Source organism: Porphyrobacter sp. AAP82 (assembly GCF_000331285.1).
Taxonomy (GTDB): domain Bacteria; phylum Pseudomonadota; class Alphaproteobacteria; order Sphingomonadales; family Sphingomonadaceae; genus Erythrobacter.
In genome coordinates, this window is sequence record NZ_ANFX01000031.1 from 1 (window position 1) to 56,527 (window position 56,527).

Annotated in this window: 55 protein-coding genes (1 of these 55 cut by a window edge); 47 read left to right on the top strand and 8 right to left on the bottom strand. The window is 67.7% G+C overall.

The window, feature by feature from the left end; all coding sequences use genetic code 11:
• From D620_RS0109640 to D620_RS0109675, 8 genes are all read left to right on the top strand, one after another.
• The coding region (locus D620_RS0109640; RefSeq protein ID WP_017665593.1) for a P-loop NTPase at nucleotides 1–858 on the top strand (858 nt) is incomplete at its 5' end.
• A gap of 2 nt (nucleotides 859–860) precedes the next feature.
• A complete protein-coding gene (locus tag D620_RS0109645) occupies nucleotides 861–2,507 on the top strand; it encodes a preprotein translocase subunit YajC (RefSeq protein ID WP_155800101.1) in 1,647 nt (548 codons plus the stop codon).
• A 17-nt stretch (nucleotides 2,508–2,524) separates the two neighbouring features.
• A complete protein-coding gene (locus D620_RS0109650; RefSeq protein ID WP_017665595.1) occupies nucleotides 2,525–3,721 on the top strand; it encodes an XrtA/PEP-CTERM system-associated ATPase in 1,197 nt (398 codons plus the stop codon).
• 4 nt (nucleotides 3,722–3,725) lie between these two features.
• Nucleotides 3,726–4,697 carry an XrtA system polysaccharide deacetylase gene (locus D620_RS0109655; RefSeq protein ID WP_017665596.1) on the top strand — a complete coding sequence of 324 codons (972 nt, stop codon included), beginning with the start codon at nucleotides 3,726–3,728 and terminating at the stop codon, nucleotides 4,695–4,697.
• Entirely contained in the window at nucleotides 4,694–5,755 is a 1,062-nt protein-coding gene (locus D620_RS0109660; RefSeq protein WP_017665597.1) for a FemAB family XrtA/PEP-CTERM system-associated protein, read from the top strand. Before D620_RS0109655 ends, D620_RS0109660 begins: the two co-directional genes overlap by 4 nt.
• 11 nt (nucleotides 5,756–5,766) lie before the next feature.
• Nucleotides 5,767–6,987, top strand: coding sequence for a TIGR03087 family PEP-CTERM/XrtA system glycosyltransferase (locus tag D620_RS0109665; RefSeq protein ID WP_017665598.1), 1,221 nt, complete (start codon nucleotides 5,767–5,769; stop codon nucleotides 6,985–6,987).
• On the top strand, nucleotides 6,977–7,981 hold the full coding sequence (gene xrtA, locus D620_RS0109670; RefSeq protein WP_017665599.1) for an exosortase A: 1,005 nt from the start codon (nucleotides 6,977–6,979) through the stop codon (nucleotides 7,979–7,981). Before D620_RS0109665 ends, xrtA begins: the two co-directional genes overlap by 11 nt.
• A gap of 12 nt (nucleotides 7,982–7,993) precedes the next feature.
• Nucleotides 7,994–9,889, top strand: coding sequence for an XrtA/PEP-CTERM system amidotransferase (locus tag D620_RS0109675; RefSeq protein WP_017665600.1), 1,896 nt, complete (start codon nucleotides 7,994–7,996; stop codon nucleotides 9,887–9,889).
• Nucleotides 9,890–10,122: 233 nt separating this feature from the next.
• On the opposite strand, the gene zapE is transcribed toward D620_RS0109675, so the two are convergent.
• Genes zapE through D620_RS0109690 form a run of 3 tightly spaced genes read right to left on the bottom strand, consistent with a single transcriptional unit; the run spans nucleotide 10,123 to nucleotide 12,514 of the window.
• Nucleotides 10,123–11,244, bottom strand: coding sequence for a cell division protein ZapE (gene zapE / locus D620_RS0109680; protein ID WP_017665601.1), 1,122 nt, complete (start codon nucleotides 11,242–11,244; stop codon nucleotides 10,123–10,125).
• Between the two features lie 10 nt (nucleotides 11,245–11,254).
• Nucleotides 11,255–11,716, bottom strand: coding sequence for a PaaI family thioesterase (locus D620_RS0109685; protein ID WP_017665602.1), 462 nt, complete (start codon nucleotides 11,714–11,716; stop codon nucleotides 11,255–11,257).
• 18 nt (nucleotides 11,717–11,734) lie between these two features.
• Complete coding sequence (locus D620_RS0109690) at nucleotides 11,735–12,514, bottom strand: succinate dehydrogenase iron-sulfur subunit (RefSeq protein ID WP_017665603.1); 780 nt, start codon at nucleotides 12,512–12,514, stop codon at nucleotides 11,735–11,737.
• Nucleotides 12,515–12,751: 237 nt separating this feature from the next.
• On the opposite strand from D620_RS0109690, the gene D620_RS0109695 reads away from it, so the two are divergent.
• Nucleotides 12,752–13,498, top strand: coding sequence for an SDR family NAD(P)-dependent oxidoreductase (locus D620_RS0109695; RefSeq protein ID WP_017665604.1), 747 nt, complete (start codon nucleotides 12,752–12,754; stop codon nucleotides 13,496–13,498).
• 11 nt (nucleotides 13,499–13,509) lie between these two features.
• On the opposite strand, the gene D620_RS0109700 is transcribed toward D620_RS0109695, so the two are convergent.
• Entirely contained in the window at nucleotides 13,510–13,815 is a 306-nt protein-coding gene (locus tag D620_RS0109700) for a hypothetical protein (protein ID WP_017665605.1), read from the bottom strand.
• Nucleotides 13,816–13,900: 85 nt separating this feature from the next.
• Between D620_RS0109700 and D620_RS0109705 the strand changes: the two genes are divergently transcribed.
• Nucleotides 13,901–14,533, top strand: coding sequence for a class I SAM-dependent methyltransferase (locus tag D620_RS0109705; RefSeq protein WP_017665606.1), 633 nt, complete (start codon nucleotides 13,901–13,903; stop codon nucleotides 14,531–14,533).
• Nucleotides 14,534–14,724: 191 nt separating this feature from the next.
• Here the strand turns inward: D620_RS0109705 and D620_RS0109710 are convergent, their stop codons facing one another.
• Entirely contained in the window at nucleotides 14,725–17,535 is a 2,811-nt protein-coding gene (locus D620_RS0109710) for an Rne/Rng family ribonuclease (protein ID WP_017665607.1), read from the bottom strand.
• A 425-nt stretch (nucleotides 17,536–17,960) separates the two neighbouring features.
• Here D620_RS0109710 and D620_RS0109715 point away from each other — a divergent pair, with 425 nt between their 5' ends.
• The 7 genes from D620_RS0109715 (at nucleotide 17,961) to D620_RS0109745 (ending at nucleotide 26,210) form a co-directional block, all read left to right on the top strand.
• Nucleotides 17,961–18,866, top strand: coding sequence for an N-acetylmuramoyl-L-alanine amidase family protein (locus D620_RS0109715; protein ID WP_017665608.1), 906 nt, complete (start codon nucleotides 17,961–17,963; stop codon nucleotides 18,864–18,866).
• Nucleotides 18,867–18,920: 54 nt separating this feature from the next.
• A complete protein-coding gene (locus D620_RS0109720; RefSeq protein WP_017665609.1) occupies nucleotides 18,921–21,452 on the top strand; it encodes a penicillin-binding protein 1A in 2,532 nt (843 codons plus the stop codon).
• Between the two features lie 55 nt (nucleotides 21,453–21,507).
• Complete coding sequence (locus D620_RS0109725; RefSeq protein WP_017665610.1) at nucleotides 21,508–22,038, top strand: peroxiredoxin; 531 nt, start codon at nucleotides 21,508–21,510, stop codon at nucleotides 22,036–22,038.
• A gap of 85 nt (nucleotides 22,039–22,123) precedes the next feature.
• Nucleotides 22,124–23,251 (top strand): peptide chain release factor 2, encoded by a 1,128-nt coding sequence (gene prfB, locus D620_RS0109730; RefSeq protein WP_017665611.1) that lies wholly within the window; start codon nucleotides 22,124–22,126, stop codon nucleotides 23,249–23,251.
• Nucleotides 23,252–23,261: 10 nt separating this feature from the next.
• Nucleotides 23,262–23,993, top strand: coding sequence for a class I SAM-dependent methyltransferase (locus D620_RS0109735; RefSeq protein ID WP_017665612.1), 732 nt, complete (start codon nucleotides 23,262–23,264; stop codon nucleotides 23,991–23,993).
• Nucleotides 23,994–24,087: 94 nt separating this feature from the next.
• Nucleotides 24,088–25,491, top strand: a complete 1,404-nt coding sequence (locus tag D620_RS0109740; protein ID WP_017665613.1) for an NAD(P)H-dependent flavin oxidoreductase — start codon at nucleotides 24,088–24,090, stop codon at nucleotides 25,489–25,491.
• Nucleotides 25,492–25,511: 20 nt separating this feature from the next.
• Nucleotides 25,512–26,210 (top strand): alpha/beta fold hydrolase, encoded by a 699-nt coding sequence (locus tag D620_RS0109745; protein ID WP_017665614.1) that lies wholly within the window; start codon nucleotides 25,512–25,514, stop codon nucleotides 26,208–26,210.
• On the opposite strand, the gene D620_RS0109750 is transcribed toward D620_RS0109745, so the two are convergent.
• Nucleotides 26,207–27,217, bottom strand: coding sequence for a 2-hydroxyacid dehydrogenase (locus tag D620_RS0109750; RefSeq protein WP_017665615.1), 1,011 nt, complete (start codon nucleotides 27,215–27,217; stop codon nucleotides 26,207–26,209). The two genes, D620_RS0109745 and D620_RS0109750, sit on opposite strands and share 4 nt — an antisense overlap.
• Nucleotides 27,218–27,354: 137 nt before the next feature.
• Between D620_RS0109750 and D620_RS0109755 the strand changes: the two genes are divergently transcribed.
• Complete coding sequence (locus tag D620_RS0109755) at nucleotides 27,355–27,810, top strand: SH3 domain-containing protein (protein ID WP_233992053.1); 456 nt, start codon at nucleotides 27,355–27,357, stop codon at nucleotides 27,808–27,810.
• A 20-nt stretch (nucleotides 27,811–27,830) separates the two neighbouring features.
• On the opposite strand, the gene D620_RS0109760 is transcribed toward D620_RS0109755, so the two are convergent.
• Complete coding sequence (locus tag D620_RS0109760; protein ID WP_026092102.1) at nucleotides 27,831–29,027, bottom strand: acetyl-CoA C-acyltransferase; 1,197 nt, start codon at nucleotides 29,025–29,027, stop codon at nucleotides 27,831–27,833.
• Nucleotides 29,028–29,161: 134 nt separating this feature from the next.
• On the opposite strand from D620_RS0109760, the gene D620_RS0109765 reads away from it, so the two are divergent.
• From D620_RS0109765 to D620_RS0109885, 25 genes are all read left to right on the top strand, one after another.
• A complete protein-coding gene (locus tag D620_RS0109765; protein ID WP_017665618.1) occupies nucleotides 29,162–30,613 on the top strand; it encodes a coniferyl aldehyde dehydrogenase in 1,452 nt (483 codons plus the stop codon).
• A gap of 144 nt (nucleotides 30,614–30,757) precedes the next feature.
• Complete coding sequence (locus D620_RS0109770; protein ID WP_026092104.1) at nucleotides 30,758–31,132, top strand: NADH-quinone oxidoreductase subunit A; 375 nt, start codon at nucleotides 30,758–30,760, stop codon at nucleotides 31,130–31,132.
• Complete coding sequence (locus D620_RS0109775; protein ID WP_033376582.1) at nucleotides 31,129–31,719, top strand: NuoB/complex I 20 kDa subunit family protein; 591 nt, start codon at nucleotides 31,129–31,131, stop codon at nucleotides 31,717–31,719. Before D620_RS0109770 ends, D620_RS0109775 begins: the two co-directional genes overlap by 4 nt.
• 6 nt (nucleotides 31,720–31,725) lie before the next feature.
• On the top strand, nucleotides 31,726–32,517 hold the full coding sequence (locus D620_RS0109780) for an NADH-quinone oxidoreductase subunit C (protein WP_017665621.1): 792 nt from the start codon (nucleotides 31,726–31,728) through the stop codon (nucleotides 32,515–32,517).
• Nucleotides 32,514–33,725: an NADH-quinone oxidoreductase subunit D gene (locus D620_RS0109785; protein ID WP_017665622.1), complete on the top strand. Its 1,212-nt coding sequence runs from the start codon at nucleotides 32,514–32,516 to the stop codon at nucleotides 33,723–33,725. The genes D620_RS0109780 and D620_RS0109785 overlap by 4 nt, the downstream gene beginning before the upstream one ends.
• Entirely contained in the window at nucleotides 33,722–33,988 is a 267-nt protein-coding gene (locus D620_RS0109790) for a hypothetical protein (RefSeq protein WP_017665623.1), read from the top strand. The genes D620_RS0109785 and D620_RS0109790 overlap by 4 nt, the downstream gene beginning before the upstream one ends.
• The gene (gene nuoE, locus D620_RS0109795) at nucleotides 33,981–34,649 is read left to right on the top strand and encodes an NADH-quinone oxidoreductase subunit NuoE (RefSeq protein ID WP_017665624.1); all 669 of its coding nucleotides are present in this window, start codon (nucleotides 33,981–33,983) and stop codon (nucleotides 34,647–34,649) included. The genes D620_RS0109790 and nuoE overlap by 8 nt, the downstream gene beginning before the upstream one ends.
• Nucleotides 34,649–34,822, top strand: a complete 174-nt coding sequence (locus D620_RS16610; protein ID WP_017665625.1) for a hypothetical protein — start codon at nucleotides 34,649–34,651, stop codon at nucleotides 34,820–34,822. Before nuoE ends, D620_RS16610 begins: the two co-directional genes overlap by 1 nt.
• A complete protein-coding gene (locus tag D620_RS16415) occupies nucleotides 34,819–34,962 on the top strand; it encodes a hypothetical protein (protein ID WP_017665626.1) in 144 nt (47 codons plus the stop codon). Before D620_RS16610 ends, D620_RS16415 begins: the two co-directional genes overlap by 4 nt.
• Nucleotides 34,959–35,135, top strand: a complete 177-nt coding sequence (locus tag D620_RS16420) for a hypothetical protein (protein ID WP_017665627.1) — start codon at nucleotides 34,959–34,961, stop codon at nucleotides 35,133–35,135. The genes D620_RS16415 and D620_RS16420 overlap by 4 nt, the downstream gene beginning before the upstream one ends.
• Entirely contained in the window at nucleotides 35,135–36,439 is a 1,305-nt protein-coding gene (gene nuoF / locus D620_RS0109815) for an NADH-quinone oxidoreductase subunit NuoF (RefSeq protein WP_017665628.1), read from the top strand. The genes D620_RS16420 and nuoF overlap by 1 nt, the downstream gene beginning before the upstream one ends.
• Nucleotides 36,436–36,804 (top strand): hypothetical protein, encoded by a 369-nt coding sequence (locus D620_RS0109820; RefSeq protein WP_017665629.1) that lies wholly within the window; start codon nucleotides 36,436–36,438, stop codon nucleotides 36,802–36,804. The genes nuoF and D620_RS0109820 overlap by 4 nt, the downstream gene beginning before the upstream one ends.
• Nucleotides 36,797–38,827, top strand: coding sequence for an NADH-quinone oxidoreductase subunit NuoG (nuoG, locus tag D620_RS0109825; protein WP_017665630.1), 2,031 nt, complete (start codon nucleotides 36,797–36,799; stop codon nucleotides 38,825–38,827). The genes D620_RS0109820 and nuoG overlap by 8 nt, the downstream gene beginning before the upstream one ends.
• Nucleotides 38,824–39,870: an NADH-quinone oxidoreductase subunit NuoH gene (gene nuoH, locus D620_RS0109830; protein ID WP_017665631.1), complete on the top strand. Its 1,047-nt coding sequence runs from the start codon at nucleotides 38,824–38,826 to the stop codon at nucleotides 39,868–39,870. The genes nuoG and nuoH overlap by 4 nt, the downstream gene beginning before the upstream one ends.
• Entirely contained in the window at nucleotides 39,867–40,274 is a 408-nt protein-coding gene (locus D620_RS0109835) for a hypothetical protein (RefSeq protein WP_017665632.1), read from the top strand. Before nuoH ends, D620_RS0109835 begins: the two co-directional genes overlap by 4 nt.
• Complete coding sequence (nuoI, locus tag D620_RS0109840) at nucleotides 40,268–40,786, top strand: NADH-quinone oxidoreductase subunit NuoI (protein WP_196795271.1); 519 nt, start codon at nucleotides 40,268–40,270, stop codon at nucleotides 40,784–40,786. The genes D620_RS0109835 and nuoI overlap by 7 nt, the downstream gene beginning before the upstream one ends.
• Nucleotides 40,787–40,922: 136 nt before the next feature.
• Nucleotides 40,923–41,546, top strand: coding sequence for an NADH-quinone oxidoreductase subunit J (locus D620_RS0109845; RefSeq protein ID WP_026092106.1), 624 nt, complete (start codon nucleotides 40,923–40,925; stop codon nucleotides 41,544–41,546).
• Nucleotides 41,543–41,848: an NADH-quinone oxidoreductase subunit NuoK gene (gene nuoK, locus D620_RS0109850; protein ID WP_017665635.1), complete on the top strand. Its 306-nt coding sequence runs from the start codon at nucleotides 41,543–41,545 to the stop codon at nucleotides 41,846–41,848. Before D620_RS0109845 ends, nuoK begins: the two co-directional genes overlap by 4 nt.
• 6 nt (nucleotides 41,849–41,854) lie before the next feature.
• Nucleotides 41,855–43,882 (top strand): NADH-quinone oxidoreductase subunit L, encoded by a 2,028-nt coding sequence (nuoL, locus tag D620_RS0109855; protein ID WP_017665636.1) that lies wholly within the window; start codon nucleotides 41,855–41,857, stop codon nucleotides 43,880–43,882.
• A gap of 14 nt (nucleotides 43,883–43,896) precedes the next feature.
• Nucleotides 43,897–45,486, top strand: a complete 1,590-nt coding sequence (locus D620_RS15120; protein ID WP_017665637.1) for an NADH-quinone oxidoreductase subunit M — start codon at nucleotides 43,897–43,899, stop codon at nucleotides 45,484–45,486.
• Nucleotides 45,486–46,964, top strand: coding sequence for an NADH-quinone oxidoreductase subunit NuoN (gene nuoN / locus D620_RS0109865; RefSeq protein ID WP_017665638.1), 1,479 nt, complete (start codon nucleotides 45,486–45,488; stop codon nucleotides 46,962–46,964). The genes D620_RS15120 and nuoN overlap by 1 nt, the downstream gene beginning before the upstream one ends.
• On the top strand, nucleotides 46,961–47,683 hold the full coding sequence (locus D620_RS0109870) for a biotin--[acetyl-CoA-carboxylase] ligase (RefSeq protein WP_017665639.1): 723 nt from the start codon (nucleotides 46,961–46,963) through the stop codon (nucleotides 47,681–47,683). Before nuoN ends, D620_RS0109870 begins: the two co-directional genes overlap by 4 nt.
• A gap of 16 nt (nucleotides 47,684–47,699) precedes the next feature.
• Nucleotides 47,700–48,494 carry a type III pantothenate kinase gene (locus D620_RS0109875; protein ID WP_026092107.1) on the top strand — a complete coding sequence of 265 codons (795 nt, stop codon included), beginning with the start codon at nucleotides 47,700–47,702 and terminating at the stop codon, nucleotides 48,492–48,494.
• A 23-nt stretch (nucleotides 48,495–48,517) separates the two neighbouring features.
• Complete coding sequence (locus D620_RS0109880; protein WP_017665641.1) at nucleotides 48,518–50,173, top strand: ribonuclease J; 1,656 nt, start codon at nucleotides 48,518–48,520, stop codon at nucleotides 50,171–50,173.
• Nucleotides 50,173–50,451 (top strand): DUF1467 family protein, encoded by a 279-nt coding sequence (locus tag D620_RS0109885; RefSeq protein WP_017665642.1) that lies wholly within the window; start codon nucleotides 50,173–50,175, stop codon nucleotides 50,449–50,451. Before D620_RS0109880 ends, D620_RS0109885 begins: the two co-directional genes overlap by 1 nt.
• On the opposite strand, the gene D620_RS0109890 is transcribed toward D620_RS0109885, so the two are convergent.
• Nucleotides 50,448–53,000 carry a hypothetical protein gene (locus D620_RS0109890; RefSeq protein ID WP_017665643.1) on the bottom strand — a complete coding sequence of 851 codons (2,553 nt, stop codon included), beginning with the start codon at nucleotides 52,998–53,000 and terminating at the stop codon, nucleotides 50,448–50,450. The genes D620_RS0109885 and D620_RS0109890 overlap by 4 nt on opposite strands.
• 67 nt (nucleotides 53,001–53,067) lie before the next feature.
• On the opposite strand from D620_RS0109890, the gene D620_RS0109895 reads away from it, so the two are divergent.
• From D620_RS0109895 to D620_RS0109910, 4 genes are all read left to right on the top strand, one after another.
• Nucleotides 53,068–53,394 carry a hypothetical protein gene (locus tag D620_RS0109895; protein ID WP_017665644.1) on the top strand — a complete coding sequence of 109 codons (327 nt, stop codon included), beginning with the start codon at nucleotides 53,068–53,070 and terminating at the stop codon, nucleotides 53,392–53,394.
• 99 nt (nucleotides 53,395–53,493) lie between these two features.
• The gene (locus tag D620_RS0109900) at nucleotides 53,494–54,705 is read left to right on the top strand and encodes a hypothetical protein (RefSeq protein WP_017665645.1); all 1,212 of its coding nucleotides are present in this window, start codon (nucleotides 53,494–53,496) and stop codon (nucleotides 54,703–54,705) included.
• A gap of 43 nt (nucleotides 54,706–54,748) precedes the next feature.
• Nucleotides 54,749–55,678, top strand: a complete 930-nt coding sequence (locus tag D620_RS0109905) for a hypothetical protein (protein WP_017665646.1) — start codon at nucleotides 54,749–54,751, stop codon at nucleotides 55,676–55,678.
• A 5-nt stretch (nucleotides 55,679–55,683) separates the two neighbouring features.
• On the top strand, nucleotides 55,684–56,527 hold the 5' portion of the coding sequence (locus D620_RS0109910) for a sensor histidine kinase (protein ID WP_233992054.1). The gene runs 575 nt beyond the window's last position; the window shows 844 of its 1,419 coding nt (coding positions 1–844); it begins with the start codon at nucleotides 55,684–55,686; the stop codon falls past the right edge of the window.

Sequence of the window (56,527 nt, forward strand, 5' to 3'; positions counted from 1 at the left end):
CCGCAGGCGCTGCGCCGTCCGGCGCCCGCGCCGCAGGTGACGCCCCGGCAGGCCGCACCCGCCGCTCCGCAAGCCGCACCCGAACCCGCCGCTCCCCCGCCGCCGCGCGCCGTCGCTTTCAGCGGGCCCTTCGCGCGGATCGACCGCGAGCACCTGCGCGCGGGCGGGCTGATCGTGCCCGAGGACCCGGTGACCGGGCTGCTTGAGGAGTTCCGGATCGTCAAGCGCGAGCTGCTCGCCGATGCCCGCACCGGCGGCGCCAGCGGTCACGGCCCGCTCGCCCGGCGCATTCTGGTGTGCTCGCCGCATTCGGGCGAGGGCAAGACCTATTGCGCCACCAACCTCGCCATCGCGCTCGCCGCCGAGCGGGGTCTCGAGGTGCTGCTGGTCGATGCCGATGTGGTCAAGCCGAGCATCACCGACCGGTTCGGGATCGCGGCGGGCGAGGGCCTGATGGATGCGCTCGCCGATCCCTCGATCCCGCCCGAAAGCCTTGTGATCCGCACCGATATCGAGGGTCTCTTCGTGCTGCCCGCAGGCCATGCCACCGCCGGCGATGCCGAATATCTCGCCAGCAGCCGGACCGCGCAGATGCTCGACCGGCTGACCGAGGGCGCGCCCGACCGCATCCTGATCTTCGACACGCCGCCCGCGCTTGCCGCCTCGCCTGCTGCCGAACTCGCCAAGCATGTCGGGCAGGCGCTGCTGGTGGTGCGCGCCGACGAGACCAGCCGCGCCGCGCTCGAAGACGCGCAGCAGCTGCTTTCGGCCTGCGGCGACATCAAGCTCCTGCTCAACGCCGCGCGCTACAGCCCCTCGGGCCGGAGCTTCGGTTCCTATGGCGCGAAGGGGAAATGACCATGCGTGCCCGCACCCTCACCCGATTTCTGCTGACCGCCGGCTTGGCCGCCGCCGCGGCCGCGCCCGCCTTCGCCCAGGACCAGTCCCAGGGGCAGGGCGAGGGGCTGGGGCAGAGCCAGCGCAGCCAGCGCGTCGTCCAGCCCTATATCGAGGTCGCCCAGGTCGTCTCGGCGGAACTGAGCCCGGGCGATGACGTGCTGACCTTCACCCAGATCGCCGCCGGGGTCGACATCAACCTCCAGGGCCGCAACAGCGGCGCGGCGGTCTCGCTGCGCTATGAACGCAACATCGCCTATGGCGAGGATACGGTCGATACCGACACGGTGAGCGGCATTGCGCGCGGCACACTGGCGATCATCCCCGGCAGGCTCAGCCTCGAAGCCGGCGCGCTTGCCTCGCGCAGCCGCGCCGATGGCGGCGGCGCGGTCACCGCCAATCCGCTGGTGCGCGAGGATGCCGAAAGCCGCGTCTACAGCGCCTATGCCGGACCGAGCCTGCGCACCCGGGTCGGCGATGTCGGGGTCGAGGGCGTGGCGCGGGTCGGGTACAACCGCTTCGAGGTCGACAATGCGCTGGTGAGCCAGCAGGGCAACACCATCGATACCTTCGATGACAGCGTCACCTACATGGGCCAGCTGCGCGCCGCGACACGTCCGGGCGAGCCGCTGCCGGTCGGTCTTGCGGTCACGGCCGGGGGCTTCCAGGAAGATATCGGCAATCTCGACCAGCGGGTGCGCGACCTTTACGTGCGCGGCGATGTGACGATCCCGCTCACCACCAGCCTCGCGCTGGTCGCGGGCGCGGGTTACGAAGATGTCGCGATCTCCAGCCGCGATGCGGTGCGCGATGCCAACGGCGTCGCTCAGCGCGATGCCAACGGCCGCTTCATCACCGATCCTGCCGCCCCGCGCCGCATTGCCTTTGCGGTCGATGGCCTGCTCTGGGATGTCGGCGTGCTGTGGCGCCCGTCCTCGCGCACGTCCTTGCAGGCTGCCGTGGGCCGGCGTTACGATTCGACCACCTATTACGGCACCTTCACCTACGCCCCGAGCCAGCGCAGCATCTTCGCGCTGGCCGCCTATGACGGGGTGAGCGGCTTTGGCGGAGTGATCAACAACGGCCTTGCCCGGCTCGACAGCGACTTCGAGGCGATCCGCAATCCGGTCACCGGCGATTTCGGCGGCCTTGTCAGCGGCACGCAGGGCCAGGCGATCGTGGGTTCATTGGGCTCGGTCCGTTCGGCCGCGTTCCGCGGGCGCGGGGTCAATGCCTCCTACCAGCGCACCGTCGGTCGCACCACGGCGGCGCTGGGCGCGGGCTATGATCGGCGCACCTTCATCGCCGCGGCCGGCACCGCGCTCGCGCCCGTCAACGGCCTTGTCGACCAGAGCTACTACGTCGTCGGCGGGCTGACCCGCACGCTCGGCGATGATGCCAGCATCGCCACCAATGCCTATGTCAACTGGTTCGACGGCGCGGGCAACAATGACGCCACCGGCGCCGGGGTTTCGGCCGCCTACAACCAGTCGATCACCCGCCGCCTGACCGGCCGCGCGGCGATCTCGGTCGATTATGTCGACAGCGAATTCACCGCGGCGGATTTCGCCTTCGCCACCGCGCTGGTCGGCCTGCGTTACAATTTCTGAGGGGAGTGCCCGCGCCAATGTACGAAAATTTTTACGGCTTCAGCGGACGCCCCTTCCAGCTGACTCCCGACCCGCAGTTCTACTTCGAAAGCGTCAGCCATAAGAAGGCGATGAGCTACCTCGGCTATGGCCTCAGCCAGGGCGAGGGCTTCATCGTCATCACCGGCGAGGTCGGTGCGGGCAAATCGACGCTGGTCGCGCACCTGATGGAGCGGATCGACCCGGCTGCACTCACCGTCGCGCAGGTCGTCACCAGCGCGCTCGACGGGGCGGAGATCGTCCATGTCATCGCGCAAGGCTTCGGCCTGCCGGTCGAAGGGCATGACAAGGCGACTGCGCTGGGCGCGATCGAGCGCTTCCTCCAGGACGAAGCGCGCGCCGGCCGGCGCTGCCTGCTGGTGGTCGACGAGTGCCAGAACCTTGAACTGACCGCGTTGGAAGAGCTGCGCATGCTCTCGAACTTCCAATTGGGCTCGCACCCGCTGCTGCAATCGCTGCTGCTCGGCCAGCCCGAATTCCGCGCGACGCTTGCCCAGCATCCCGGGCTCGAACAGCTGCGCCAGCGGATCATCGCCTCGCACCACCTCGAAGCGCTCGATGCGGGCGAGGTCGAGCATTACGTGCGCCACCGCCTCGGCCGTGTCGGGTGGCAGGGCCGTCCGGGCTTCGAGGCCGGGCTGCTCGATGCGCTCTATCGCCATACCGGGGGCATCCCGCGCCGCGTCAACCAGGTGATGAACCGCCTGCTGCTGCTGGGCGCGATCGAGGAGCGCGAGACGCTCAGCCATTCGATGCTGGGCGATGTGATCGCCGAGATGGCGGCCGACCAGAATCGCGGTGCGCGTTCGGCAGGCGATCTGCGCAGCGCGCCTGTGCCAGAGTCCGCCCCGGCAGCGCCCGCCCCGGTCCCGCCTGCGCCCGGCAGCCTGCCGGCGACCGAGGTTGCCGCCCTGCTTGCCGAGCGCGACGCGCGCACCGCCGAGCTTGAGGCGGCGATCAGCGAGTTGCAGGCCGCCGGGATGGCGCATCCCGCAGCCCGCTCGCCCGAGGGCCTCGCACTCGCGCCCGAAGAGACCCGCGCTGCCGAAGCCCGGCTCGCCGCCGCGCTCGAACGCATCGAAGCGCGGCTCGAGGAGCAGGAGCAATCCTTCCGCCACGTCCTCACCGTGCTGATCGAATGGCTTGAGGAAGACCCGTCGCGCAGGGCCGCCTAGGGCCATGAACGCTCCGTTCCCTGCCCCGGGCGCTGCCGCGTCCTTCGCCCCGCCACCCGGCGCGCCGATCGCCAACGGCCTGTCGGTCGATGTCGAGGACTGGTTCCAGGTCGGCGCCTTCGAAAACGTGATCGCGCGCGGCGAGTGGGATTCCATCAAGACCCGCGTGGAAGACAACGTCTACCGCGTCATCGACCTTTTCGCCGAGGCCGATGTCAGCGCGACCTTCTTCACCCTGGGCTGGGTGGCGCGGCGCCATCCCAACATGATCCGCCGGATCGTCGATGCCGGCCACGAAATCGCCAGCCACGGCTACGACCACGCGCGCGTCTTCACCTTCTCGCGCCGCGAATTTGCCGAGGACATCGCCAAGGCGCGCAAGATCATCGAGGATTGCGCAGGCGTTGCCGTGACCGGCTACCGCGCACCGAGCTTCTCGATCGACCACCGCACGCCCTGGGCTTTCGCCGAGCTCGCCGAGCAGGGCTATGCCTATTCCTCGAGCGTCGCGCCGGTGGTCCACGATCATTATGGCTGGCCCGAAGCCCCGCGCTTCGCGTTCCGCCCGTTGCCGTGGTCGGCGATGATCGAACTGCCGGTGACCACCGCCATGCTCGGCGGACGGCGCGTGGCGGCTGGCGGCGGGGGCTTTTTCCGCGTCCTGCCCTACGCCTTCTCGCGCTGGGCAATCCGCCAGGTCAATCGCCGCGAGGCGCGCCCCGCCGTGTTCTATTTCCACCCGTGGGAGGTCGATCCCGATCAGCCGCGGGTCGGCCATGCGCCGCTGCGGTCACGGTTCCGGCACTACACCGGGCTGGCGCAGATGGCCACCAAGCTGCGCGAACTGGTCGAGGAATTCCGCTGGGGCCGGATGGACATGATCGCCCACCGCGAGGCGGCGCGCGCGGTCGATCTCGACCTGTTGCCGCCGGTGCTCGAACTCGGGCTCGATACCGTGGTGGAGGCGGCCGAGTGAACGCCCCCGTAAAGGCCGCCATCAGCGTCAGCACGCTCGATTTGCGCGATGCGGCCGAACTGCGCCGGATCGAGGGGTTCGTGGCCGCGCAAGGCGGCAGCCTGTTCCACCGCCCGGCATGGCTGCGCGGGGTGGAAGCGGGGACCGGCCAGCGCGCGGCGGGGCTCGTCGCCCAGCGGCTCGGGACGGTCACGGGCTGGCTGCCGCTCACCGAAGTGCGCTCGGCGCTGTTCGGCAGGGCGCTGGTATCGAGCGGCTTCGGGGTTGGCGGCGGCATTCTTGCATGCAGCGACGATGCGGCGCTGGCGCTCGCCGAGGGCGCGCAGGCGCACGCGCAGCGCGGCGGCTTCTCCGGGGTCGAACTGCGCGGCGGCGCGGCGCCCGCTGGTTGGGCAAGCTGGTCCGACAAGCATTGCGGCTTCGAACGGGCGCTCGCCGCCGATGACGAGGCCGAACTCCTCGCCATCCCGAGAAAGGCGCGCGCGGAGGTCAGAAAGGGGCTCGGCTTCGGGCACCGCATCACCGCGGGGCGCACCCCGCGCGATCTGGCTGTGCACTATGCCTGCTACAGCGCCAGCGTGCGCAATCTCGGCACGCCGGTATTTCCGCGCGCGCTGTTTGCCGTGATGCTCGATGCCTTTCCGGCAAGCAGCGACATCCTCACCGTATGGGCCGGCGAGACCCCGCTGGCGAGCGTGCTCAGCTTCTACCACGATGGCGCGGTGCTGCCCTTCTGGGGGGGCGGCGTGTTCGCGGCCCGCGCGGCGCGCGCCAACGAGGTGATGTATTACGAACTGATGCTCCATGCCCGCCGCCAGGGATGCACGCGCTTCGATTTCGGCCGTTCCAAGACCGGCAGCGGGCCCTTCAGCTTCAAGAAGAACTGGGGCTTCGAACCGCAGCCGCTCGCCTATGCGGCATGGACCGTGCCCGGCGCGCCGCCGCGCAACATCGATCCCACCGACGCGAGCTACAGCCGCAAGATCGAATTGTGGAAGAAGCTCCCGCTGCCGCTTGCCAACACGCTGGGGCCGTGGATCGCGCGCGGGCTGGCCTAGAGGCTCGGCTGATGCCCGGTATCCTGTTCCTTGCCCACCGCGTGCCGTTCCCGCCCGATCGCGGTGACCGGATCCGCTCGTGCCACCTGCTCAAAGCGCTGGCAAAGCTTGGTCCGGTGCATGTCGGGTGCTTTGCTTCCGAGGACGGGGCGGGCGAGGAGGCACTCGCGGCGCTGGCGGCCTCCTGCTGCGTGGCGCCGCGCACCAAGCCACTGCCGCTGGCCGGGGTCGAGGCGGTGCTGTGCGGCAGGCCCGTCAGCCTTACCGCCTTCCATTCGGCACGGCTCGCGCGGTGGGTGCGCGAGACCATCGCGCGCGAGCGGATCGGGGCGATCGTCGTCTTCTCGGGCCAGATGGGGCAATATGTCCCCGATGACTTTGCAGGGCCCGTGGTGATCGACCTGTGCGATGTCGACAGCGCCAAGTTCGAGGCCTACGCCGAGGCGGGCGAGCGGGTGTGGATCAACGCTCGCGAGGCGCGGCTGCTTGCGGCCGAGGAAGAGCGTCTGGGCGTGCGCGCCGATGCGACGATCCTGATCTCCGGGGCCGAAGCCGCGCTCTACCGCAGCCGGCTCGCAGCGCCCGATCTCGTCAACGTGCAGGTGATCGGCAACGGCATCGACGCGGCCTTCTTCGATCCGGCCGCAACCGCGCCGCATCCCGCGCTTGCCGGGACGGGGGGCGCGCATTTCGTCTTCACGGGACAGATGGATTACCGCCCCAACGAGCAGGCTGCGCTGTGGGTGATCGAGGCGCTGCTGCCGCACCTGCGCGCGCGGCTGCCCGGGGCGTGCTTCCACATCGTCGGCCGCAATCCGACCCGCGCGCTGCTGGCACAGGACGGCGCGCCGGGGGTGCGGGTGTGGTGCGCGGTGCCTGACGTGCGCCCCTTCATTGCCGCCGCCGACGCCGTGCTCGCCCCGCTGCTGATCGCGCGCGGAGTGCAGAACAAGGTGCTCGAGGCGATGGCGATGGCCCGCCCCGTGGTGCTCACCCCCGAAGCGGCGACCGGCATTGCCGCAAAGGACGGCGCGCACTGGCTGGTCTGCCCGCCCGATCCCGCCGCCATGGCGGACCGCATCGCCGCGCTGCTCGCCGAGCCCGAAGCCGCCCGCCGCATCGGCACGGCAGCGCGCGCCTTCGTGCTTGCCGAGCACGGGTGGGAGGCGATGATGGCCCCGCTCGCGCGGATGGTCGGCTCCGGCAGCGAGGGCCGCCGCCATGCCGCCTGAGAGCGCCGCGCTCCCGCTCCCGCGCGCCGCAGCCCGTCTGCCCGCCGCGTGGCACCGGCCGCTTGCCGGTCTTGCCGCGGCGGCGCTGGCGCTGATGCTGACGACCGGGCAGGCGTGGGCCGCGATGGCGCACCAGTGGTGGAACATCGACACCTACAGCCACCTCATGCTGGTGCCTTTCATCATCGCCTGGCTGGTGGCGCTGAAGGAGGAGGTGCTGGCGAGCCTCGCGCCGCAGCCCTTCCTGCCCGCCCTTGCCGGGGTTGCCGCCGGGCTTGCCCTGTGGCGCGCGGGCGAGGGGCTGGGGATCAACCTTGTCGCACAGGCAGGCGCGGTCGGCGCGCTCCAGGCCGCGGCGATCACGATGCTCGGCCTGCGCGTGGCCATCGTGCTCGCGCTCCCGATCGCCTTTGCCGCCTTCATGGTGCCGTTCGGCGACGAGATCATTCCGCCGCTGCAAGCCATCACCGCCGAGATCGCCATCGCGCTCACCCATGCGAGCGGCATCGCGGCGCGGATCGAGGGGATCCATATCCACACCCCCGCAGGCCTGTTCGTCGTTGCCGAGGCGTGTTCCGGCGTGAAGTTCCTTGCCGCGATGGTGACGCTCGGCGTGCTCGTCTGCGCCACGCGGCTGCGGCGCTGGACCAGCCGCGCTGCCTTCATGGCCGCCTGCGTGATCGTTCCGATCCTTGCCAACGGCGTGCGGGCGTGGGCGACGATCTATGTCGCGCAATATGTCGGCGCCGAGAAGGCGACGGGCTTCGACCACATCGTCTATGGCTGGGTGTTCTTCGCCATCGTCCTCGCGGTGCTGCTGGGCGCGGCGTGGCGCTTCGTGGAACGCGAGGCGGAGGATTATGGCTGGCCGCTCGCCGCCATCGACAGCTCGCGCTGGGTACGCCGGTTCGAGGCGCACGCTTTTGCGCCGGGCAGCGCCGCTGCCGCGATCATCGCCCTCGGCGTGATTGCCGCGCTCTCGCTGCTGCTCTAGGCCTGCCGGACGATGTGCGGGATTGCCGGGATTTTCCATGCCGAGACGCCCAAGCCGGTCGACCCTGCGCGGGTGGTCCGGATGTGCGATGCGATCGCGCACCGCGGGCCTGACGGGGCAGGGGTGTGGACCGACCACGGCGTCGGATTGGGCCACCGCCGCCTCTCGATCATCGACCTTGCGGGCTCGCCCCAGCCGATGCACGCCGCCGATGGCCGCGCGGTGATCGTCTTCAACGGCGAGATCTACAACTTCCGCGAACTGCGCCGCGAGCTGGAGCAGGCCGGTTTCGCCTTCCGCACCAACGGCGATACCGAGGTGATCCTCGCCGCGTGGGCCCAGTGGGGGCCCGATTGCCTTTCGCGGCTCGACGGGATGTTCGCCTTCGCGATCTTCGAGCCTAGCACCCGTCGCCTGTTCCTCGCCCGCGACCGTTTCGGGGTGAAGCCGCTGTTCCTTGCGCACCTGTCGGACGGCAGCATCGCCTTTGCCTCGGAGCTCAAGGGTCTGCTGGCGCACCCCCTGCTGCGCCGCCGTCTCGATCCCCGCGCGATCGAGGCCTACATGGCGTGGGGCTATGTGCCCGACAGTCATTCGATCCTTGCCGGCGTCGAGAAGCTGCCCGCTGGCCACTTCTGGCTGCTCGAGCAGGGCAAGGCCCCCGGCCGTCCGCAGCGCTGGTGGGACATATCCTTCACCCAGCGCGAGCGCGGGAGCGAGGCCGATCTTTCCGCCCAGCTCGTCCATCACTTGCGCGAAGGCGTGCGCTCGCGGATGGTCGCCGATGTGCCCTTGGGCGCCTTCCTGTCGGGCGGGGTCGACAGCTCGGGCGTGGTCGCGCTGATGGCCGAGGCGAGCGCGTCTCCGGTCCGGACCTGCTCGATCGGTTTCGATGAAGCCGCCTATGACGAGACCTCCTACGCCCGTCAGGTTGCCGCCAAATTCGGCGCGGATCATCAGGAGCGGATCGTCGCCACCGATGATTTCGCCGCCATCGACACCCTCGCCGCGATGTTCGACGAACCCTTCGCCGATGCCTCCGCGCTGCCCACCTGGCGCGTGTGCCAGCTGGCGCGCGAGCGGGTGACGGTGACGCTCTCGGGCGACGGGGCGGACGAGGCCTTTGCCGGCTATCGCCGCCAGGTCTTCCACCACCACGAGGAACGCACCCGCGCCGCCATCCCCGCCGCCCTGCGCGCCCCGATCTTCGGCGCCTTGGGCCGCGTCTGGCCCAAGGCCGACTGGGCCCCGCGCCCCTTGCGCGCCAAGGCCACCCTGCTCGCGCTCGCCGAGAGCGGCGAGGAAGGCTACGCCCGGGGCCTCTCGGTGACCCTGCCGGGCGCGCGCCGCGCACTCTACACCGACGCCTTCGCCGCCAGCCTCGAGGGCTTTCGCGCCGAGGACGAGCTGATCGCCCTGATGCGCTCAGCCCCCGGCCGGTCGGGCCTCGACCGCGCCCAATATGCCGACCTCGTGTTCTGGATGCCCGGCGACATCCTCACCAAGGTCGACCGCACCAGCATGGCGGTCAGCCTCGAAGCGCGCGAACCGCTGCTCGACCACCGCCTCGTCGAATTCGCCGCGCGCCTGCCCGAGGGGATGCGGGTGCGGGGATCGACCGGCAAATACCTGCTCAAGAAGAGCCTCGAGCGCTACCTCCCCCACGACATCCTCTACCGCCCCAAGCAGGGCTTCGTGACCCCCATCGCCGAATGGCTGAGGGGGCCGCTCGCCGACGCAGCCCGGGGGATCGCCACCGGGAGCCTCGCGCAGACCGGGTTCTTCCAGCCCCAGGCCATCGCCGCGCTGGCCGAGGCCCATATCGGTGCCCGCGCCGATCATTCGCGGACCCTGTGGCAGCTGCTGATGCTCGAAAAGTCGCTGAAACAGCTCGGAGCGAGCGGTTAGGGCGCTAGAACCCGCTGATCCTATCGAAAGTCGATATTCGAAGTTCACGAAGTTCACATTGCAAATTCTGCAATCCTACGGGGATTTCCTTTCCTTTTCAGAACCGTGTGCGCCAAAAGCGAAGTTCACACGGTGCGGCGCGTTGTTCTCCCGCTCCGCCCGCTGCCGGCAGGCCTTGCGATGCCGAACAACGCCGCACACCATAGCGCAGCTGTAGCCTGTAGGAAAATGCTCTAGCCCTCGGTCCCGTGGCCCTTGGCCATGTAGTCCTCGCTCTGCATCTCGTTCAAGCGGCTCACCGTGCGTTCGAATTCGAAGGCGCCGTCGCCTGCCTGATAGAGCGCCTCCGGCAGCGCGGCGGCGGTCACGAACAGCTTGACGCAGTGTTCGTAGAGCGCATCGATCAGCTTGGTGAAGCGGATCGCCTCGTTGCGGTTTTCAGGGCCCATCTTCGGGATGCCGACGAGGATCACGGTGTGAAACGCGCGCGCGATGGCGAGGTAATCGGCCGCCCCGCGGTTTTCGCCGCACAGCTTCCTGAAGCTGAACACGCCGACGCCCTTGAGGCTCTTGGGCACGTGCAAGCTGCGCCCCCCGCCGAGATCGAGTTCGCCGGTGGGCACGTTGGCGGCATCTTCGGGGGCGAAATCGGTGAGGCGGAAGAACGCCTCGCGCACCTGGCTTGTGGCTTCCTCGCCGATCGGCGCGTGCCACATGGCCAGCCCGCCGATGCGGTCGAGCCGGTAATCGGTCGGGCCGTTGAGGCTCAGCACGTCCATCTCCCGCTCGACCAGATCGATGAAGGGCAGGAACAGCGCGCGGTTGAGGCCGTCCTTGTAAAGATCGCGGGGCGGGCGGTTGCTGGTGGTGACGATCACCGTGCCGCTCTTCATCAGCGCGGTGAAGAAGCGGCCCATGATCGCGGCATCGGCGGTGTTGGTGACCACCATCTCGTCGAAGGCGAGGCAGCGGATCTTGGGCGACATCATCATCGCAACGCTGGTCAGCGGGTCGCGCAGCTCGCTCTTGCGCGCCTCGGTGATGAGCCGGTCGAGTTCGAGCATGAAGGCGTGGAAGTGGACCCGGCGTTTTCGTTCGATCCCGAGGGTCTCGACGAACAGGTCCATCAGCATCGACTTGCCACGCCCGACGCCGCCCCACAGGTAGACCCCGCGCGGGTCGGGCGTGGCTTCGCGGGTGCCGGTGAGGCGGGCGAAGAGGCTTGTCTTGGGCGGCGGGGCCTCGAGCTCGTCCTGAAGCCGCGCCAGCCGCTCGGCCGCGGCGCGCTGGTCGGGATCGGCGCGCAGTTCGCCGCTGGCGATCAGCGCGTCATAGCGGGCGAGGAGGCCGGGCACGACGGGGCGATCAGCCGCGCGGCTGCATCTTGCGCACGATCCCCGAGAAGCTGGCGACCACGTCCTCGCCTTGCACCACCAACCCACGGATGAAGACCAGCTTGCCGGTCTCGCGCACGATTTCGGTCACGGCATCGAGCGGGCGGCTGCCATCGCCCCCGCCGACGAACTGGCTGGACAGCTCCAGCGTCACCGATGGCCCGGCATTGCCGGTGCCGATCCGGTGCATGGTGACGAACAGCGCGATGTCGATCAGCGCCAGTGTCACCGCGCCGTGGATGATGCCTTGCAGGTTCAGGTGCTTGCGCTCGGGGAACATGCGCAGGCGCGCTTTCCCGTCCGCGTCGACGCGGGTAATGAGCTTGCCCATCACCGCGCCGTTGAACAGCGTTTCGTCCTTGAGGTTCCAGTGGTGCCAGCCGGGATTGTCCGGGTCCGGCCCGTGTTCGAAGACGTCGTCCTTGAAGCTCACCGGATCAGATCGCCACAATCAGATAGCACGTTCGGCCATCATCTTCTTGGTCTCCGCGATCGCCTTGGCCGGGCTGAGACCCTTGGGGCACACGTTCGCGCAGTTCATGATGGTGTGGCAGCGGTAGAGGCGGAAGGGATCTTCGAGGTCGTCAAGCCGCTCGCCGGTCATCTCGTCGCGGCTGTCGGCGAGCCAGCGATAGGCCTGGAGCAGGATCGCCGGGCCGAGGAACTTGTCGGAGTTCCACCAGTAGGACGGGCAGCTGGTCGAGCAGCAGGCGCACAGGATGCATTCGTAGAGCCCGTCAAGCTTCTCGCGCTGTTCGGGGCTTTGCAGCCGCTCCTTGCCGCTCGGCGTGGGCGAGACGGTCTGGAGCCAGGGGCGGATGCTCGCATATTGCGCGTAGAAATGGGTGAAGTCCGGCACCAGATCCTTGATGACGTCCATGTGCGGCAGCGGGGTGATGCGGATCTCGCCCTTCAGGTCCTCGATCGCGGTGGTGCAGGCGAGGCCGTTCTTGCCGTTCATGTTCATCGAGCACGACCCGCAGATCCCCTCGCGGCACGAGCGGCGGAAGGTCAGGGTCGGGTCGATCTCGTTCTTGATCTTGAACAGCGCATCGAGGACCATCGGGCCACACTGGTCGAGGTCGATCTCGAACTTGTCGTAGCGCGGGTTCAGGCCGCTGTCGGGATCGTAGCGGTAGATCTTGAACGACTTGACCCGGCCACCCGATGCCTTGTGCACTTGGCCGGCGTTGTTGATCTTCGAATTCTTGGGAAGAGTGAAGGTCGCCATGGTGTGATCCCGATTACGCGTTTGGCTCTACTTAACGCCATCGCCGCGCGGCGCAAGCGCGGGGGGACTGTCAGTTGTTGCAGGCTTTCGCACAGGGGTTGAGGAAGGCTCAGCAGCGCTCGTGCAGGAGGCGAGGAAACACGGCATAGTGCCGAAAATCTCTCCTGCCCCGCAAGGCCCGCCGCAGGGGCGGGAAAAAGGGCGGAACCACAAGGCCATGGCCGCACTTTATGCCCCATGGACGATGCAGGACAGACCCTTTCGCGCATACCCCGCAGCGCCTGCGTGTTCGGGGCGAGCGGCAGGATCGGGCGGGCGCTGTGCGCGGCGCTGGCGGCAGCGGGTTGCGGGAAGATCTACGCCGGATCGCGCAGCGGCAGCACGCCGCAAGGCTCGCAATTCACCGGATTTTCCTTTGATCTGGAGGATGAGGCCAGCATCGCCGCCGCCGCCGCGATGATGGCTCCCGAACCGCCCGAATGGGTGATCGTCGCGACCGGGGTGCTCTCCCTGCCCGATGGCACCGGGCCCGAGCGGACCTACCGGCGGCTCGAGCCCGAGGTGATGGCGCGGGTCTTCGCGCTCAACACCATCGGCCCGGCGACGATCGCCAAGCACATGCTGGCGCTGATGCCGCGGGGGCAGGGCTTCACCTTTGCCGCGCTCTCGGCCCGGGTCGGCTCGATCGGCGACAACCGGCTCGGCGGATGGCATTCCTACCGCGCCTCCAAGGCCGCGCTCAATATGCTGCTGAGGAACTTCGCGCTGGAGATGGCGCGCACGCACCCTGACAGCGTGATCGTGGGCCTGCATCCCGGCACGGTCGATTCCGCGCTCTCCGCCCCGTTCCGGTCGGGCCTTGCCGAAGGGCAACTGACCGCGCCCGATGCGGCAGCGGCCAATCTGATCGGCGTGCTCGGCCGGCTCACCCCGGTGCAATCGGGGCGGGTGTTCGATTTTCGCGGCGACGAGGTTCCTGACTAGGGCGCGCCGGCCTAGTCGAAGATGCCCACGGCAAGGTGCACCCACAAGGTCAGGAACAGCAGCACCGCCAGCGTCATCGCGCCGATCCGCCAGCGCAGCGCGGTGAGCCAGTTGGTCGCGGCCTCGGCCGCCAGGCACAGCCCTGCCAGCATCAGCGCGAAGACCGCGAAATCCTCGGGCCCCCAGGCGATCTTGTGGGTCACCTGCATCCCCACCGCCGGCAGCGCGAGTAGGATCGCGGCGGCGATCCACAGCTTGGGGTGGAAGCGGAACGCGGGGCCGGGTTCGCCGGTGGTGCCGGTTGAGGTGGTGGTCATGCTGGCATCCCTCCCAGAAAGCCGGTTTGGCAATTGCCGCATAACGTGCCACGCATTGCGGGCGGCGAAAAGGGGGGAGCGCGCGATGGGTGTCAAAAGCTGGTACGAGGCGAACATCATGCCGCGCCTCATCACCTGTGCGTGCAGCCAGGGCCAGGTGATGAAGCGCCGCGCGGCGGTGGTCCCCCGGGCGCGGGGAGACGTGTTCGAACTGGGCTGCGGCGGCGGGATCAACCACGCATTCTACGATGCGGCCGCGATCACCTCCTATGCCGGGATCGACCCGCACGAAGGCCTGCTCGATGGCGCGCGCGCGGCGGCACGGGCGAAAGGCTGGGCGGCGGATCTGCGGGCGGGGCGGGGGGAGGCGATTCCCTTTGCCGATGAAAGTTTCGACTGCGTGGTGTGCACCTTCACGCTGTGCTCGGTCGAAGACCCGCGCCAAGTGATGCGCGAGATGCGCCGCATCCTGCGCCCCGGCGGCGAAGCGCTGTTCCTCGAACACGGGCTTGCACCCGATGCGGACGTGCGCGCCTGGCAGGGGCGGATCGAGCCGGTCTGGAAGCGGCTTGCGGGCGGGTGCCATCTGACCCGGCCCATCGCCGGCGCGCTGGCGGGCGCGGGCTTTGCGGTTGAGCCGCTGGGAGCGGGATACACCCCCAAGACGCCGCGCTTTGCCGGATGGATGGAGTGGGGCGCGGCGCGCAAGGTGGGGTGAGGGCGGGCCAGGCGGAAGCCCACCCCCGACCCCTCCCGCAAGCGGGAGGGGAGCGAGGAAGCGAAGCTGTTCGAAGAACACTTGCCAGCTTGCTGGCTCGTCGCAGCGGGGTGGGCCTGCGCCGACAGTAAAGAAAAAGGGCGGGAAAGATCGCTCCTTCCCGCCCCCGATTCTTTGAATTGCGGCCCGGCCTATTCGCCGAAGGTCCGCTGCCACCAGCCGCGGCGCGGCTTGCCTTCATCCCCGGGTGCGGCTTCGTCGGCGGGGGCTTCGGCCGCCGCTTCTTCTGCCGGAGCCGGTTCGCTCACCTCGGCGGTCGCGGCGGGCGCGGCGTCGGCGACCTTGGCCTTGCGCGGGGCGCGCTTGCGCTTGGGCTTTTCGGCCGGGGCCTCCGCTTGCGTCGCCGCGGCATCGGCAGCCTCGGCAGCGAGTTCGGGCGCGAGTTCGGCGGGGACTTCCTCCGCGACCGGATCTGCCACCTTCTTCTTGCGCGGGGCGCGCACGCGCTTGGGCTTTGCGGCCGGGGCTTCGGCTTCGACCGGGGCTTCAGCCGGGGTTTCAGCCGGGGCCTCGGCAGGCGCTGCGGCTTCGGCTTCCTCCGGGGAACCGGCGGCAGCTTCGGCTTCGGCTTCGGCTTCGGCAGGCGCGTCCTCGCCGGTCACGGCCTCGCCGTCATCGTCTTCGGCCTCGCCGTCCTGCGCCTCGCCTTCGCCACCTTCGCGGCGCTTGCGCCCGCGGCCGCCGCGGCGGCGGCGCTTCTTGGGACGCGCTTCGCCATCGTCACCTTCGGCAGGCGCGCTGTCGCCGCGCTCCTCGCCATCGCTGTCGGGCTCGCCGGCCTCGTCGCCTGCATCACCCGCTTCACCCGCTTCGCCGTCCTCGCGCTCGCGGCTGCGGCCGCGGCCACCACGCCGGCGCCGGCGCTTCTTCTTGCGGCCGCCGCCGTCCTCGTCCTCGCCATCGCCATCGCCGCGCTCGCGGCGGGGCTGGCGGGCTTCGCGCCGGTCGGTTTCGGCATCGGCCTCGTCCTCGGCGAAGTCGTCCTCCTCCTCGGGCAGGTCATCGTCATCCTCGTCGACGATCGGTTCGAACTTGGGCGCATGGGTCGGGCGCGGGCCCGCGCTCGACACGCTCATCTTCGCGCCTTCGTCCTCGCCTTCGGGCACGACTTCGACGCTGACGCCGTAGCGCTGTTCGATCTCGACGAGGTCGGCGCGCTTTTCGTTGAGGAGATAGATCGCCGCCTCGGTGCTCGCCGCAAGGCGGATCTGCGTACCCTTGCCGCGCGCCGCCTCGTCCTCGATGAGACGCAGCGCCGAAAGGCCGGCGGACGATGCGGTGCGCACCAGGCCCGTGCCGTCGCAATGCGGGCAGGACCGGGTGGTCGCTTCGAGCACCCCGGTGCGCAGCCGCTGGCGGCTCATTTCCATGAGCCCGAACGAGCTGATCCGGCCGACCTGGATGCGCGCGCGATCGTTCTTGAGCGCGTCCTTCATCGCCTTCTCGACCTTGCGGACGTTGGAGGGGTACTCCATGTCGATGAAGTCGATGACGACGAGGCCCGCCATGTCGCGCAGGCGCAGCTGGCGGGCGATCTCGCGCGCGGCTTCGAGGTTGGTGTGGAGCGCGGTCGCCTCGATCCCGTGCTCCTTGGTGGAGCGCCCGGAGTTGATGTCGATCGACACCAGCGCCTCGGTCGGGTTGATGATGAGATAGCCGCCCGATTTGAGCTGCACCATCGGATCATACATCGCGCGCAGCTGGTCTTCGGCGCCATAGCGCTGGAACAGCGGCACGGGGTCCGAATAGGCCTTCACCCGCCGCGCGTGGCTGGGCATCAGCAGCTTCATGAAGGCCTTGGCCGACTTGTAGCCTTCCTCGCCCTCGACGACGACTTCCTCGATGTCCTTGTTGTAGATGTCGCGGATCGCGCGCTTGATAAGATCGCTGTCCGAATGGATCAGCGCGGGCGCGACCGAGGCGAGGGTGTTCTCGCGGATCTCGTCCCAGACGCGGGCGAGGTAATCGAAGTCGCGCTTGATCTCGGGCTTGGTGCGGCTCATGCCGGCGGTGCGGACGATGAGGCCCATGGTCTTGGGCAGCTTGAGGTCGGAGACCATGTCCTTCAAGCGCTTGCGATCGCTGGTCGAGCTGATCTTGCGGCTGATCCCGCCGCCGTGCGAGGAGTTGGGCATCAGCACGGTGTAGCGGCCGGCGAGGCTGAGATAGGTGGTCAGCGCCGCGCCCTTGTTGCCGCGCTCTTCCTTGACGACCTGAACGAGCAGCACCTGGCGGCGCTGGATGACGTCCTGGATCTTGTAGCGGCGGCGCAGCGCCATGCGCTTGGCGCGCACTTCGTCGACCTGCTTGGCGCGGCTGCGGCCGCCCTTGCCGTCGCCGCCCTTGTCGCCCCCCCTGTCGCCGCGCCCGCCCTGACGGCGGCGCCCACGGCCACGGCCGCGACGTTCCTCGGCCCCTTCGCTGTCTTCGGCGGATTCCTCGGCGCCGTCCTCGTCAGCGCCGTCGTCCTCGTCGGAGGCGCCGCCTTCGATGGTGGCGACATCGTCCTTGTCGGAGGTGTCGACTTCCTCGACGCCGTTCTCGGCGAAGTCCTCGGCGAGCGCTTCGCCGCTGTCGTCCTCGGCGTCATATTCGGCGCCGGGCGCGATGCCTTCGTCCTCTTCCTCGGCGCGCAGGCGTTCTTCTTCCTCGGCTGCCTCGGCCTCTTCGGCGAGCAGGGCGTCACGGTCGGCCTTGGGGATCTGGTAATAGTCGGGGTGGATTTCGCTGAAGGCGAGGAAGCCGTGGCGATTGCCGCCGAAGTCGACGAATGCCGCCTGTAGCGAGGGTTCGACCCGGGTTACCTTGGCGAGATAGATATTGCCCTTGATCTGCTTGTGTTCGGCAGATTCGAAGTCGAATTCCTCAATCCGGTTGCCTTGCAGAACCGCCACCCGGGTTTCTTCCGGGTGGCGCGCATCGATAAGCATGCGCGTTGCCATTGAAATGTCTCCATGCGCCCGGCCTTGACCGCGAGGGGTCTGAAAGGGGGCGCGCATATTGTGGTGAGCCGGCGCGCCCGAGGGCCTTGCCGGAAGGGATAATCGCGCTGTGGGCGCCGAAGGCACCTGGCGCGAAGCTCGTGTCTGCAATGGCGAGCGTGCGGCCAGGCGCCGCGCCTTCTCCCGCAACACCGCACCGGCGCAAAGCGCGCGTGGTGCTGGTTGTCCGGGAAAAGCGATCTGTCACTGCATCAACCTGTATTGAGCCGGAGTGCGAAGAATATCGCGTCCACCGGACAAGAGGCGGGCAAGGAAACGCCGCAGCGCCCTGATCCGGCCTCTATGACAACAGCGCTAGCACTGTGGGGCGCACCCCGCAACTCTATTGCGTTTGCTTGCGCCAAGAACGTAAGCCGCAAACCGCAATGAGTTATCGCACCCTTCTCGTGATCATTCTGCTCGTGCCGGCGCTGCTGCTGGGCGGCGCGAAGGCGCTGGGCGTGACCCTTCCGGTGCCGATCTGGGGGCGCGACTATGTGCTGCGTTTCGCCTTCGCGGGCGAGGCTGCCGCGCCGCTCGAACTGCCGCGCGTCGAGGGAGCCGATGATCCCTCGCGCCCGCTGGTGGTGATCGATGCCGGGCACGGCGGGCGCGATCCCGGGGCGGTCGGCATGGATGCGGATGGCAAGCGCTTCGAGGAAAAGGCGATCACGCTCGCCATCGCGCTCGCGCTGCGCGACGCATTGCTGGAACAGGGCGGGGTGCGCGTGGCGCTGACCCGCGCCGATGATCGCATCGTGCCGCTCCCCCACCGGCCCGAAATCGCCCGGCTGCTCGAGGCCGACCTGTTCATCTCGATCCACGCCGACAGCGCCGGGGGACAGAACGATGCGGTCAGCGGGGCGAGCATCTACACCCTCTCCAGCGAGGCTTCGAGCGAGGCGGCAGCGCGTTTTGCCGCGCGCGAGAACGATGCCGACCGATTGAACGGCATCACCATCGCGGGCGCGAGCAGGGATGTCAGCGCCATTCTGGTCGAGCTCTCGCAGCAGCGCACCCAGGAGGACGCGCTGGCCTTCGCGTCACTGGTGCTGCGCGAGGGCGAGAGCGCGCTCGCTTTCGTCCCGCAGCCGCGCCGCGCGGCGGCGCTTGCGGTGCTGCGCGCGCCTGACGTGCCCTCTGTGCTGTTCGAAAGCGGCTTCGTCACCAACGGCAATGACCGCGCGCGGCTGACCACGCCGGAGGGCCGCGCGCGATATGCCGGCGTGCTGGCGCGCGCGGTGCGCGTGTTCTTCGCGCGGCGCGCCGATGGCTTGCAAGGCGGGGAATAGCCTCGCAAACCCGCTAGCCTTGGCGCGCCCCCGCGTGCTAGTTGCGGCCCCTTGATGACCGAGACCACCCCGCCTGCCTCCGGCCAGCTTTCGACGCCGCAATCGAATTGGGCCTACCTGCGCTACCGCGTCAACCGCGATGCGAGCGCGGGCCTTGCGTGGTTTTCCGCGCGCTGGAAGCAGAGCCGGCTGTTCCGGATCGCCGCGGTTCTCCTGGGCACGTTTCTCGCGCTGTGGATCGCGCTGTTCGTGTGGCTGGCGAGCGATCTGCCCGAGGCCGAGCAATTGCTCACCTACGAAACCCCGCTGCCCACCGTGGTGCGCGGGGTGGATGGCGAGATCGTCCATTCCTATGCCCGCGAGCGCCGCGTCCAGCTGCAATTTGCCGATTTTCCGCAAAAGCTGATCGACGCCTATCTCGCGGCCGAGGACAAGACCTTCTTCAGCCACGGCGGCATCGATTTCCTCGGCACGGCCAATGCGGTGTTCGATTACGCGATCAAGTTCGGATCGGGCGAGCGCGCGGTGGGCGGGTCGACCATCACCCAGCAAGTCGCCAAGAATCTCCTGCTTGGCGATGAATATTCGGTCACCCGCAAATTGAAGGAAATGATCCTTGCCGGCCGCATCGAACAGGTGCTGACCAAGCAGGAGATCCTCGAGCTTTACCTCAATGAAATCCCGCTCGGGCGGCGCTCGTTCGGGGTGCAGGCGGCCGCGCGCGCCTATTTCGACAAGGATGTCGACCAGCTCCAGCTGCACGAGATGGCCTTCCTTGCGATCCTGCCCAAGGCACCCGAGCGCTACGGGCGCAAGGGCCAGGAACAGGCCGCGCTCGAACGGCGCAACTTCGTGCTCGACCAGATGGAGAAGAACGGCTTCATCACCGGATCGGAACGCCGCGCGGCGGCCGCGCAGCCGCTCGGCCTTGTCACCCAGCGCCGCGAACGCAGCGTCGATGCCGGCTATTTCCTCGAGGAGGTGCGCCGCGAGCTCATCACCCGCTTCGGCGAGACCGCAGAGACGGGCCCGAACTCGGTCTATGCGGGCGGGCTGTGGGTGCGCACCAGCCTCGATCCGCAGGTCCAGCTTGCCGCGCGCGATGCCCTGCGCGAGGGGCTGCTGCGCTATCATGGCGGGCGCGCCTGGGCAGGGCCGATCGCGACGCTCGATCTGAGCGAGGGCAACTGGGCCAGCCAGCTGCAATCCTCCCCCCTCGGGATCAGCTACAAGGACTGGCGCGTCGGCGTGGTCACGCGGCGCAGCGGGCAGAGCGCGACCATCGGCTTTGCCGACGGCAAGGAGGCCCCGCTGATCGGGCTGCCCAACAACCTGAAGTCTGGCGACGTGATCGCGGCGAGCCCCTCGGGTGGCGGCTTTGCGGTGCGCACCATCCCCGAGGCGCAGGGCGCGCTGGTGGTGGAGCAGGCCCAGACCGGCCGGGTGATGGCGATGCAGGGCGGCTTCGACAACCGCCTGTCGGACTTCAACCGCGCAACCCAGGCCAACCGCCAGCCGGGCTCGACCATCAAGCCCTTCGTCTATGCGGCGGGGCTCGACGACGGGATGACCCCCTCGACCCAGATCGATAATTCGCGGTTCTGCTATTACCAGGGCGCCAACCTCGGCGAGAAGTGCATTCGCGGATCGGGCAGCGGCGGGCAGCATCCGATGCGCTTCGGCCTCGAACAGTCGCAGAACATCATGACCGTGCAGATCGGGATGACCGCAGGCATGCCCAATGTGGTCAAGGAGATCGAGAATCTCGGGATCGGCAAGTTCCCGGCCTATCCCTCGACCGCGCTGGGGGCGGGGGAGACCACGCTGGTCAAGATGGTCGCGGCCTATTCCGCGCTCGCCAACCATGGCCGGCTCAACCCGCCGACGCTGATCGACTATGTGCAGGACCGCCGCGGCAAGGTGCTGTGGCGCGCCGATGCGCGCGAGTGCCGCGGGTGCAACATGGCGAAGTGGGACGGCAAGCCGATGCCGCGCTTCGGCGTGATGGGCGCCCAGGCGATGGACCCGCGCACTGCCTTCCAGGTGATGCACATGCTGCGCGGTGCGGTGAGCCGGGGCACGGCGACCGTCCTCAACTCGCTCGGCCTGCCGCTGTTCGGCAAGACCGGGACGACGACCGGCCCCAAGGACGTGTGGTTCATCGGCGGCACCCAGACGATGATCGCGGGCGCTTACGTGGGCTTCGACCAGCCGCGCAACATGGGCGGCTATGCCTATGGCGGCACGATTGCCGCGCCGATCATCAAGAGCCTGATCGAGAAGACCCGCCCGAGGTGGTCCGATCTTCCCCCCGTCGCCCCGACCGGCGTCAGGATGGTGCGGATCGACCGGCGTTCGGGCAAGCGGGTGTTCGATGGCTGGCCGACCGATGATCCCAAGTCGGCGATCATCTGGGAGGCCTTCAAGCCCGATACCGAGCCCGAGCGCTACACGCGCCAGGACGCCATCGCCGCCAAGCGCAACGAGATCCTCGCGCTGATTCGCGCCGGCCGGCAAAGCGCGGCCGCAGCCGTGGTCGATGCGCCGGAAGAGGGCAGTTTCGTCGAGGAGGGCGGCATTGACTGACGTGCTGCCCGCGCTTGGCCGGAACCGCCGGGCCGCCTTGCGGGTTGGAGAGGGCATGAACCGCTCGCTCTTCAAGACCCTCGCCGCGCTCGCCATGGCCGCGCTCGCCGTCACCAGCGCCTCGGCCGAACTCGCGCAAGGCGCCAGGGCCCCGGCCTTCACCACCAAGGCCGCGCTCGCCGGCAAGGTGTTCGGGTTCAACCTCAAGGCGGCGCTCGCCAAGGGGCCGGTGGTGCTCTATTTCTACCCCAAGGCCTTCACCCAAGGCTGCACGCTCGAAGCCAACGCCTTTGCCGAGGCGATGCCCCAGTTCAAGGCAGCCGGCGCGAGCGTCATCGGGATGTCGGCCGACGATATCGGGACCCTCAAGGATTTCAGCCGCAAGGAATGCCGCGATGCCTTTCCCGTCGGCGTCGCCTCGCCGGCCATCGCCAAGGCCTATGACGTGGCGATGGCTTCGGGCATGACGCGCCGCACCTCCTACGTGATCGCGCGGGATGGCCGGATCGTCGCGGTCCATGCCAATGCCGACTACCGCGATCATGTCGCCAGGACGCTGGCGGCGGTGCGGGCGCTCAAGAAGTAGCAGACGGGCCGCTGCCGCTTTACAATCGCGCCTGCAACGCTAAGCGCGTCGCCCACACTGGCTTTACGCGATGAAGGACTGACCGATGCGGGCCGAGGCCCAGGCTACCATCAACCGGATCGAGGCGGCGCTCGCGCTGGTGCGCCTGTCGCTCGACTGGGACCGCGCGCTGCGCCGCCTCGACGAACTCAACGCGCGGGTGCAGGACCCGAACCTGTGGGACAATCCCAAGCAGGCGCAGGCGATCAGCCGCGAGCAGAAGACGCTCGAGACGGCGGTCAACACGGTGAACGAGATCGCCGCCGAAATGGCCGACGCGATCGAGTTCATCGCCATGGGCGAGGCCGAGGGCGAGGAGGGAATCGTCGAGGACGGTCTCGCCACGCTCGCCGCGCTCGCCGACCGGGCCGATGCCGACAAGGTCCAGGCGCTGCTTTCGGGCGAGGCGGACGGCAACGACACCTATCTCGAAATCCACGCCGGCGCGGGCGGCACCGAGAGCCAGGACTGGGCGGAAATGCTCTTCCGCATGTATGGCCGCTGGGCCGAACGGCGCGGCTTCAAGGTCGAGACGGTCGAATATCAGGCGGGCGAACAGGCCGGGATCAAGTCGGCGACGCTGCTGATCAAGGGCGAGGGCGCTTACGGCTACGCCAAGACCGAAAGCGGCGTCCACCGCCTCGTCCGCATCAGCCCCTATGACAGCTCGGCGCGGCGCCACACCTCCTTTTCGAGCGTGTGGGTGTTCCCGGTGATCGATGACAGCTTCGAGATCGACATCAATCCCGCCGACCTCAAGATCGACACCTACCGCGCGTCAGGTGCCGGCGGCCAGCACGTCAACACCACCGATTCGGCGGTGCGCATCACCCACCAGCCGACCGGGATCGTGGTGGCGAGCCAGCAGGACCGCAGCCAGCACAAGAACCGCGAAATCGCGATGAACATGCTCAAGGCGCGGCTTTACGAGGCCGAAATGCGCGCGCGCGAGGAAGCCGCCAGCGCCGAACACTCGGCCAAGAGCGACATTGGCTGGGGCCACCAGATCCGCTCCTACGTCTTGCAGCCCTACCAGATGGTCAAGGACCTGCGCACCGGGGTGGTCTCGAACACGCCCGATGCGGTGCTCGACGGGGCGATCGACCCCTTCATCTCGGCCGCGCTCGCCCAGCGGGTGACGGGCGAGAAGGTCGAGATCGAGGACGTCGAGTAGGCGCGGCGCGATGCTCCCGCGGCCTCTCGCAATCGCGCTTGCCGCGCTGCCCGCAGCGGTGCTGCTCGCCGGCTGCGATCCGTTCGCGCCGGCGACTTCGGACCGACCCGAGACCGCGCTCGAATTTCCCGCGCCCGACCGGCCGGTGGCGGCAGTCGTCTCCAACCAGTTCTCCAACGAGGACGCGCGCGAGGGGCGCAACGAGGCCAAGGTGGTGATGGACCTGGCTGACCTGCGCCCGGGGATGACGGTCGCCGATATCGGCGCGGGCGAGGGCTACTACACGGTGCGCCTTGCCGAACGCGTCGGCGCCGATGGCCGCGTGCTGGCGCAGGATATCAGCCGCGAGGCCCTCGACCGGTTGGGGCGAAGGGTCGAGCGCGAGCGGCTCGAAAATATCTCGATCAAGTTCGGCGATACCGACAACCCGCAGCTTCCGCCCGACAGTTTCGACCGGATCTTCATGGTGCACATGTACCACGAGGTGACCGAGCCCTATGCCTTCCTGTGGAACATGTGGCCCGCGCTCAATGCGGGCGGGCAGATCGTGGTCGTGGAAAGCGATAGCCCCGTCGGCCGTCACGGCCTGCCGCACACGGTGCTGTTCTGCGAGTTCGAGGCGATCGGCTATGTGCTGGTCGAATATATCGAGCGGCCTGATATCAAGGGCTATTTCGCGCGTTTCGAGCGCGGGGCCAAGCGCACCGATCCCAAGGCGATCAGGGTCTGCGATGCGGGCTGAGCGCGGGCAGGGCCGCAAGGTTGCGGCGCGCGGCGAGTGACACTATGGCAAGATTTGGAAATACCGCGCCACAGGGGCGCAAAGGGGATCTTCATTGTTCAAGGGATTGAGCCCGATCGTCTACGGCGGGCGCGAAGTCTGGCCGCTGGTCGAAGGCGGCAAGGGCGTGTCGGCAACCAACCATGCCAGTTCGGGCGCGTGGGCGGCAGCCGGCGGGATCGGCACGGTCAGCGCGGTCAACGCCGACAGCTATGACGATGACGGCAATGTCATCCCCCAGATCTACCATGGCCGCACCCGCGAGGAGCGTCACCAGGAGCTGATCGCCTACGCCATCGAAGGCGCGACCACGCAGGTCAAGAAGGCCTACGAGATCGCGAACGGCAGGGGCGCGATCAACATCAACGTATTGTGGGAAATGGGCGGGGCGCAGGCCGTGCTCGAAGGCGTGCTCGAACGCACCCGCGGGCTTGTCACCGGCGTCACCTGCGGGGCGGGGATGCCCTACAAGCTCGCCGAGATCGCGGCGCGCTTCAACGTCAATTATCTGCCCATCGTCAGTTCCGGCCGCGCCTTCCGCGCGCTGTGGAAGCGCTCCTACCACAAGGTCGCCGACCTGATGGCGGCGGTGGTCTATGAAGACCCGTGGCTGGCGGGGGGGCACAACGGCCTGTCCAACGCCGAGGACCCGACCAAGCCCGAAGATCCCTACCCCCGCGTCAAGGTGCTGCGCGACACCATGCGCGCCGAGGGCGTCAGCGATGACGTGCCGATCGTGATGGCGGGCGGCGTGTGGTACTTGCGCGAGTGGGAGAACTGGATCGACAATCCCGAGCTCGGGAAAATCGCCTTCCAGTTCGGCACGCGGCCCTTGCTGACCCGCGAAAGCCCGATCCCGCAGATCTGGAAGGACATGCTGCGCACCGTCGAACCGGGCGACGTGCTGCTCCACAAGTTCTCGCCCACCGGCTTCTATTCGAGCGCGGTCAAGACCCCGTTCCTCTATGACCTGATGCACCGCTCGGTGCGCCAGATCCCGTTCTTCAAGCGGGGCGAGGAAGAGGGCACGGTGCAATTGGGCGAAGACGGCAAGGCGAGGAGCTTCTGGGTGCGCCCCGAAGACAAGACCAAGGCCGAAATGTGGATGCGCGCCGGGCACACCGAGCCATTGAAGACCCCCGAGGGCACGATCGTCTTCGTGACGCCGCAATCGCGCGACACGATCCGCAAGGACCAGCAGGACTGCATGGGCTGCCTGTCGCATTGCGGCTTTTCGGCGTGGAAGGACCACGACGACTACACCACCGGCCGCCTCGCGGACCCGCGCAGCTTCTGCATCCAGAAGACCTTGCAGGACATCGCCCACGGCGACGACCCCGACAACAACCTCGCCTTCGCGGGCCACGCCGCCTACCGCTTCAAGACCGACCCCTTCTTCTCGAACGGCTACACGCCGAGCGTGGGCGAGTTGGTCGAGCGGATTTTGACGGGGGACTGACGGCGCGTTAAGGCGCGCCGATGGACGATAGCACCCCGCCGCCGCTCTCGCTCTGGCTGCGCGAGTTGCCGATCACCGTTCCGATCGCGCTCGCGCCGCTGCGCCGTGCCCAGCCGGTCGCGGGCGCGCGGGACGGGGCGGGGCAGCCGGTGCTGGTCATCCCCGGCATCCTCTCGAGCGACAGCGCCACCGCGTTGCTGCGCGGGACGCTCGATGCGACGGGTTACCGCAGCCACGCCTCCGAACTCGGCTTCCTGACCGGCATCCAGCCCAATGTGCTCGCCCGCGCGGTTGCCCGTCTGGCCGAAGTGGCCGAGGCCGAGCAGCGCAAGGTCGCGATTGTCGGATGGAGCCTCGGCGGACTCTACGCCCGGGTGCTGGCGCAGCGCCACCCCGATCTGGTCGAACTGGTGATGACGCTGGGCTCACCTTTCTCGGGTGACCGGCGGGCGAACAATGCCTGGCGGCTTTACGAGGCGATCAACGGCCACAAGGTCGATGCGCCGCCGGTGCCCGATGATCCTGCAGTGAAGCCCCCGGTGCCGACCATTGCTCTGTGGTCGCGCAAGGACGGGGTGATCGCGCCTGCCGCCGCACGCGGTCTGCCGCATGAGCGCGACGCCGAGGTCGAAGTCCCCTTCCATCACTTCGCGCTGGCTTCCACCCGACCTGCGATCGAGCGGGTGGTGACGGAGCTGGGCGAGGCTTTGGCGGGTTAGCGCACCAACCCCGTCAGCACCTGATCGGGCGGGCGGTGGCCGTCGGCCCACATGCGGATGTTGGCGATCACCTTGTGGCCCGATTCCTCGCGGCCCTCGGCCGTCGCGCTGCCGATGTGGGGGAGGGTCATCACGTTGGGGTGGGCGATCAGGCGCGGGTCGACATGGGGCTCGTCGGGATAGACGTCGAGCCCCGCGCCCGCCAGATGCCCGGATTCGAGCGCGGCGATCAGCGCCTCCTGATCGATCAGCTCCCCGCGTGCGGTGTTCACGATGGAGCTGCCGGGCTTCATCAGCGCGATCCTGCGCGCGGCCACCATGTGGCGGGTCTCCTCGGTCAGCGGACAGTGGAGGGTGAGGATGTCGGCCTCGGCCATCAGCGCATCGACGTCGGCGACATAGCGCGCGCCCAGCATCCGCTCCAAGGCCTCGGGCAGCTGCTTCCTGTTGGTGTAGGCGATCTCCAGCCCGAAGGCGCGCGCGCGGTGGGCGACGGCCTGTCCGATCCGCCCCATGCCGACGATCCCGAGCACCTTGCCCGCGAGCTTCCGCCCAAGCAGCCCCGAGGGCGCCCAGCCGGTCCACTTGCCGCTGCGCACCAGCGCGGTGCCCTCGCGGATGCGGCGCGGCACGCCGATGATCCCGGCCATGGCGAGGTCGGCGGTGTCGTCGGTGAAGACGCCGGGCGTGTTGGTGACGATGATCTTTCGCGCGGCTGCGGCGGCAAGATCGATGTGTTCGGTGCCCGCGCCGAAGCTGGCGATGAGGCCCAATCGCTCCCCCGCGCCCGCGATCAGATCGGCGTCGATCCGGTCGGTGACGGTCGGCACCAGCACGTCGCAATCCTGCATCGCGGCCGCCAGCCGGTCGCGCGTCATCGGCACATCGGCCTCGTTCAGCGCGACATCGAACAGCGCGCGCATGCGGTCCTCGACCGCCGGCATGAGGTGACGGGTGACGATCACGCGCGCGGGCGCGGCAAGCGGGCGAGGGGGGCGCTGGGTCATGCGGCGAGGGCTATCCCCTCAGGGCCTCGGCGGTCAAGCAGCGGTTGGCGCTGCAAGGCTTGAACCGGTGAAGCTTTAGGCGCTATCGCTCGGGAATGCAGGGATTGTGCCGCCTTATCGCTTGCCTTCTCGCGCTGGTGCTCGCCGCCGGTTCGCTGGTCGCGCCGCTTGCCGCGCAGGACCGCACGCTCCCCTATTGGGCGAGCCTGCGGCACGAGAAGGTCAACATGCGGGTGGGGCCGAGCACCGAATATCCGGTCGCCTGGGTCTATCTGAGGAAGGGCCTGCCGGTGAAGGTGGTGCGCATCCGCGAGGGCTGGCGCCTGGTCGAGGATCACGAGGGCACGCAGGGGTGGATCTCCGCAAGCCAGCTCGATCCCGAGCGTGGCGGCATGGTGATCGGCACCGGCCTTGCCGAGGTGCGCGCCGGGCCGAGTGCCGGCGCCGCGGTCAGCTGGCGCGCCGAGCCCGGCGTCATCGCGCGGATGAAACGCTGCAAGGCCGGGTGGTGCGAGGTCGATATCGCGGGGCGCAAGGGGTTTGTCGCGGCCGCCCGGCTGTGGGGCGCCGAGGACCTGCCGGGCGACGAATAGCGCCGCCCGGCCGCCCGGCCTCAGACCAGTTCGACCGCGACCGCAGTCGCCTCGCCGCCGCCGATGCACAGCGAGGCGACCCCGCGCTTCAGCCCGTGCGCCTTGAGCGCGGCGATCAGCGTGACGATGATCCGCGTGCCGCTCGCCCCGATGGGGTGGCCCAAGGCCGTGCCGCCGCCGTTCACGTTGATCTTCTCGTGCGGAATGCCGAGGTCGCGCATCGCGAACATCGCGACGCAGGCGAAGGCCTCGTTGACTTCGAACAGATCGACATCATCGACGCCCCAGCCTGCGGCTGCGAGCACCTTCTGGATCGCGGGGATCGGCGCGGTGGTGAACTGCGCGGGGGCCTGGGCATGGGCAGCGACGGCAACCACGCGGGCGACAGGGGCAAAGCCCTTGGCCTCGGCGATGCTCGCGCGGGTCAGCACCAGCGCGGCGGCACCGTCCGAAATCGAGGAGGAGGTCGCCGCGGTGATCGTCCCGTCCTTGGCAAAGGCGGGCTTCAATTGCGGGATCTTGTCGGGGCGGCCCTTGGAGGGGGCCTCGTCATGTTCGACCACGACATCGCCCGCGCGGGTGCTGACGGTGACCGGCACCACCTCGTCGGCAAAGGCGCCGCTGGCGATCGCCTTGTTGGCACGGGCGAGGCTTTCGATGGAATAGGCGTCCATCTCCTCGCGGGTCATCTGGTAGGCGTTGGCGGTTTCCTGCGCGAAAGTGCCCATCGCGCGGCCCGGCTCGTAGGCATCTTCCAGCCCGTCGAGGAACATGTGGTCATAGGCCGTATCATGGCCGAGCCGCGCGCCCGAGCGGTGCTTCTTGAGGAGGTAGGGCGCATTGGTCATGCTCTCCATCCCGCCTGCCACGACCACATCGATGGTGCCGCTCGCCAGCGCCTCGGCGCCCATGATGACGGTCTGCATGCCGCTGCCGCAGACCTTGTTGACGGTGGTCGCCTCGACCGAGAGCGGCAGGCCGGCCTTGATCGCCGCCTGCCGCGCGGGGGCCTGCCCGAGGCCGGCAGGCAGCACGCAGCCGATATAGGCGCGGTCGATATCCTCGCCCGAAACGCCCGCCCGCTCGACCGCGGCCTTGACCGCGATTCCACCCAGATCGGTCGCGGCGACCTCCGACAGCGCGCCCTGCATCGCGCCCATCGGGGTGCGAGCGTAGGAGAGGATGACGACGGGATCGGCGGCGGAAAGCTGGGTCATGGCAAAGTCCTTTGCGTGACGGGGATACAGGGGGGCGATGTAATGCTGCGCCGCGTCAAAGGCAATCGGCGCGCGGCGTTGTGCTTGCGCCAAGGCCCGCTTTGCGCAAGAACGCGTCGCAAATCAAAACGCATATGTCCGAACGGGAGAACGACATGACAGGCGACCGCCGCGCAGAACTCGACAGCCTCCTTGCGCGCCAGCGCGCCGCCTTCACCGCCTCGCGCCCCGAGCCGATCAGCCAGCGCAAGGACCGCATCCGCCGCGCGATGGCGCTGGTCAAGGAGCATGGCGAGGAATTCGCCAAGGCGATGAGCGCCGATTTCGGCAGCCGTTCGCACCACCAGTCGATGCTCACCGATATCGCCGCGACGGTGGGTGCGGGCACCCATGCGTTGAAGCACGTCGACCAGTGGGCCAAGCCCGAGAAGCGCAAGGTGCAGTTCCCGCTCGGGCTGATGGGCGCGCGCGCCGAGGTGCGCTCTGAGCCCAAAGGCGTGATCGGCATCCTCAGCCCCTGGAACTTCCCCGTCCAGCTCGCCTTCGGACCGCTGATGCAGGTCCTCGCGGCCGGCAACCGGGCGATGATCAAGCCCTCCGAATTCACCGAGCGCACCAGCGAGCTGATGGCCGAGCTGACCGCGCAATATTTCCAGCCCGAGGAAGTCGCCGTCATCACCGGCGGGCCGGAGGTCGCCGCAGCGTTCTCCTCGCTGCCCTTCGACCATCTGGTCTTCACCGGATCGACCGCCACGGGCCGCCGGGTGATGCAGGCGGCCGCCGCCAATCTGGTGCCGGTGACGCTGGAACTGGGAGGCAAGTCGCCGGTCGTCATGGGCCGCAGCGCCGATTTCGCCAAGGCGGGCGAGCGCATCGCCATCGGCAAGATGCTGAATGCAGGGCAAATCTGCCTCGCGCCCGACTATCTGATGGTGCCCGAGGACAAGGCGGATGAAGCCGTCGCGGGCATCGCGCAAGCGGCCGCGGCGATGTATCCGCGCGTGCTCGACAATGACGACTACGCCTCGATCGTCTCCGACCGGCATTTCGAGCGGCTTCAGGGCCTTGTCGCAGATGCCAGGGCCAAGGGCGCCGAGGTGATCGAGGTCAATCCGGCGGGCGAGGACTTTGCCAATGCCAACCAGCGCAAGATGCCGCTGACCGTGCTGCGCGGCGTCAATGACGACATGACGGTGATGCAGGAGGAAATCTTCGGCCCGGTGCTGCCGGTGATGACCTACAAGTCGGTCGATCAGGCGGTCGATTATATCAACGAACACGACCGCCCGCTCGGCCTCTACTATTTCGGAGAGGACCGCGCCGAGCAGGAGCGGGTGCTGACCCGCACCATCTCGGGCGGGGTGACCACCAATGACGTGGTGTTCCATGTCTCGATGGAAGACCTGCCCTTCGGCGGGGTCGGGCCCTCGGGGATGGGGAGCTATCACGCCATCGAAGGTTTCCGCGAGTTCAGCCATGCCCGCGCGGTCTATCACCAGCCCAAGATCGACATCGCCAAGCTCGGCGGGCTGAAGCCGCCCTATGGCAAGGCGACCGAGGCGGCGGCGGGGCGGATGATGAAATAGCACGCGGGCGGGAGCGCCGCTCCCCCTGCAACCTTTGTTCGATTTCCTGCAACTCGCATACGGGGTTTTCCCCGAGTCGCAGGCTTGCGCGCCGCGCGTGACGGGCCTAGGGCGACCCCAGGGATTAATAGCTTGGACATCGTCGTGCTCGACCTCAGCCAGTATCTGCCGATACTGTTATTCGTGCTGGTTGCCCTGGGGCTATCGGTGCTTTTCGTCGTGGCCCCGATGGCGGTCTCGCGCCTCACCGGCACGCACAATCCGGATGCCGAGAAGCTCTCGGAATATGAATGCGGCTTCCCCGCCTTCGAGGACGCGCGCAGCCAGTTCGATGTGCGCTTCTACCTTGTGGCGATCAGCTTCATCGTCTTCGACCTTGAGGCCGCCTTCCTGTTCCCTTGGGCGGTCAGCCTCGGCGAGACGGGCTGGGTGGGCTGGAGCGGGATGATGGTGTTCCTGTTCATCCTCGCGGTGGGGCTCGCCTATGAATGGAAGAAAGGGGCGTTGGACTGGGAATGAACAACATCGTTACTCCTCCCGGCCCCTTGGCCCAAGGGCTCCCCGACATCTCGAAGCTGACCACCGCGCAAGGTGGCGAGGCCCGCGCGCCTGACGCGAGCTTCTTCAACGCGCTCCAGACCGAGGTCACCGACAAGGGCTTCCTTGTCACCTCGACCGAGGAGCTGTTCCAGTGGGCGCGCACCGGTTCGCTGTGGTGGATGACCTTCGGCCTTGCCTGCTGCGCGGTCGAGATGATCCACGTCAACATGCCGCGCTACGACATGGAGCGCTTCGGCGCCGCGCCGCGCGCCTCCCCGCGCCAGTCGGACGTGATGATCGTCGCTGGCACGCTGTGCAACAAGATGGCCCCGGCGCTGCGCAAGGTCTACGACCAGATGTCGGACCCCAAATATGTCATCAGCATGGGCAGCTGCGCCAATGGCGGCGGCTATTACCACTATTCCTATTCGGTGGTGCGCGGCTGCGACCGGATCGTGCCGGTCGACATCTACGTCCCCGGCTGCCCCCCGACTGCCGAGGCGCTGCTCTACGGCGTGATGCAATTGCAGCGCAAGATCCGCCGCGTCGGCACGATCGAGAGGTAAGGGCGCATGGCCGTTCTGCATTCCGCCCCCAAGTTCGCCTCCAACGAGGGCGTAATCGAGGCTGTTTCCGAGACCATCTCGGTCTGGCTGATCGAAGCGAGCGAAGCCCACGGCGAGGTGATTTTCCGCGTCGAGCGCGATGGCATCGAAAAGGTCCTGCGCATCCTGCGTGAGACCCATGCCTACCAGCAGCTCATGGAAATCGCCGGGGTCGACTACCCCTCGCGGCCTGAGCGCTTCGAGGTCGTCTACATGCTCCAGAGCCTGACCAAGAACCACCGCGTGATGGTCAAGTGCTCGGCCTCCGAGGACACGCCCGTCCCCACCGTCACCACGCTGTGGCCCAACGCCGGGTGGCTCGAACGCGAGGTGTTCGACATGTACGGCGTGACCTTCGCCGGGAACCCGGACTTGCGCCGCATCCTCACCGATTACGGCTTCGAAGGGCACCCGTTCCGCAAGGACTTCCCCGTCACGGGCTACACCGAACTGCGCTATTCCGAGGAGGAAAAGCGCGTGGTGTACGAACCTGTCGTGCTGGCGCAGGAAATGCGGACCTTCGACTTCCTCTCGCCCTGGGAAGGCGCGGATTACGTGCTGCCGGGTGACGAGAAATCGCGCGGGGCGCCCGCGGTCGCCGAGCCCAAGACCACCGAAAAGCCCGCCGATACCGGCGCGGGCAAGAAGGCCGACGAGGCCGCCGCCAAGCCTGTCGCCGGCGGCGCGCCCGTGCAGAAGGACAGCGGCAAGGGTGCCCCCGGCGCCCCCGATCCCACCTCGAAGGAGGGTGGCCGATGAGCATGCAACGCGAAGAATCGCTCACCACGAGCGGTGAGGTCATCTCCAATTACACGATCAATTTCGGCCCCCAGCACCCTGCCGCGCACGGCGTTTTGCGCATGGTGATGGAGCTTGACGGCGAAGTGATCGAGCGGATCGACCCGCATGTCGGCCTCCTCCACCGCGGCACCGAAAAGCTGATCGAGCAGAAGACCTATCTCCAGGCGCTCCCTTACTTCGACCGGCTCGACTATTGTTCGCCGCTGGCGATGGAGCATTCCTATGTGCTCGCCATCGAGAAGCTCCTGAACCTCGAAGTGCCGATCCGCGCCCAGTATCTGCGCGTGCTGTTCGCCGAGCTGACCCGCATCTGCAACCACATGCTCAACATGGGCGCGCACATCCTCGATGTGGGCGCGTTCACCCCGAACCTGTGGATCATGGACCTGCGCGAGGATTGCCTCAACTTCTTCGAACGCGCGAGCGGCGCGCGGATGCACTCGGCATGGTTCCGACCGGGCGGCGTCCATCAGGACGTGCCGGAGAAGCTCTTGGTCGATATCGGCGACTGGCTCGACAACCGCTTCTTCCAGCTGTTCGAGGACGCGATGAGCCTCGTCATGGACAACCGCATCTTCAAGCAGCGCAACGTCGACATCGCCGTCGTGTCGCGCGAGGACGCGATTGCCTGGGGCTTCTCGGGCCCGATGATCCGCGCCGCCGGCCTGCCGTGGGACCTCAGGAAGTCGCAGCCCTACGACGTCTATGACCGGATGGAATTCGACATTCCGGTCGGCACCAACTCCGATTGCTACGACCGCTTCATGGTGCGCGTGAAGGAAGTCTACGAGAGCGCCAGGATCATCCGGCAGTGTCTGCGCGACATGCCCGGCGGCCCCATCGCCAGCAGCGACACCAAGGTCGTGCCACCCAAGCGGGCTGAGATGAAGCAGTCGATGGAAGCGCTGATCCACCACTTCAAGCTCTACACCGAAGGCTTCCACGTGCCTGCGGGCGAAGTCTATGTCGCGACCGAAAGCCCCAAGGGCGAATTCGGCGTCTATCTCGTCAGCGACGGCACCAACAAGCCCTACCGCTGCAAGATCCGCCCCACCGCCTTCTCGCACCTCCAGGCGATGGATTTTATGAGCCGGGGCCACATGCTCCCCGATGCGACCGCCATTCTGGGCGCGATCGACGTGGTGTTCGGGGAGTGTGACCGGTGATCGATGATGTCGTCGACCGCTGGGATGCGTTCGCGGAACGGTTCCGCGTGCCGCTCGCGGCGTTCTCGATTGCCTGGTTCGCGGCAAGCTGCGCCGAATATGCCGGATTTGTGGACGTGCCGGTCCCGGCGCTGCTGCCGCTTTCGGGCTGGCTGGCAATCCTCCCGGCGGCAATCTGGAACGCGGTCTGGTGGGGCTTTGCCTATCCCCGCATCGCGGCGCGCCGCAAGCAGCGCAACACTTTGGACAAGACCAATGGCTGACCGTACCCCCGCTCCCGACACCCCCGAACTGCGCGCCCGCTGGGGCGGCTTCGCGTGGACGCCGGAGAACAAGAAAACCGCCGACTGGCACATCGCCAAGTATCCCGAGGGGCGCGAGCGCAGCGCGGTGATGCCGCTGCTCGATCTCGCCCAGCGGCAGGTCGGGGCGGAGACCGATACGCAAGGCTGGCTGCCGCTGCCGGTGATCGAGTATGTCGCCAAGTATCTCGACATGCCGGTGATCCGCGTGCTCGAAGTCGCCAGCTTCTATTTCATGTATAACCTGAAGCCCGTCGGCAAATTCCACGTGCAGGTGTGCGGCACCACGCCCTGCATGCTGCGCGGCTCGGACGACATCATCGCCGCCTGCAAAAGCCGAGGGATGGTGAAGGGCGGGGTCTCGGCCGATGGCCTGTGGACCCTCACCGAAGTCGAATGCATGGGCAATTGCGCGACCGCGCCGATGGTCCAGGTCAACGACGACAATTACGAGGACCTGACGGTCGAGCGCCTCGACGCGGTTCTCGATGCGCTCGCCGCCGGTCAGCAGCCGAAGACCGGCACGCAGGAACCGGGCCGCCACACCTCCGAACCGAGCGGCGGGCCGACCACGCTCACCGCGATGGTGGGTGCCAACCATGACTACCGGGGGGAATGGTGATGGAAAAGAAGATCGAACAGGGCGGCGGCGTCCTCGGCCTGATTTTTCTGGCGGTGGCCGCGATCAAGCTCGTCCAGGGCGATGGCTGGGTGGTGTGGGCGATCCTCGCCTTCCTGTTCGGCGGCTTCACCGCGGCGGCGCGTCTCTGGCAAGGGCGGGGCGGCGGCCAGTGACCTCGATCATCTCCATCCTCGTCGCGCTGGTGCTCGTCTTCATCGCCTTCAAGGTGCTGATGGGGCTGGTGCGCGTGGGCGTGGTGCTGCTGATTGTGCTCGTGCTGATCGGCATGTGGCAATCGGGGAGCTTCGGATGAATGCGCTGACGCTCCTCCTCGCGATCCTCGGCCTCACCGGCTTTGCGCTGGGCGCGGTGCTGACCGCGACCGGGCCGCTCGAGATGGGGGTGATCATCATGGGGCTCGGCCTCGTGTTCCAGACGATTTCGCTGGTGCGCATCCGGCGCGCCAAGGCAAAGGGAATGCAGTGATGCTGGCTGACAAGGACCGCATCTTCACCAATCTCTACGGGTTCCAGGACTGGAGCCTCAAGGCCGCGCAGGCGCGCGGGGATTGGGATGGCACCAAGGCGCTGCTCGCGCGCGGGGCAGATGCGATCATCGAGGAAATCAAGGCGTCCGGCCTGCGCGGACGGGGTGGGGCGGGCTTTCCGACGGGGCTCAAGTGGTCCTTCATGCCCAAGGAATCGCGCGACGGGCGGCCGAGCTTCCTCGTCATCAATGCCGACGAATCCGAACCGGGCAGCTGCAAGGACCGCGAAATCCTGCGACACGATCCGCACAAGCTGGTCGAAGGCGCGCTGGTCGCCGGTTACGCGATGCGCGCCCGCGCGGCCTATATCTACATCCGCGGCGAATATATCCGCGAGGCCGAGACGCTCCAGAAGGCAATTTCCGAGGCCTATGACGCGGGCCTGATCGGCAAGAATGCCTGCGGTTCGGGCTATGATTTCGACGTCTTCATGCACCGCGGGGCGGGCGCATACATCTGCGGCGAAGAGACCGCGATGATCGAAAGCCTCGAAGGCAAGAAGGGCCAGCCGCGCTTGAAGCCCCCGTTCCCGGCGGGCGCGGGGCTTTATGGCTGCCCGACCACCGTGAACAATGTGGAAAGCATCGCAGTCGCGCCGACGATTCTGCGGCGAGGGAGCACGTGGTTCTCCAGCTTCGGGCGCGAGAACAACAAGGGCACCAAGCTGTTCCAGATCTCGGGCCACGTCGAAAAGCCCTGCGTGGTCGAGGAAGCGATGAGCATTCCCTTCGAGGAGCTGATCGAGAAGCACTGCGGCGGCATCCGCGGCGGGTGGGACAATCTGCTTGCCGTTATTCCGGGCGGCTCCTCGGTCCCGCTGGTGCCTGCGGCGCAGATCCGCAATGCGCCGATGGATTTCGACGGGCTGAAGGAACTGGGCTCGGGCCTCGGCACGGCGGCAGTGATTGTCATGGACAAGTCGACCGACATCGTGCGCGCGATCAGCCGGCTCTCCTATTTCTACAAGCACGAAAGCTGCGGCCAGTGCACCCCCTGCCGCGAGGGCACGGGCTGGATGTGGCGCATGATGGAGCGCCTGCGCACGGGTGATGCCGCCATCGAGGAAATCGACATGCTCCAGGAAGTCACCAAGCAGGTCGAAGGCCACACCATCTGCGCGCTGGGCGATGCAGCGGCGTGGCCGATCCAGGGCCTCATCCGCCATTTCCGGCCGGAGCTGGAGCGGCGGATCAACGAGCATAACGCGCGGGTCGCGCCAAAAGTCAGGGAGGCGGCGGAGTGAATCAGGAGCTGACCTATACCCCTGCGCGCGTGATTGCTGCGGCGTGTTTTCTCGCCTGGGCGGCGCTTGGCGCGATGGCGCTCTATGAACTCGTCCAGCGCGGATCGGAAGATTTCTACGGTTCGAACATGGTGTTCGCCTATGCCATTGCCGGTGTGCTGGGTGCGGCAGGCGCGGTCGGTGCGTGGCTCAGAAAGCCGGTGGCGGCGGCGCTGGTGATCATTGCGGCCGGGGTCAATCACTTTGCCGGTATTTTCTCGGAGGGCGTCCATGGCGACTACAATTGGGGTCTGACGATCCTGTCCGCCGTCCTGGCGCTGGTCGTTTGTGTGTACAGCTTCCTAACGGATCAAAATCATGCCTAAGGTCACCGTAGACGGTCAGGAAATCGAGGTTCCGGCAGGCGCGACCGTGCTCCAGGCGTGCGAGCTGGCGGGGAAGGAAATCCCGCGCTTCTGCTATCACGAGCGTCTCTCCATCGCCGGCAATTGCCGCATGTGTCTGGTCGAGGTGAAGCCCGGGCCGCCCAAGCCGCAGGCCTCCTGCGCGCTGCCGGCTGCCGAGGGTCAGGAAATCCGCACCGATTCGCCCATGGTCAAGAAGGCCCGCGAAGGGGTGATGGAGTTCCTGCTGATCAACCACCCGCTCGATTGCCCAATCTGCGATCAGGGCGGCGAGTGCGACTTGCAGGATCAGGCGGTCGCCTATGGCCGCGGCGGCTCGCGCTATCACGAGAACAAGCGCGCGGTGACCGAGAAATACATGGGCCCGCTGATCAAGACGATCATGACCCGCTGCATCCACTGCACCCGCTGCGTGCGCTTCTCCGAAGAGATCGCGGGCGTGGACGAGATCGGCGCGCTGTACCGCGGCGAGGACATGCAGATTACCACCTATCTCGAACAGGCGGCGGCGCATGAACTCAGCGCCAATGTGATCGACCTGTGCCCGGTCGGCGCGCTGACGTCTCGCCCGTACGCCTTCGAGGCGCGGCCGTGGGAATTGAAGAAGACCCTGTCGATCGACGTCTCGGACGCGGTGGGCGCCAATATCACGCTCCACTCCAAGGGCCGCGAAGTGATGCGCGCGCTGCCGCGGGTGAATGACGACGTCAACGAGGAGTGGCTGAGCGACAAGGGCCGCTATCAGGTCGATGGCCTCACCAAGCGCCGCCTGGACCGTGTGTGGGTGCGCCGTGACGGCCGCTTACAACCCGCCGAATGGGCCGAGGCTTTCGGGATGATCGCGGGCGCGCTCGAAGGCGACAAGGCCAGCATCGCAGGCGTCGCGGGCGATCTGCTCGACGCCGAGACGATGTTTGCCGCCAAGGCGCTGCTCAACGCCTGCGGATCGCAACTCACCGAAGCGCGCCAGACCGGCATGACCTATGACGTGTCGAACCTTGCGGCGGTGAATTTCAACAGCACCTTCGCCGGGATCGAGACCGCCGACGCGATCCTGATCGTCGGCAGCAATGTCCGCTGGGAGGCCGCGCTGCTCAACGTCCGCCTGCGCAAGGCGGTGAAGGCGGGGGCCAAGGTCTACATCATCGGCCCCGAATGGGACCCGACCTATCCGGCGACCTTCCTCGGCTCGGACCTCAAGCTCCTCAACCGCGTGCCCAAGGAATTGGGCGATGTGATGAAGTCGGCCCAGCGCCCGGCGGTGATCGTCGGCGCGGCGGCGCTCGCCAAGGGCGCGCTTCCGGCGGCGCTCAAGTTGGCGGACAAGTTCGGCCTCGTGAAGGATGGCTGGAACGGCTTCAACGTGCTGCACATCTCGGCCGCGCGGATGGCCTCGCTGATGCTCGGCTTCACGCTTCCGGGCGGGATGGGCGACATCGCCGCAGCTTCGCCCAAGGTGCTGCTCAGCCTCGGCGCGGACGAGATGGACTATGCGGCGTTCCCGAACAGCCTCAAGGTCTATATCGGCCACCACGGCGATCGTGGAGCGCATCACGCCGACATCATCCTGCCGGGCGCATCCTATGCCGAGAAGGACGGGACCTACGTTAACGCAGAGGGCCGGGTGCAGTTCGCCGAAAAGGCCGTCTTCGCCCCCGGCGACGCGCGCGAGGACTGGACGATCCTGCGTGCGCTGGCCGATGCGCTGGGCGTCAACGTCGGCTTCGACAGCTTCGGCGAGCTTCAGGCCGCGATGATCGCCGCCGTGCCCCCATTGGGCGAAGAGGGCCTCGCCGACGTTATTGGTCTTTCTGGGGGCGCGCTGCCCAAGGCGGACAGCGCCGCCAAGTTCGAGGGCGAGCTTGCGGGCTATCCGATCAAGGACTTCTACCTCACCAACCCCATCGCCCGCGCCAGCGAAGTGATGCAGCGCTGCTCGGATGAGCTGCTCCACGGGGCGGATGTCAAGGAGGCCGCGGAATGACCGCCTTCTTCCAATCCCTCGGCCTGCCTTACGAATGGGCCTGGACCGTCGCGACGCTTGCGGGGATCCTGATCATCTCGCTGCTCGTCATGTTCAGCGTCGCCATGGTGATCTATGTCGACCGCAAGGTGCTCGGCGCGATCATGATGCGGCGGGGGCCGAATGTGGTCGGGCCTTTCGGGCTGCTGCAGAGCTTCGCGGACGGCCTCAAGGTCTTCCTGCAGGAGACCATCATCCCAAGCGCCGCGAACAAGGGCATCTTCCTGATTGCGCCGATCATCACCTTCACCGTCGCGCTCGCGGCCTGGGCGGTGATCCCGTTCGATGCGGGCGTGGTGCTGTCGGACATCAATGTCGGCCTGCTCTACATCCTCGCGATCAGCTCGATGGGGGTTTACGGCGTGGTGATGAGCGGGTGGGCGTCGAACTCCAAATACCCGTTCTTCTCGGCGATGCGCGCGTCTGCACAGATGATCTCCTACGAAGTCTCGATCGGCTTCGTGCTGGTGTGCGTGGTGCTGTTCGCCGGCACCTTCAACCTCTCGGGCATCGTCACCGCGCAGCAGGGCTTCGGGCTTGGGCTGATCAACGCCTATGCGGTGCACCCGCTGCTCTTCCCCATGTGGGTGGTGTTCTTCATCTCGGCGCTGGCCGAGACCGCGCGCGCGCCCTTCGACCTCACCGAGGCCGAGAGCGAGCTCGTCGCGGGCTACCAAACCGAATATTCCTCGATGAGCTTCGCGCTGTTCTGGCTGGGCGAGTATGCGAACATCCTGCTGATGTGCTCGCTCAACACGCTGCTGTTCTGGGGCGGGTGGCTGCCGCCGCTCGACATTCCGGTGCTATACATGGTGCCGGGGATCATCTGGTTCTTGGCTAAAACCTTTGTGTTCTTCTTCATGTTCAGCTGGATCTGGGCGACCGTGCCGCGTTACCGCTACGACCAGCTGATGCGCCTCGGGTGGAAGGTGTTCCTGCCGATGAGCCTGCTGTTCGTCGCGGCGACCAGCGGCTACCTGATGGCGACGGGGCATTTCGGATGATGGCTGCGACCGTAACAGGAGAGCCGATCCCGAATCCGGCCAATTTCGCGTTTGAAGGCCGTGTGTTCACGCCCGCAGGGGCCTCAACGCGGGTCACAGGCAGCTACAAGCTCAAGCCACGTGACGAGTTTTACTGGGACACGTGGTTGAAGATCGATGCCGAGGACAAGAGATTTCCGTCGACCGACTATTATGAAAGCATCGCAAATCCGAAAGCCTTCACGTCATTCGCATCTTCAATGTCCACCGACACAGAAGTCCTGACGTGGTGGATCACGCCTCCGGTTGATCGGATCGCGAAAAATTTTCCGATCCTTTTGCTCCGCCACGATCGCGCCACGGGGCCCAAGTCCTATCTGGCAGCAGGTCTGTGCGATTTCACTTTTTTCGAGGCAGCATCATGACCGTCTCCCACCTCATCAAATCGTTCACCCTCTGGGAATTCCTCAAGGCGCACGCCTTGACGCTGAAGTATTTCTTCAAGCCCAAGGTGACGATCAACTACCCCTTCGAGAAGGCCCCGCTCTCGCCCCGCTTCCGCGGCGAGCATGCGCTGCGGCGCTATCCCAACGGCGAGGAACGCTGCATCGCGTGCAAGCTGTGCGAGGCCGTGTGCCCCGCGCAGGCGATCACCATCGAGAGCGAACCGCGCGTTATTGTTGATCCGGACGGGACCGTCCGGGGGGACGGCAGCCGTCGCACCACCCGCTACGACATCGACATGACCAAGTGCATCTTCTGCGGCTTCTGCCAGGAAGCCTGCCCGGTCGATGCGATCGTCGAGGGGCCGAACTTCGAATATTCGACCGAAACCCGCGAGGAGCTCTTGTACGACAAGGCCAAGCTGCTCGCGAATGGTGACAAATGGGAAAGGGCCATCGCGGCCAACCTTGAAGCCGACGCCCCCTACCGCTAGGGCGCGCGGCGACGAGGATATGGGGTTATAGGGCCGGGGCGTTCTGCTGCGGCTCACACTTGGACTAAGGGATCAAATGCCGCTTTCTGCGCTCCGGCCTTAAGCCGGGGGAACGGATCGGCGGAGACGCATCATGCTGATACAGGCCATCGCCTTCTATTTCTTCGCGGCCATCGTGATCGCCAGCGCTGTCATGGTGGTGATGGCGAGGAACCCCGTGCACTCAGTGCTGTGGCTGATCCTCGCCTTCTTCAACGCGGCGGGCCTGATGGTCTTGCTGGGCGCCGAGTTCATCGCGATGCTGCTGGTGATCGTCTATGTCGGTGCCGTGGCCGTGCTGTTCCTGTTCGTGGTGATGATGCTCGACATCGATTTTGCCGCGATGCGCGCAGGCTTTTCCCGCAACGCGCCGCTCGGCCTGCTGATCGCCGCGGTGCTGCTCGCTGAACTGCTGCTGGGCTTCGGGGCCTACAACGCGGGCGGGCTGACACTCGGCACGCCGGACGGCACCGCGATGCAGGCCGCCGACACCTCGAACATCGAGGCCCTGGGCGCGCTGCTCTACGGCCGCTACATCATCCTCTTCGAAATCGCCGGGATCATCCTGCTCGTCGCGATGATCGGCGCGATCGTGCTGACCTTCCAGCCGCCCAAGCCGGGTGCCCGCGCGCGGCAGGATGTGGGCAAGCAGATCCGCCGCCGTCCGGAAGAGGCCACCGTCATGAAGAGCCCCGAAGTGGGCCAGGGGATCGAGCTGTGATCGGGATCGAACATTACCTCACCGTCGGCGCGATCCTGTTCGTGCTCGGCGTGCTGGGGATCTTCCTCAACCGCAAGAACGTGATCGTCATCCTGATGGCGGTCGAGCTGATCCTGCTCGCGGTGAACCTCAATCTCGTTGCCTTCAGCGCCTTCCTCAATGATCTCGCCGGGCAGGTCTTCGCGATGCTGGTGCTGACCGTCGCGGCGGCCGAGGCGGCCATCGGCCTCGCGATCCTGGTGATCTACTTCCGCACCCGCGGTTCGATCGCGGTCGACGATATCAACCGGATGAAGGGGTAAGCGCGCGTGTCCACGCAGATCCTCGTCATCGTCTTCGCGCCGCTGGTCGCTGCCCTGATCGCAGGCCTCGGCAACCGCATGATCGGCAATGTCGCGGCGAAGAGCGTGACGACCGCCGGCCTGTTCATCGCGGCGGGCCTCAGCTGGCCGATCTTCCTCGGGTTCCTTTCGGGCACCGCCACGGCCGAAGTCGTGCCGGTGCTCAAGTGGGTCGAGAGCGGCACCCTGACCTTCGACTGGGCCTTGCGGGTCGACACCATGACCGCGATCATGCTGGTGGTGATCAACTCGGTCTCGGCGCTCGTCCACCTCTATTCGTGGGGGTACATGGAGGAAGACCCGGATCAGCCGCGGTTCTTCGCCTACCTGTCGCTGTTCACCTTCGCGATGCTGATGCTGGTGACGGCCGACAACCTCGTCCAGATGTTCTTCGGATGGGAAGGGGTGGGGCTTGCCTCCTATCTGCTGATCGGGTTCTGGTTCCGGAAGCCCTCCGCCGGCGCGGCGGCGATCAAGGCCTTCGTGGTCAACCGCGTCGGCGACCTCGGCTTCATGCTCGGCATCTTCGGCACCTGGCTGGTGTTCCAGACCACCTCGATCCCCGAGATCCTCGCTGCCGCCCCCGCCATGAGCGGGTCGAGCATCACCTTTGTCGGCATGCGCCTCTACACGATGGACATCCTGTGCATCCTTCTGTTCATCGGCGCGATGGGCAAGAGCGCGCAGCTGGGCCTGCACACCTGGCTGCCTGACGCGATGGAGGGCCCGACCCCGGTTTCCGCGCTGATCCACGCCGCCACCATGGTCACGGCCGGCGTGTTCATGGTGTGCCGCCTCTCGCCGATGTTCGAGACCGCGCCGACCGCGCTCGCAATCGTCACCATCGTGGGTGCCGCGACCTGCTTCTTTGCCGCCACGATCGGCACGACGCATTGGGATATCAAGCGGGTGATCGCCTATTCGACCTGCTCGCAATTGGGCTACATGTTCTTCGCCGCAGGGGTGGGCGCTTACGGGGCGGCGATGTTCCACCTGTTCACCCATGCCTTCTTCAAGGCGCTGCTGTTCCTTGGCGCAGGCAGCGTGATCCACGCGATGCACCATGAACAGGACATGCGCTTTTACGGCGGCCTCAGAAAGCACATCCCGCTCACGTTCTGGGCGATGATGGCGGGCACGCTGGCGATCACCGGGGTCGGCATCCTCGGCGTGTTCGGGTTTGCCGGGTTCTATTCGAAGGACGCGATCCTCGAGGCAGCCTTCGCGCGCCACAACGCGGCAGGGCAGTTCGCCTTCTGGGCGGGGGCGATCGCCGCGTTGCTGACCAGCTTCTATTCGTGGCGGCTCATGTTCCTGACCTTCTGGGGCAAGCCCCGCTGGGAGCAGTCCGAGCACATCCAGCATGCGGTTCATGACGATCATGGGCATGACGATCACGGGCACGGGGCTGACGATCATCACCACGCCCCGGGCGACGGCACCGCGGGCTACCACCCGCACGAAAGCCCGCTCTCGATGCTGCTCCCGCTCGGCATCCTCGGCCTCGGCGCGGTCTTGGCGGGCTTCGTGTTCCACCACGAATTCATCGACGGCGCGGCCTTCTGGAACGGGGCGATCTTCTACAACGAGGACCTGATCCACGCGATGCACGGCGTGCCGCTGTGGGTGAAGCTGACCGCGACCGGCGTGATGCTGATCGGCCTTGCCGGCGCCTACCTCGCCTATATCGCCAAGCCCGACATCCCCGGCAAGTTCGTGAGCGCCTTCGCGCCCTTGCACAACTTCGTCTACCGCAAGTGGTACTTTGACGAGCTTTATGACGCCCTGTTCGTCAAGCCCGCCTTCGCGCTCGGCCGCGCTTTCTGGCAGCTCGGCGATGTCGGCACGATCGACCGGCTCGGCCCCAATGGCATCGCTGCCGTGGTGCAGCGCTCGGCGCTCGCGGCCAGGTCGATCCAGTCGGGCTATGTCTACACCTATGCGCTGATCATGCTCCTCGGGCTGGTCGCCGCTGTCACCTACGTTCTGCTTTAGGAGCGCGCTTCGTAATGGAAGGCCTTCCCATCCTGTCGCTGATGATGTGCGTGCCGCTGGCGGGCGCGATCGCGTGCCTGTTTTCGGGCGCCGCCGCCGCCCGCTGGATCGCGCTCGGGGCGACGCTTGTCACCCTCGTGCTCGGCATCGTCCTGTGGACGAATTACGACATCGGCGGCCCGCAGTGGCAGTTCCCCGAAGAGGCAAACCTGTTCGCGGGCTTCTCCTACAAGCTCGCCATCGATGGGATCGCGCTGATGCTGATCATGCTCAGCGTGTTCCTGATGCCGGTGTGCATCCTTGCGAGCTGGGAATCGGTCACCAAGCGCGTCGGCGAATACATGGCGGCCTTCCTGTTCATGGAGGTGCTGATGATCGGCACCTTCGCGGCGCAGGACCTGTTCCTGTTCTACGTCTTCTTCGAGGCGGGCCTCATTCCGATGTATCTCATCATCGGCGTGTGGGGCGGGGACAACCGGATCTACGCGAGCTACAAGTTCTTCCTCTACACGCTGCTCGGTTCGGTGCTGATGCTGATCGCGATGTTCTGGATGAAGGCCGAGGCGGGCACCTCGGACATCCCGACGCTGATGGAATACGGCTTCCCGAAGGCCGCGCAGACCTGGCTGTGGCTGGCCTTCTTCGCGAGCTTTGCCGTCAAGGTGCCGATGTGGCCGCTGCACACCTGGCTGCCCGATGCCCACGTGCAGGCGCCCACCGCCGGCTCGGTGATCCTCGCCGGCGTGCTGCTCAAGCTCGGCGGCTACGGCTTCATCCGCTTCAGCCTGCCGATGTTCCCCGAGGCGTCCGCGCAGTTCGCCTGGCTGGTGTTCGCACTCTCGATGGTGGCGGTGGTCTACACATCGCTGGTCGCGCTGGTGCAGGCCGACATGAAGAAGCTGATCGCCTATTCTTCGGTGGCGCACATGGCGATCGTCACTGTCGGGCTGTTCGCCTTCAACGTGCAGGGGCTGGAGGGCGCGATGATCGTCATGCTCAGCCACGGGATCGTTTCGGGCGCGCTGTTCCTGTGCGTGGGCGTGATCTATGACCGCCTCCACACCCGCGAGATCGCGCGCTACGGCGGCCTTGCGATCAACATGCCCTATTACGCGCTGTTCTTCCTCTTGTTCACCATGGCGTCGATCGGTCTTCCGGGCACTAGCGGCTTCGTCGGCGAGTTCCTGTCGCTGGCGGGCATCTACGAGACCTCGAGCCTCGTCGCCCTGATCTGCACCACCGGCATTATTCTCGGCGCGGCCTACATGCTCTACCTTTACCGCCGCGTCGCATTCGGCGGGCAGGCCAATGCCGATGCCGCCGCCATGCCCGACATCTCGGCGCGCGAGTGGATCATGATGGCCCCGCTCGGCCTCGCGGTGCTGTGGATGGGGGTCTACCCCGAAAGCTTCCTCGCGCCGATGCGCAAGGACATCGCCACGCTCGACGCCCGCCTTGCCGCCGCCGCGCCCGCCGGTGACGCGCGGCTTGTGCCCGGCACCCCGCGCGAGAAGGCCGCCAATGCGCTGGAGCATCATGGCGCGGGTGAGGGCGCCGGGCACGAGGGCATGGAACACGACAGCGCCAGGGAGGGCGCGCACTGATGGATTTCGCCGCTTCTTTCGCGCTCGTCCTGCCCGAACTGGTGCTGACCGGCGCCGGGCTCGCCTTGCTGCTGGTGGCCGCATGGGGCGGAGACAAGGCCGCGCGCATGGTCGCCATCGCTGCGGCCGCCGCGCTGTTTGCGGCGGGTATCCTGATCGTCCCCGGCTTGCACCTCGGCACCGACGGCCCGGCGAGCCTCGCCTTCGGCGGCCTTCTCAAGGTCGATAGCTACGCCCTGTTCGCCAAGGCGCTGATCTATCTTGCCGCTATCGCCGCGCTGGTCATCGCGCCGTCCTTCTTCGCCAGCCCCGCCGCCGGAACCGAGCGCGGAATGCGCGCCGAATATCCGGTGCTGATCCTGTTCTCGAGCGTCGGCATGGGGCTGATGGTTTCGGCCAATGACTTCATGAGCCTCTATCTCGGGCTCGAACTGACCAGCTTGTCCTCCTATGTCCTCGCCGCGATCCTGCGCCGCGATACGCGCTCGGGCGAGGCGGGGCTCAAGTATTTCGTGCTCGGCGCGCTGGCGAGCGGCATCCTGCTCTACGGCATCAGCCTGCTCTACGGCTTTACCGGCGGCACCGCCTTCGAAGCGGTGCGCGCTGGCCTCACCGGCCAGATGGGCACCGGCGCGCTGTTCGGGGTGATCTTCGTGCTCTCCGGGCTCGCCTTCAAGATCAGCGCGGTGCCGTTCCACATGTGGACGCCTGACGTCTACGAAGGCGCGCCCACGCCCGTCACCGCTTTCTTCGCCACCGCCCCCAAGGTTGCCGCCGTCGGCCTCACCGCGCGGGTGGTGTTCGAGGTATTCGGCGGTCAGGTCGGCGCCTGGCAGCAGATCGTGATGTTCATGGCCTTGGCCTCGATTGTCTTCGGCGCATTGGGAGCCATCGGGCAGGAGAACCTGAAGCGCCTGCTCGCCTATTCCTCGATCAACAATATCGGCTTCATCCTTTTGGGCCTTGCGGTTGCCAATGCCGACGGGGCGAGCGCGATGCTGGTCTACCTGTTCATCTATGTCGCCATGAGCATCGGCTGCTTCGCCGCGCTGCTCATGCTGCGCGACGAGGAGGGCAACCTCTACGAGACCTTCACCGACATTCGCGGGCTTTCGGTGACCAGGCCGGCGATTGCCTGGGCGCTCCTGATCTTCATGTTCAGCCTTGCGGGCATCCCGCCGCTGCTCGGCTTTTACGCCAAGTTCGTGATCTTCCAGGCGACGATCGAGGCGGGTCTCGTTGCCTTTGGCGCCATCGCCATCGCCGCGAGCGTGATCGGGGCCTTCTACTACATCAAGTTCGTCAAGGTGATGTTCTTCGATGAGCCCGTCGGCGTCGTCACCGGCAAGAGCGAGGCGAGCCACTGGACGCTCCTGTTCCTGACCGCCGCGATCGTCTCGCCGCTGGGCTACCTCCTGACGCCCTCGCTGACCGATCTGGCCGACAGGGCCGCCGCCTCGCTGTTTCTCGCGGTTTGATCAGCCTCGTCGAAGAAACCGGCTCGACCAACGCCGATCTTGCTGCTGCGTTGCGCAGCGGCGAGGGCTGGGCCGAGGGCGCGTGGCTGGTCGCCCGCCGCCAGACCGCCGGCCGCGGACGGCAGGGGCGCGCGTGGTTCGACGGGGCGGGCAACTTCATGGGCTCGACCGTCGTGGTGCTGGGGGCCCAAGCCAATGATGCCGGACCGCCGCCTGCCAGCCTCAGCTTCGTCGCCGCGCTCGCCGTGCGCGATGCCTGTGCCGCTGCGTTGGGAGACACCGCGCCGCTCGGTCTCAAGTGGCCCAACGACGTGCTGCTGGATGGCGGCAAGCTGTCTGGCATCCTGCTTGAAATGGTGCGCGGGCATATCATCGTCGGCATCGGGGTGAACCTTGCACGCGCCCCGCAGGTCGAGGGCCGCAAGACCGCCGCGATCGCCGATTTCGGGGGTGCCCCGCCGCTCGAGGAATTCGCCGCGAGCCTTGCCGGAGCGTTCGGCCGCAGGCTCGAGGCGTGGCGTATCTACGGGCTCGGGGCGACGCTTCACGCCTTCCTCGGCCATTCGGTCCACGCCGCCGGATCGCCGGTCAGTGTCCACGATACCGACGGATCGGTGCTCGCCGGCTCCTTCGCCGGGCTCGAGGAATCCGACGGCGCCTTGCGGCTGCGCTTGGCGGATGGCCGCGAACGTGTCATTCGCGCAGGCGATATCGCCTAAACAGGGAATGCCGGAAATGCTGCTCGCCGCCGATGTCGGGAACACCAATGTCGTCTTCGCGCTGTTCACCTACGCGCCGGACGGGACGCACCAGATCCGCGCGCGCTGGCGCATCGCCACCGATCCGCGCCGGACGGGTGACGAATACGCCGTGTGGCTGCTCCAGCTTCTGAAGATCGAAGGGGTCGAGCGCGAGCAGATCACCCGGATCATCGTAGCCTCGGTGGTGCCGCGCGCGGACCACAACCTCACCGTCCTGTGCGAGAAATATTTCGGCTTCACCCCGCTGTTTGCAGGGCAGGGTGCGGCGCGCTGGCGGTTCGAGATCGATGTCGACCAGCCCAGTTCGCTCGGCGCCGACCGCGCGCTCAACATTCTGGCCGCGCATCACAAATACGGCGGCGACCTCATCATCGTCGATTTCGGCACGGCCACCAAGTTCGAGGCGGTCGACTTTACCGGCGCCTACAAGGGCGGGTCGATCGCGCCCGGGATCAACCTCAGCCTCGATGCGCTGGTCGGCAAGACCGCCAAGCTCCCGCGCATCGCCATCAAGGCGCCCGCCAGCCGTTCCGTCATCGGCCGCAATACCGAAGACCAGATGCTGATCGGCGTCTTCTGGGGCTATGTCGCGATGATGGAGGGCATGGTCGCCAAGATGAAATCGGAAATCGGCCGTCCCGCCAAGGTTGTCGCCACCGGCGGGCTCGCCATATTGTTCGACGACGCGACCGAGATTTTCGATCACGTCGATGCCGACCTCACCCTTGATGGCCTCGCCATCCTCGCCCGCCAGGCCGAAACCGCCTGAGCGCTGCCAACGTAAGAGACATCGTGAAGCAAGACTACACCCCCGAAGACGAACTCCTGTTCCTGGCCCTCGGCGGTTCGGGCGAGATCGGCATGAACGTCAATCTCTACGGAGCCCAAGGCAAATGGATCATGGTCGATCTGGGCATGACCTTCTCGGGCAACGAATACCCGGGGGTCGAACTGGTCTTTGCCGATCTCGAATTCATCGAGGCGCGCGCCAAGGACCTCATCGGCATCGTCCTCACCCACGCGCACGAGGACCACATCGGCGCGGTGCCCTATTTCGCGGGCGATCTGGGCGTGCCGCTCTATGCCACGCCGTTCACCGCCGATCTGGTGGCAAGGAAGCTCGAGGAGGCCGGGCTGCTCGGCGAGGTCGAACTCAACATCATCGAGGACGACCACGGCCAGATCGAGCTCGGCCCCTTCAGCATCACCTATCTGCCGCTCGCGCATTCGATCGCCGAGGGCAATGCGCTGCTGATCGACACGCCGCACGGCCGCATCTTCCACACCGGCGACTGGAAGCTCGACGAGGAACCGATCATTGGCGAGCCGACCACCGAGGAAGAGCTGCGCGACATCGGCGCCGAGGGCGTGCTGGCGCTGGTGTGTGATTCGACCAATGTCTTCAATCCCAATCCCTCGGGCAGCGAAGGCGCGGTGCACCGTGCGCTGATGGAGGAAGTCGCGCGCCATTCGGGCAAGCGCGTCGTCGTCACCACCTTTGCGAGCAACGTCGCGCGCCTCCAGACGCTGGGCGAAGTCGCGCGCGAGACGGGGCGGCAGATCTGTGTTGCCGGCCGCTCGCTCGACCGCATCATCGAGGTCGCACAGGACAATGGCTACCTTGCCGATTTCCCCGCTCCGGTCGATTTCGAGACCGCGATGGGGCTGCCCCGGGGCGAGGTGCTGATCATCGCCACCGGCGGGCAGGGCGAGCCGCGCGCGGCGCTTTCGCGCATGGCGGAGAGCAATCATCCGATCGAGCTGGTCGCGGGCGACGTGGTGCTGTTCTCCTCGCGCCAGATCCCCGGCAACGAGATCGCGATCGGCAAGATCCAGAACCAGCTCGCCGCGCGGGGCATCCAGATGGTGACCGACCGGCAGGCGCTGATCCACGTATCGGGCCATCCCGGGCGGCCGGAACTGGAAGCGCTTTACAGCTGGCTCAAGCCCGAAATTCTCGTCCCCGTCCACGGCGAGATCCGCCACATGGCCGAACAGGCCCGCGTCGGCAAGGCCAGCGGCATCCCGCATCAGGTCGTCCAGAAGAACGGCGACATCGTGCGCCTTGCCCCCGGCAAGCCCGGCAAGCTCGCCGAGGTGCGCGCCGGACGCCTGGTGCTCGATGGCGACATCATCGCGCCCGCCGATGGCGATGCGATCACCATGCGCCGCCGCATCGCGGGCGAGGGCGTGCTGGTGGTGGTGCTGGCCCGCGGCGCGCGGCCGGTGATCGAGGCGGTCGGCCTGCCGCTTGACGAGGACCTCCCCGAATTCCTCGCCGAAGCGGCCGAGGATGTGCTGAAGGCGATCGGCCGATTGAAGGGCCGCGATGCCAAGGACGAGGCCGCAGTGCGCGAGGCCGCGCGCCTTGCCGCCCGCCGCTGCGCGCAGCGCTGGTCGGGCAAGCGTCCGCAGGTGCGCGTGGTGATGCCGGGCAGCGCGGGCTGATGCAGATCACCTCGATCCTTGCGATCTACTTCCTGTTTTGGGTGATGAGCGCCTTCATCATGCTGCCCTTTGGCGTGCGCACCGCGGACGAGGCCGGGGTCGAGAAGGTCCCCGGCCAGGCCGATAGCGCGCCGGTCGACTTCCGGCCCGGCAGGCTGGCGCTGCGCGCGAGCCTGGTCGCAGCGGTGCTCACCGCGCTGTTCGTCGCCAACTTCACCTATGGCTGGATCACCGCCGCCGATATCGACGTCCTGCCCAAGCCGCCGGGCGCGGGTTAGGTCCGGAACCGCTCGATCGCCTGGGCGAGCGCGACGTAGAGCTTGCCCATGTCCGATCCCAGCATCGTCACGCTCAGCACGTGGCCATCGCGGGTCGACAGCGTCTGGCGCAGCAGCGCCTCGAAATCGTGGATGTAGCGGCTGACGTTGAGCTTGAAGGTCTCGTCGGCGGTGTAGAGCGCGGCGATGTCCTTGGTGGTGCCGGCATCGAGCAGCCTGACCGCGCGGCGGGTGAAGATCCCGCGGTCGCCCTTGAGATAGGCGTCCCACGCGGTGTCGGCCACCTCGTGCGACAGCACCCCTGCGATATCGATCGCTGCCGAATTGAGGCTGTCGGTGATCAGCGCCATGCGCCGTGCGAAGTCGTTGTTGACCTGCTCCTCGGCAAGGTCGCGCGCGCGGATGACACGCTGTTCGAGGTTGCCGGTCAGCTCATTGACCTTGACCAGCTGGTCGCGCAGCTGGATGGCCGCCTCGCGCCCGACACCCGCAGCATGCGCGGCCGACTGTTCGAGCGCGCCGAGGGTGGCTGCGGTTTCGTTGCGCAGGCTCCTCTCGAGCGCCTCGACCGCCTCGGCGCCGAGCCGGCTTGCATGGCCCAGCATCCGCTCGCGCGCGCCCTCGTCAAGGGTGGTGAAGGCGCCGGTGATCGCGGTTTCGAGCGCGGCGAGGTTTCCGCGCAGCGCTTCCTCGGTGCCGGCCGCCAGCGCGCCGCTATCCTCGGCAAGCCGGGCAAAGCCGCTGCGAAGGCCCTGAAGCCGTGCGAGCACATCCTCGGTCTCTTCGGCAAGGCGGGACTTGAAGCCGGCGATGGCGGTTTCGGCCGCGTCGATCCCGTCGCGGGTGTGCCGCAGGGTATCCGAAAGATCGCTGCCGGCCTGTGCCGAGCGGAGCATCAGCGCGGCGACCTTGTCCGCGCGCGTCTCGGCGGTTTCGAGCGCGGCATTGGCCCCGCCGATCGCGCCGGTCAGTTCCTCGCGGCAGGTGCGCGCGCCCGACTGGAGGATTTCGAGCAGCCGCACCGAACTGTCGGTGAGCTGCGTCATCTCCGCTTCGGTCGCGGCAAGCGCGGCGCGCTTTTCGGCAAGCTGGCGGCCCAGCGCCTCGAGCGCCCCGCCAAGGTTTGCCCGGGCGGTCTCGCCTGCGGTGCCGGCCTTGCTTACCGCGCGTGTCAGTTCGGCGACGCGTTCGGACATGGCTTCGCCCTGCGCGACGAGCTTCTCGATCTCCGCAATCTGCGCCTCGCGCCGCTGGGCGAGGGCATCGTCGAGCGCGGCAAGCCGCTGGGCAAGCACTTCGCTGGCCTGGGTCTCGCGGGTATCGAAAGCCGACTGGCGCTGTTCGATCAGTTCATCGAAACTGCGGTTGCGCGCTTCGAGGTGATCATCGAAGCGCATCGCCTCGTCGCGCAGCTGGATGATGCGCTGCGCCGCGGCCGCACTGGTGCTGCGGTCGAGCTCGTCGACGAGGCGCAGCTTTTCGAGCATGGTGTCGTGCAGCGATCCGATCGTCTCGGCAAAGCGCGCTTCGGCGTTGTCTGCCGCTTCGCTGAGGCGCGCGGCGGTGCTTTCCGCCTCGCTTGCCGCGGCGCCGGCCCGTTCGCGCAGCGCCGCGATCGCCTCTTCCTCGAGCGCGCCCACGGCCGCGCGGTAGTTTTCGGCGTCCGTCCGGAGCGCGGCAAAGCGCTGGGTGACCAGTGCCTCGATCCGCACTAGCTGGCCCTCGAACCCGGCGAGCGAAGCGCCGACACTCTCACCAAGCCGCGCGACCTGTTCCTCGCTGGCGGCGCCCGCGGCCTTCAACCGCTCGAACCCGCCCTGAAGCCGCTCCAGCTGATCCTCGGCCACGCGCCCGGTGCTGCCGATCTGGTTGGTCACATCGCGCGCGGCATTGGCGATCACCGGCAGATCGTCGCGCAGCCGGTTCATGTTGCCGAGCGCGGTCTCGCTGGTGGTGGCGATCGTTTCCACCTCGGCACCGTTGTTGCGGATCAGCGCCTGCAACTCGCCCGCATGGGCCGAGAGACGTTCGGCGGCGATGCGGCCCAGTGCGTCGAGATCGCGGGCCTCGGCGGCGAGGAATTCGCGCGCGAGGCTGAGTTCGCGGTTCACCACCTTGAGCCGCGCCTCGAGCGCGGCGCTTTCGCGGTTCATGGCCGCAGCCGTTGCGGCAAAGCGCTGCGCCTCGGCCTGCGAGGAGCGCATCGAGAGGAGCCACATGATCCCGACCAGCGCCACCGGGACCGCCCACATCACCACCCACTGCGCCCACTGCGCAGGCACGGTGCGCGCCTGCATGTCGGCAAGATGGGCCCAGACGAAGAACCCGCTCCATCCCCCGATCGCCAGCACCGCAAGCGCCGGTGCGGACTTTGCGAGCAGCGAGGGGCGGGGCGTGTCGGGCACGGCCTCCACGCTCTCCTCGTCCACCCAGGTGTCAGACAATTCAAGCGCTTCGCCGCCGTCCTCCGCTTCGGGAAGCGAGGTGTCGCCCGCGTTGTCGCTGCCGCTCTTGCGCCCCAGGGCGCGTATCTGGTGCCGTCCTGCCATGCCCCTTCATACCACAGCACGACTCGGGATAAACCCCGCTTTAACCAATCCGGGTTAATCCCGAGCCATGGCATTCAATCATGGAGCTCTGGATGCAACCCTTGCGGCGGCGGCCGGCGATGATGCCGCGCTGCTGCGCGAGCTGCGCAGCGCCTTTCTCGAGAGTGCGGCCAAGCAGCTCGATCTGCTGAAGCGCGCGCGCTGTGACGGCAACTGGCATGTCGCCGCGATGCGCCTGAAGGGCCTTGCCGCGAGCTTCCACGCCGAGGACCTGCTCCAGGCCGCCGAGATCGCGCTCCACGCCGCCCCCGGCGAGCCGATGGCGATCCGCGAGGTCGAGGCGGTGATCGCCCGCTTCGCGCGCACCCGCATCCCCGATCCCAACCGCATCTGATCCCGCCCGCAGCGCACGCCCGCAATGCGGCGCTTGAACCGCTGCGCGTAACGCGCCAATCCCTGTGCGCCCGTCAGGGGGATTGGAGGAGCACCACCCATGCGCATCGGCCTTATCGCCGCCTTGCGTCACAGCGAGGAAGGCACGCTTCGCGCCGCGCTGCCGCTCGCCGGGCGCAGCGTGATTGCATGGCAGGCGGCGCTGCTGCGGGGGCTCGGCGCTGAACGGGTGCTGTGTCTGGCCGAGACGCCGGGCGGCACGGTGCTCGAATTGCAGCATGTGCTCGAAGCGCAGGGCGTGCAGTTCCATGCTCTCAAAGGCATCGCCGCGATCCCCGCGCTGGTGCGCGCCGAGGATGATCTCGTCATCCTCGCCGACGGGCTGGTGCCCGATCCGGCGGTGGTGCGCGCGCTCGCCGGCGGGGCGGGAGATGCGCCCTTGCAGCGGATGGTGGTGACGATTTCTGCCGATCACCCGCTCGCCGCCGCGCATCCGGAGGACTTCGAACGCATCGACGCGCAGCGCCACTGGGGCGGGGTGCTGGTGATGCGCGGCGCCCCGGCGCAGCGTCTTGCCGAATTTCCTGTCGATGCCGACGCGGTATCGCTACTGCTGCGCCTCGCGCTTCAGGCCGGCACGCCGACCCGCGAGCTTGCCGCGCGCGAGCTGGTGCCCGAGACCTGGCTGCTCGCCGACAGCACTGCCGCCGTCGCGCGGCAAGAGGGCGCGCTGATTGCCGCCGCCGCCCCGCCTGCCGATTGGCGTGCGCCGGGCAGCGGCCTTGCCGCGATGGCGGTGCGTGCCGCGGTGCCGCGCGGGCTCGACCAGGGCCCGCTCATCGCCGGGGGCACGGGACTGGTGCTGCTTTTGTGCGGGGTGATGGCCGCCGCCTTCGGCTTTGCCGGAGCGGGGCTCGCGCTGGCGGGGGCAGGCGTGTTCGCGGCGCAGGTGTCGCAGGGCTTTGCCGCGCTTGGGGCAAGGCTGCGGCGCGAAAGCGGGGCGGGGGCGGGCGGCCCGGGCAGGGTGCTGGAGGCGCTGTGCGATCTCATTGCGGGCATGACGCTATGGTTCGGCCTTGCGCCCTTTCCCGAATGGGACCCGCTCGCAAGCCTTGGCCCGGTCGCCTATGCGCTCGCCCGGCTTGCCGCGCGCGGGCGCGGGGACAGCGCGCTCGCCGCTGTGGCTTCCGACCGGGCGAGCCTGCTCGCCCTCCTCGCGGTTGCGGCCGGCTTCGGCCTCCTGCCCGAGGCGCTCGCCTGTCTCGCCTTGGGGCTATGCGCAGCTTTGCTGCTGCGCGCGGGCGCAGAATAATCTAACCCGTCTTTAACTATGCGGGCCCTATGCCCCGAGGACGATGGGCGAAGAGACGATGGACCTTGCCGCCGACGATGCTGTCGAGGCGATCCTGCGCGGCGGGCTCGCGCGGGAGGCCCGCGCGCTGACGGCGGTCGTCCCGGTGCTGCGTCACCTGCTCGGCTCGGAAGCCCAAAGCCTTGTCAGCGACGCCATCCTCGCCCGGGTGCGCGGCATGATCCGCGATATCGCCGCCCAGCTCAGCGCCGCCGGGGCCGGTCGCGATCCGGCCGCGCGCGCGGCGGGGGGCGATCCGGCCGGCATCGACGCGCTTGCCGAAAGCCTGCTGGCAGACGCAGCGCTGCTCGCCCATTGTCACGCCTTGGCGACCGAGAGCCTGGTCGCCGACCGGCTCCAGCAGCGCCATGCGATCGATCCGGTGTTGAGCCCGCTGCTTCAGGAACTGATCGCTGCCGAGGACCCCGCGGTTGCCGCGCTTGCCATGGCGACGCTCGCCGCGCAGTCGCGCTTCGTGCAGGGCCAGCGGCGCATGGAGCTGCCGCTCGGCGAGCTGCCGGCCGAACTGTTCCATGCCCTCATTGCCCGCGCAGACGCGCCGGGCAGCGCGGGCATCGCGCGTCTCCAGACCGGCTATGACGAGGCGGCCTCGCGGCTCGGGCTGCTGGCGCGGCTAGTCGCGGCGATGCGCCGCGGGGCGGTGGCTGCGCTCGCGATCGACCATGCGGGGCTGGCGCTGTTCGCCTCGACCCTCGCCCGCGAAACCCGGGCCGAGCGCGGCGCGGTGGTGCTCGCCTGCCACGAAGGCCAGAGCCTGCGTCTGGCGCTGCTGCTGCGCGCCGCCGGCCTTGCCGCGCCTGCGATCGAGCGCCAGCTGGTGCTCGCCGAACCCGCCGCGCAGCTGCCCGTCGCCATCGGCGCGCTTGCCCCGCAGCGCGCCGCCGCGCTGCTCGCTGCGGACGGGCCGGCGTAATGAACATGGCGGGCCCTACCGAAACGCTGGCAGGCGCCTATGGCCTGACCGATGCACAGGGGCGCCTGCTCAGCGCGGACGCGCCGCTGGCCGACTTGCAGGAGCGCTGCGGAGGTGACCTCCCCGGCACGCTTGCGATCCCCGAACTGCTCGCGCTGGTGCGCCAGGCGCGCGGGCTCGGCCTCAAGATCGCGCGCGGCTTTTCGGCCTTCGATGGCGAGTCCGAAGTTTCGGGCTTTGCGCGCATCCACCCGCTCAGCGAGGATGATGGCGGCGGCTGCGAGGTGCTGGTCGAGAACTGGCAGAGGAGCCCGCTGCCGCAGCCCTCGGCGCGCGAATTCGCCGAGCGGCTCGATGCGATCGACCGCGCCATCGCCGAAGTCAGCGCGCGCCTCGATGCGCGCCAGCGGCTTCAGGTGCTGAGCACCCGCGCGCGCGATGCCGCCACGCTCGAGGCGGCCGCGCTCGCCGCGCCCGGCACCTTGTGGAGCGAACTGGTCGAACTCACCGACATCACCCACCACCAGCCGCTCCACTGGCGGCTGCTCGATGGCGCCGCGTGCCGCTTCGAAGGTTCGGCGCGGGGCTGGCGGGTGCGGCTCATCCCGCTCGGGGTCGATGCGCAGAACCCCGCCGGCTTCGAACTGCTGCTGATCGCCGAGCAGCCGCTCGCCGAAGGGGTGGGCGGGCCGGATCAAGGCGCCGAAGGCGAGGGGCCCCTCGAAACCTCGCCCGCGCGGCTTGTCGGCACGGCGCTCACCCCGGTGCTGCGCCAGCCCGTGCAGCGCATCATCGCCAATGCCGAGACGATGCGGGCGCGCCTCGCCGGGCCCTTGCGCGACGAATACA

Bases quoted from the DNA above. Each gene is read 5' to 3' on its own strand.
- D620_RS0109645 (WP_155800101.1), top strand. From the start codon at position 861: ATGCGTGCCCGCACCCTCACCCGATTTCTGCTGACCGCCGGCTTGGCC.
- D620_RS0109650 (WP_017665595.1), top strand. From the start codon at position 2,525: ATGTACGAAAATTTTTACGGCTTCAGCGGACGCCCCTTCCAGCTGACT.
- D620_RS0109655 (WP_017665596.1), top strand. From the start codon at position 3,726: ATGAACGCTCCGTTCCCTGCCCCGGGCGCTGCCGCGTCCTTCGCCCCG.
- D620_RS0109665 (WP_017665598.1), top strand. From the start codon at position 5,767: ATGCCCGGTATCCTGTTCCTTGCCCACCGCGTGCCGTTCCCGCCCGAT.
- xrtA (WP_017665599.1), top strand. From the start codon at position 6,977: ATGCCGCCTGAGAGCGCCGCGCTCCCGCTCCCGCGCGCCGCAGCCCGT.
- D620_RS0109675 (WP_017665600.1), top strand. From the start codon at position 7,994: ATGTGCGGGATTGCCGGGATTTTCCATGCCGAGACGCCCAAGCCGGTC.
- D620_RS0109690 (WP_017665603.1), bottom strand. From the start codon at position 12,514: ATGGCGACCTTCACTCTTCCCAAGAATTCGAAGATCAACAACGCCGGC.
- D620_RS0109695 (WP_017665604.1), top strand. From the start codon at position 12,752: ATGGACGATGCAGGACAGACCCTTTCGCGCATACCCCGCAGCGCCTGC.
- D620_RS0109700 (WP_017665605.1), bottom strand. From the start codon at position 13,815: ATGACCACCACCTCAACCGGCACCACCGGCGAACCCGGCCCCGCGTTC.
- D620_RS0109705 (WP_017665606.1), top strand. From the start codon at position 13,901: ATGGGTGTCAAAAGCTGGTACGAGGCGAACATCATGCCGCGCCTCATC.
- D620_RS0109710 (WP_017665607.1), bottom strand. From the start codon at position 17,535: ATGGCAACGCGCATGCTTATCGATGCGCGCCACCCGGAAGAAACCCGG.
- D620_RS0109715 (WP_017665608.1), top strand. From the start codon at position 17,961: ATGAGTTATCGCACCCTTCTCGTGATCATTCTGCTCGTGCCGGCGCTG.
- D620_RS0109720 (WP_017665609.1), top strand. From the start codon at position 18,921: ATGACCGAGACCACCCCGCCTGCCTCCGGCCAGCTTTCGACGCCGCAA.
- D620_RS0109725 (WP_017665610.1), top strand. From the start codon at position 21,508: ATGAACCGCTCGCTCTTCAAGACCCTCGCCGCGCTCGCCATGGCCGCG.
- prfB (WP_017665611.1), top strand. From the start codon at position 22,124: ATGCGGGCCGAGGCCCAGGCTACCATCAACCGGATCGAGGCGGCGCTC.
- D620_RS0109735 (WP_017665612.1), top strand. From the start codon at position 23,262: ATGCTCCCGCGGCCTCTCGCAATCGCGCTTGCCGCGCTGCCCGCAGCG.
- D620_RS0109745 (WP_017665614.1), top strand. From the start codon at position 25,512: ATGGACGATAGCACCCCGCCGCCGCTCTCGCTCTGGCTGCGCGAGTTG.
- D620_RS0109750 (WP_017665615.1), bottom strand. From the start codon at position 27,217: ATGACCCAGCGCCCCCCTCGCCCGCTTGCCGCGCCCGCGCGCGTGATC.
- D620_RS0109760 (WP_026092102.1), bottom strand. From the start codon at position 29,027: ATGACCCAGCTTTCCGCCGCCGATCCCGTCGTCATCCTCTCCTACGCT.
- D620_RS0109765 (WP_017665618.1), top strand. From the start codon at position 29,162: ATGTCCGAACGGGAGAACGACATGACAGGCGACCGCCGCGCAGAACTC.
- D620_RS0109775 (WP_033376582.1), top strand. From the start codon at position 31,129: ATGAACAACATCGTTACTCCTCCCGGCCCCTTGGCCCAAGGGCTCCCC.
- D620_RS0109780 (WP_017665621.1), top strand. From the start codon at position 31,726: ATGGCCGTTCTGCATTCCGCCCCCAAGTTCGCCTCCAACGAGGGCGTA.
- D620_RS0109785 (WP_017665622.1), top strand. From the start codon at position 32,514: ATGAGCATGCAACGCGAAGAATCGCTCACCACGAGCGGTGAGGTCATC.
- nuoE (WP_017665624.1), top strand. From the start codon at position 33,981: ATGGCTGACCGTACCCCCGCTCCCGACACCCCCGAACTGCGCGCCCGC.
- D620_RS16610 (WP_017665625.1), top strand. From the start codon at position 34,649: ATGGAAAAGAAGATCGAACAGGGCGGCGGCGTCCTCGGCCTGATTTTT.
- D620_RS16420 (WP_017665627.1), top strand. From the start codon at position 34,959: ATGAATGCGCTGACGCTCCTCCTCGCGATCCTCGGCCTCACCGGCTTT.
- nuoF (WP_017665628.1), top strand. From the start codon at position 35,135: ATGCTGGCTGACAAGGACCGCATCTTCACCAATCTCTACGGGTTCCAG.
- nuoG (WP_017665630.1), top strand. From the start codon at position 36,797: ATGCCTAAGGTCACCGTAGACGGTCAGGAAATCGAGGTTCCGGCAGGC.
- nuoH (WP_017665631.1), top strand. From the start codon at position 38,824: ATGACCGCCTTCTTCCAATCCCTCGGCCTGCCTTACGAATGGGCCTGG.
- D620_RS0109835 (WP_017665632.1), top strand. From the start codon at position 39,867: ATGATGGCTGCGACCGTAACAGGAGAGCCGATCCCGAATCCGGCCAAT.
- D620_RS15120 (WP_017665637.1), top strand. From the start codon at position 43,897: ATGGAAGGCCTTCCCATCCTGTCGCTGATGATGTGCGTGCCGCTGGCG.
- nuoN (WP_017665638.1), top strand. From the start codon at position 45,486: ATGGATTTCGCCGCTTCTTTCGCGCTCGTCCTGCCCGAACTGGTGCTG.
- D620_RS0109875 (WP_026092107.1), top strand. From the start codon at position 47,700: ATGCTGCTCGCCGCCGATGTCGGGAACACCAATGTCGTCTTCGCGCTG.
- D620_RS0109885 (WP_017665642.1), top strand. From the start codon at position 50,173: ATGCAGATCACCTCGATCCTTGCGATCTACTTCCTGTTTTGGGTGATG.
- D620_RS0109890 (WP_017665643.1), bottom strand. From the start codon at position 53,000: ATGGCAGGACGGCACCAGATACGCGCCCTGGGGCGCAAGAGCGGCAGC.
- D620_RS0109895 (WP_017665644.1), top strand. From the start codon at position 53,068: ATGGCATTCAATCATGGAGCTCTGGATGCAACCCTTGCGGCGGCGGCC.
- D620_RS0109900 (WP_017665645.1), top strand. From the start codon at position 53,494: ATGCGCATCGGCCTTATCGCCGCCTTGCGTCACAGCGAGGAAGGCACG.
- D620_RS0109905 (WP_017665646.1), top strand. From the start codon at position 54,749: ATGGGCGAAGAGACGATGGACCTTGCCGCCGACGATGCTGTCGAGGCG.